Below are 57,671 nucleotides of genomic sequence, written 5' to 3' on the forward strand. Positions count from 1 at the left end.
CCGGACGAAGCGTTCTTTCTCCTGCTGCCTGACTCTTTCAGTCTCAGTCCAGTCCGGCAACTCCGGCACTGAACATTCTCCTTGCAGGTACAAAAAAGCCCCGTCCCTTGTTTCCCAAAAGGACGAGGCATACGCTCGTGTTACCACCTGATGTTCCCGAAACGCTCACACGCTCCGGCTCATGGAGTCCTCATCATAAAAGACCCCGGCATTTCTAACGGGTACCAGTTCCGTCACAGCCTACTCACATTCTCCGGATATCTCCGTTCACGCTTTCGGTGTGCAGCTCCGGGATGTATTCAGAAAAAGAAGTCCGCGCGCCTCTCATCCACCGGCAGCTTTCTGTGCGGAGCAGGTCATTTTCCTACTTGTTCCCTTCATCGCTTTTCCATTATATACCGCATGCTTTAACGCGGCTATATGGGTCATTATATGGAGATTCCAAAGCTTTGTCAAGAGCGGAAGCCCAGAAATTCGTTAACTTCATATCCTTTCCTGCAATTTCCCCCTGATTTTTTCTGGACAAATAACAGGAATGTGATAGAATAGAAAAAATGCCTGAAACCGGGAACGTCCGGCGCAGGCGCAAGTACTAAAAAACCAATTATTCTCAAGGAGGTCCCGTATGGAAAGCCATAAGATCATTCAGGTGGACGAAAAGGTTCCCTTTAACCTTCTGATCCCCCTGAGCATCCAGCACATGTTCGCCATGTTCGGCGCATCCGTTCTCGTTCCGTTCTTATTCGGAATCAATCCCGCGATCGTTCTTTTCATGAACGGTGTCGGAACTCTCATGTTTATCTTTATCACAAAGGGAAAAGCTCCCGCCTATCTCGGTTCCAGTTTCGCATTTCTCGCCCCGGCCGGCATCGTGATCGCAAAATTCGGTTATGAATATGCCCTCGGCGGATTCGTTGCCGTCGGTTTCGTCGGATGTATCCTCGCATTCATCATTTATAAGATCGGATATAAATGGATCGACGTCGTTCTCCCGCCTGCTGCCATGGGGCCGGTCGTAGCCCTGATCGGATTGGAGCTCTCTTCCAGCGCGGCAAGCAATGCGGGACTCTTGGACGAGACCATTGATCCGAAGAATCTGATCGTGTTCCTCGTAACACTTGGCTTTGCCGTTTTCGGTTCTGTCCTGTTCCGGGGATTTTTATCTGTTATCCCGATCCTGATCGCCGTGATTGCCGGATATGTCGCTGCCGTTGCATGTGGGAGCGTTGATTTCTCTGCGGTTGCCGCTGCCCCGATCTTTGCGATCCCGAACTTCACCGCTCCAAAATTTAATATGGAAGCGATCATGATCATCATGCCGGTCATCCTGGTCATCACCTCCGAGCATATCGGTCATCAAGTTGTAACAAGTAAGATCGTCGGCCGCGACCTCTTAAAGGATCCGGGACTTCACCGCAGCATCTTCGGTGACAACTTCTCCACCATGGTCTCCGGACTCATCGGTTCCGTACCGACGACCACCTACGGTGAGAACATCGGCGTTATGGCTGTCACAAAGGTTTACAGTGTTCAGGTCATCGCCGGAGCAGCCGTGATCTCCATCATCTGCTCCTTTATCGGGAAATTATCGACCCTGATCCAGACGATCCCGGGACCGGTCATCGGCGGAATCTCCTTCCTGCTCTACGGTATGATCGGAACCTCCGGTCTCCGTATTCTGGTCGACTCCAAGGTCGACTACGGCAAAAACAGAAACCAGGCCCTGACTGCCGTGATCTTTGTAACCGGCCTCTCCGGGATCAAGGTGAATTTCGGCAATGTGCAGCTCACAGGTATGGTCCTTGCATGTGTTGTCGGCATGATCTTAAGCCTGATTTTCTATATTTTTGATAAGATGAAGTTTACAAATGATCAGTAAGTTTTTTTGAAAACAAATCCTTTTTGTAATGTAAAAACGCCCTGGGCTTCAAAATGAAAGCTCAGAGCGTTTTTTGATATGGTCGAAATGACTTTAATATTTACACGGGGTTTCCTGTTCAATATGGATATGATGTCCGCTATAATTTCCAGGAATATGATCCACCTGATATTTCGCCGCTGCCAGTATCCTTGAGAAATTGACACCGGTCTCATATCCCATCTCGTTTAACATCCAGATCATATCCTCTGTAGACAGATTTCCGGATGCACCCGGAGCGAACGGACAGCCGCCTAAGCCGCCAAGTGCAGACTGAACATTTGTGATCCCGCACTCGATCGCTGCCATGGTATTGACCATTCCAAGTCCGCGGGTATCGTGGAAATGTACCTGTATATTTAAGGTCGGATATGCAGCCTTTAAAGCATTGATCACAGCCTTGACCTGTGCAGGATCTGCGATTCCGATCGTATCACACAGGCAGCAGGTCGTCATGCCGGCATCTTCGTAATCCTTCAGGAATTTTACAACTGCCTCCGGATCATCATATTTTCCTTCGAACGGGCAGCCAAATGTTGTTGCAAGATCCACTACAACATCCAGATCCGGGTAAGCGGTACGGATCTCTTTATAAGCCTCTAATGACTGCTCATGGGTACGGTTGATGTTCGCTTTGTTATGGCTCTTGCTCAGGGATACGACATAGCAGACCTTTCTTAACCCAAGCTCATAAGCATTCTGTGCACCGCGCAGATTCGGTACAAGGGCAAGCAGATCCAAATCCGGATATTTTTTCAGCACAGCCTCTGTAACTGTCTTTGCATCTGCAAGCTGCGGGATCGCCTTTGGGCTTACAAACGATGTATATTCTATATGTTTAACACCGGCAGCCACCATTTTATCAATGACTTCCAGTTTTAATTCTGTGGCAATCGGCGGTGCGCATTTCACACTTTGAAATCCATCGCGCGGACCAACTTCGATCACTTCAATTTTGCTCATAGTTCAAATCCTCTCTTTCTGTAATCTCTCACGCTGCCTTTAGATCGTGCCATTTGCCTTCAGCTCATTCAGCTTCGCAGCATCAAGTCCAAGGAATTCGCCGTAGATCTTCTCATTGTCCTCTCCAAGCAGCGGCGCAGCCTTACGCGGATATGCCTTTGTTCTTGTCAGATGCTGAGGAACTGCAGTGATCTGTAATTTGCCGATTCCTGGCTGGTCGATCTCCGGGAACATCTCTCGTGCTCCGGCAATCTGAGGATCCTTTACCAGACGGTCAATGGTGTTGACCGGGCATGCCGGGCAGCCCGCATCATTCAGTAATCGATCGATCTCATCAATGGTATAATTCTTTGTCCATGCACAGATGATCTCACGCATCGCTGCATGGTTCTGAACACGGTCCTTGATCTCGGTAAAACGCGGATCTGTCTTAAGCTCCGGCTGCTTCATGACATCGCAGAGCAGTCCGTACAGCTTATTATTTCCTGCCGCAATTACGACATCTCCATCCTTTGCCGGGAATACATCGTACGGATAGGTGGATTCATAACGGTTACCGATTCTCTGCGGAATGCGGCCTGTAGCCTGATAGATCATGGTGATATTTTCCATTGCCGATGCAACAGAATCGACCAGTGCCACATCAACCTTCTCTCCAAGTCCTGTCTTCTGCTTATTGACCAATGCCGCTAAAATACCGATCGTCATATTTAATCCGCCAAGCACATCACCCATCGGAGTTCCGACACGGGTCGCCGGACCATCCGGCCATCCGGTCGTGCTCATCAGACCGCCCATTGCCTGACCTACGATATCATAGCCTGCACGCTTGCTGTAAGGGCCTGTATGACCGAATCCGGAAACGGCTCCGTAAATGATGCCCGGATTTATTTCTTTCAGGACATCATATCCAAGACCCAGCTTCTCCATCGTACCCGGACGATAGTTTTCAATTACAATATCAGCCTTCTTTACTAATTCCTTGAAAATTTCTTTTCCTTCCGGATCCTTGAGGTTCAGGGTGCAGCCCAGCTTGCTGCGGTTGAAGTTTGCATAGTAAACACTGTTATTATTAATGAACGGCCCCATTTTACGGGTATCATCGCCGCCCTTTGGATTTTCCAGCTTAATCACAGTTGCTCCCATGTCTGCCAGCATCATGCCACTGTAAGGACCGGCTAAAACACGGGTCAGGTCAAGAACAATTACGCCATCTAAAAGATCTTTACTCATAAAGTACACCTCGTCCTTCTGTAGATTCTCTCTATTGTCATATATTTACGGGTTCAAATTTTTTCTGCTGCCTTATAAAATGTTATATACTCCAAGCAGTCCGGCAAGAACGGTCAGAAACAGAAGTAATCCGGATAAACCAAACATCTGAATGAAAAGCTTATTCTCTTTTTCTTTTGTGAAATCCGGATCGGTTGCGTTCGCTGCCATGATCAGGCTTCCTCCGGTAGATGCTGGGCTGAAACCTGCAAACGAAGCAGTCAGGCACATAATTGTAATAAGTCCATCCGGTTTGACACCAACCTGTGCTGCGATCGATCCAACGGTCGGCACCATGGTCGGCCACACAACACCAATAGCTGAACTAAACCAGGAAAGGATTCCTGCTGACAATCCCTGGATCGCTACTGCTGTCTTCGGTGTCATGATCGATGCCAGACCGTTGGACATCAGATCAACACCGCCAACATCGGAAACAATGTTCATCAGCATTCCGATACCGGTAACCATCAATAATGTGGACCACGGAACTCCTTTTATTACAACCTTTTCATCCGCCACATTCGCAAGCAACAGGACAACTGCCACTGCAAATGAGATCAGACCGACATTCCGTTTGAAAAATGCACTGGCAACAATCATAGCTACAAAACCGGCTAATGTGAGGATCTGTTTCTGAGTAAAACCAGAGAGGATCTCTTTTTCCTTGCTCTGCGGTTCTTTGATCTGAAAGCCTTTAAAAACCAGGAAAATAATGACGGATAAAATGATCGTGGTTACTGTGGCGTAAATCAATGTGTGCTCCTGATATCCTGTAATTCCCTGTTCGCTGGCAAGATTATAGATCAGAACGCTTTCCGGCGTGATCGGTGAAAATCGTCCTGCCATAGATCCGATCTGACCGATCGCTGCCAGCATCACCGAATTGTAACCGGTGCTTTTTCCGAGCGGCAGGCTCAATGCCGCTGCAATTCCAAGTGCCGGAACACAGCCAGGACCGATCGCTGCGACGATATATCCGATCAGGTACATAATGATTGGAGCAAAGAGTACGTGACCACCGGTCAGGCGCAGGAATTTTTTTGCTGCCAGCTCCAACGTACCGTTATTGGTCGCGATGGTACAGAGTAAAGAAACTCCCAGCAGCATGATAAAGGTACTGGAACTGAATCCCTTGATGATCGCAGAATCAGAATAACCGGCAACTGAACCAAAGATAGCTGCTGCAAGAATCGCAATCAATCCTACGTTTTTCTTTAATACGAAACCAATTGCGATACACGCGATCAAAATGATCAGCGATATGAGTGCAATACTATTACTCATTTTTTATTTCCTCCTATTTCTGTTCTGTTTTACATGGCCTTATAAAACAGGAACTTTTAAATTCTTGCTACGATCGTTCGCTTCTGCCTTACTATACAGCAATCTCCGTGCCAATTTTTACTTATGCAGTCAGAAAATAATTTGCATTCGTCATTTTGCCAAGTAAGGCCTGAATAAAATTATGCAAAACACACAAAAAACCTCTGCAAATTTGCAGAGGTCCTTCTATACGCAACGCTTCTTTTTTCATTTTTTCTTTTCTGGCATTACAGATTTCTGTCGCAGCTTTTTGATACAGTGTGTCTTATTTAAAACACATTGATACACTTTGAGACACTTTTGTGACATTCCATCGATTATTTCAACCGGCGATACAGGGTACTGCGGCTGATTCCAAGCTCTTTTGCGGTACGGGAAGCATTTCCGCCGTTCCTCCGCAATGCGGTCAGCACAGCTTCCCGATCAATGATCGCCCCAGCTGTCTCAACCTGCTTCTCTTCAGGTAATAGGATTTCTTCTTTCTGCCATTCATTGTAAAACGCTTGAAATACCTCCTTTTCCGGAACTCCCTGATGTAGTAATAATGACACGCGTTCTACCAGATTATTCAACTCCCGGACATTTCCCGGCCATGGATAATCCTGACATCTCCTTAAAATATTGAAAAATGCCTGCTCCTCCTCTTTCGAACGCTCCGGCATCAATCGATCGTAAATACGACCGGCAATCTCCTGATAATCTTCCTCCCGATTCCGAAGCGGAGGAACGACAACGCTCAGAACATTCAACCGGTAATACAGATCCATTCGGAATTTTCCTGCTTCCACCAGCTGGAGCAAATTGCGGTTGGTGGCTGCAACAACACGGATATCCACAGGGATTACCGTATCGTCCCCGACACGCCGTACTTCCTTTTCCTGTAAAACACGAAGTAGCGGTGCCTGAAACTCCAATGGCAATTCTCCAATCTCATCCAGAAAGATCGTCCCGCCATGAGCCGTCTCAAACAGTCCCGCTTTTCCTCCTTTCCGTGCGCCGGTAAAGGAGCTGTCTGCATAGCCAAACAGTTCTGATTCTAACAAATTCCGGTTCAGTGCCGTACAGTTGATCGCAACAAAAGGTCCTTTACGCCTTGGACTTGCATTATGGATGCTCTGCGCAAACATCTCTTTTCCGGTTCCTGTCTCTCCGTAAAGCATGACCGTCAGGTTCGAATCCGCATACTTTTCCGATAGACGTTTTGCTTCCACAATCGCAGGGGAATGTCCCAAAATATCCGAAAAACAATATTTGGCTATCAACCCTTTTTCATGCAGCTTAATACGGATATTCCGCTCAGCTTTCTGAAGTGTTTTGATATCCTGAAACGTCGCCACAACGCCTTTGATCTTTCCTCCCACCCGGATGGGAACTCGATTCGTAGAAACGAGCGTCCCATGAATGTTCATCATTTGTCCAATCTCTGCTTCTCCGCTTTTCAGAACACTTGTTAACTGTGTATTTGCCAGTACGTCCTCGATCAATCGACCTGCAAACGGAGGGCGGGCCGGCCGGAGCATCTGTTCTGCGATCTGATTTGTCACACTGATCCGTCCGGTTTCATCCACTGCAATGATTGCATCATGAGTATAGTCCAGAATATTCTGGTAACGTTCCAATTGGATCTGGAGCTGCTCCTGCTGTCTGGCATTCTCCTGCTGCGCGGTATAAAGCTGCATCGCGGTCTCCAACGCATGTAAAATAGATGCGTCTGAGCTTTCCACACGGATGTAAGGCAATCCATACATTTTTGCAAAACGCTCCGATACAACGCCTCCTAACCCCCAGACAGCTCCATCAGCTATCGCCCGCTGAACTGCACTTTGGCAGCTCAGACTGTCTGAAAAGCAGTAATGTCTCATTCTGAGATTCAATAAATAGCAGATGGTACGCAGTTCATTGCTGATCTCTTCTTCAAATGAAAAGAATGCAATGAGACCCTGTTCATTTCGCAGCTGCTGGATCGCCGGAATATAGTCCGATGCTTCACTTGGAATGTTCACAACGTGGATATTCAGACTTTTACACAGGAGATCTCTCGTCCCACGTCGGCTGATAAACAGATAATCATCCTGTTCCGACAACCTCTTTGCCAGCGAAACGGCTGACTCCAGATCTGCAACCTCTACTCTGATGTTCATTCCCTGACGCGTGATCAGGGCTCTGGCACGCTTTGCCAAATTTTCAGTCGGCGATATCAGGCATATTTTTGTTTTTCTTTCTGTCATTGTTTTCCTTTCTTAAAACTTACAATTACACGATATTATACAATATTGATCCAATGTATTTCTTTAAATAGTCATAAAGTTCAAACTAATCAAAAAACAGTGTTTTTATCATGTATTTGTTTGTTCAAAATAATCTGCGGCAATATTATACATCATCCAAATCGTATTTACAAATTAAATTTTTTGCGCTATGATATGCCATATCAAACAGAAGAAAGGATGGTTCCCACATGAAAGAAGCGATTCAGACACTTATAACGTCCGACAAGATGGCTCACGCCTTCGAATACCTGAAACAGGATGAAGAGCACACCATCGACCAGCAGATCGAGCTTGTTCAGATCTCCTCCTTCAGCCCATTTGAGGAGAAGCGCGCGATCCGTTTTAAAGAGCTTCTGACCGAGGCAGGTCTCGATCCGGTGATGGACGAGGTCCACAACGTGTACGCCCATATCCATGGAACCGGTAATGGTCCGACTCTCTATGTCTCCGCTCATCTGGACACTGTATTCCCGCCGGAAACTCCGCTCCCGGTGAAACGCGAAGGAACAAAGATCTACGCACCCGGAATCGGCGATGATACCCGCGGACTGGCTGAGATCCTTACGCTGGCAAGAGCCATCAAAGAATCCGGCTTAAAACCAGTTGGAGATATCATTATCGGCGGCAACGTCGGCGAGGAAGGTCTCGGAGACCTCCGCGGCATGCGCCACTTCTTCTCGAAAAACGCCGACAAGGTTGACGGTTTTATCTCCGTTGACGGTGCAGGCTGCCTGATCTGCCACGGCGGCACCGGAAGCCACCGCTACGAGGTAACTTTCCGCGGACCGGGGGGACATTCCTTCGGCGCCTTCGGTCTTGTAAACCCAATCTTTGCCATGGGGCGCGCCATCTCCTATATCTCTGAGCTCCGCACCCCGAGAGAACCGAAGACTACCTTCTCCGTCGGTGTCGTAAACGGCGGAACCTCCATCAATGCCATCGCGTATGAGTGCTCCATGCTTGTCGATATCCGTTCCAACGGCTTAAAGGAGCTTGAAGAGCTTGATGCAAAGCTTCAGGAGTGCATCAAACGTGCAGTTGAGGATGAAAATAACCGTTGGGAAACCGAGCGTTCCTACGAAGAATCTAAGGACAGCTTCGATCACAACGGACGTATCACTGTGGAAGTAAAACAGATCGGAAACCGTCCGGCAGGAAGCCAGCCGAAGGACTGTGAGATCGTGAACGCCACAGCCTCTGCGTTCCAGGCATGCGGCGAAGATGTAGAATTCGAAAGCGCAGGAAGTACCGATGCAAATATCCCGATCAGCCTCGGGATTCCTGCGATCTGCGTCGGCGGAGGCGGAAAAGGCGGTGCCTGCCATTCCGTCGACGAGTGGTATGACAGCAAAGACGCCTATAAGGGATCTCAGAGAGTCCTCGCGGCGATCTTCGCGCTTGTGGGACTCGATGGAGTAAGTGAGCCGCTGCTTTCCAGACGGAAAAAATAAGCTCCGCGCCAAAATACCTTTGTCTCCAACATCATAAAATAAAACAGCATGCCGGAAAGTCTCCTGTAAGTCCTGCTTACAAGCGTTCTTCCCGCCATGCTGTTTTATTTTCCACTGCGTTTCACAGTTCTATCTTTAGTTTCCATCCACCAGCGACAGTCTCACCAGAGCCCGCTTCAAAGCGGCTTCAGCGCGGTCAATATCGGTCTGTGGATTCTTTTCCGCCAGACGTCTCTCTGCGCGGATCCTGGCTTCATTGGCTCTCTTGCCATCGATGTTTTCCGGCCACTCGCAGGATTCCGCGAGGATCGTTACCTTCTCCGGCAGGATCTGTAAAAATCCGGAAAGCAGCGCCGCTTTTTTCACGCCGTCTGCCCCGTGGATCTTAAGAACGCCCGGTGCAACCGCGACGACCATCGGGATATGCTTCGGATAGATTCCGGCTTCCCCGTCTGCCGTGTTGAGCTCCACCATCGAAACCTCTCCGTCGAAAAACGCCTCATCCGGCGTAACGATCTGAAGTCTCATCATTTCCGCCATGTCCACACCCCCTATTTCACGCGGGCGAGAACATCATCAATATTTCCTGCGTTGAGGAACAGATTCTCCGGAATATCGTCATGTTTGCCTTCGAGGATCTCCTTGAAGCCCTGGATCGTCTCGGAAAGCGGAACATAGCGGCCTTCCAGACCGGTAAACTGTCCGGCTACGAAGAACGGCTGGGATAAGAATCTCTGAATCTTTCTCGCACGGGATACGGTAAGCTTATCTTCCTCGGAAAGCTCATCCATACCGAGCATTGCGATAATATCCTGAAGCTCCTTATATCTCTGCAGCACTTCCTGTACGCCGCGGGCAACCTTATAATGCTCCTCACCAACAATACGCGGATCAAGGATACGGGACGTAGACTCAAGCGGATCTACAGCCGGGTAAATACCAAGCTCTACGATGGAACGGCTGAGTACGGTCGTCGCGTCCAGATGGGTAAAGGTATTTGCCGGAGCCGGGTCTGTTAAGTCATCGGCCGGAACGTAAACTGCCTGTACAGATGTGATGGAACCGTTCTTTGTGGAGGTGATCCGCTCCTGGAGAGCACCCATCTCTGTCTGTAAGGTCGGCTGGTAACCTACGGCTGACGGCATACGTCCGAGCAGCGCTGATACCTCGGAACCAGCCTGACTGAAACGGAAGATATTGTCGATGAATAACAGCACATCTTTTCCGCCTTCGTCACGGAAATACTCTGCCATGGTAAGACCGGTAAGGCCCACACGCATACGGGATCCCGGCGGTTCGTTCATCTGGCCGAACACCATGGTCGTCTTATTGATAACGCCCGAATCGGACATCTCATAGTAAAGGTCATTTCCCTCACGGGTACGCTCACCAACGCCTGTAAATACGGAATATCCGCCATGCTCTGTCGCAATATTTCGGATCAGCTCCTGAATCAGGACGGTCTTACCTACACCGGCACCGCCGAACAGACCGATCTTTCCACCTTTCTGGTACGGGCAGAGGAGGTCAACGACCTTGATACCTGTCTCAAGGATCTCTGTCTCTGTGGACTGTTCCTCAAAGCTCGGGGCTTTACGGTGGATCGGAAGCTTTTTCTCCGTTTTCGGAGCTTCTTTATTGTCGATCGGCTGTCCCAGAACATTGAAAATTCTTCCAAGTGTCTGCTCACCGACCGGCACCATGATCGGTCCGCCGGTCGCTACGGCATCCATGCCGCGGACAAGACCGTCGGTGGGACCGAGAGCGATGCATCTTACCGTATCATCACCGAGATGCTGGGCAACCTCAACCGTGAGGATCCCGCCATCCTTTGTGGTGATCTCAATGGCGTCATTGATCTCAGGCAGCCCGCCCTGGGGAAATTTGATATCCAGAACGGCACTGATGACCTGAGTAATTTTACCAATGTTTTTCTCTGCCATCTCACTTCTCCTTGTCTCTATCATAACTATTCAGCCACTCAGGCCAGCGGTAAAAATCTATCCCAGCACATCATGCCGACTGATTTCTGTCTCCTGTATGCTGTCTATTACCTCCAGCACCGCAAGTACGCAAGTCTGCCAAATAATTACTCATATTTCTTTTTAACCATCGATGGCATTCGCGCCCGCGATGATCTCTGTCAACTCCTGAGTGATGGATCCCTGACGCGCACGGTTGTACTGCAACGACAGTTTTCCGATCATCTCTTCCGCGTTGTTCGTCGCCGAATCCATTGCGGTCATTCGCGCACCGTTCTCACTGGCAACGGCCTCTAAGAATGCCCCGTAGATCAGGCTGCTCACATACTTCGGAATAATTGCGTCCAGAACTTCGTCCTCGTCCGGCTCATAGTTCATAATGAGAAGATCCGGCTTTTCTTCTTTTACTTCTCCCTTTGGCCCTGCTGCCGCAAGATCCACCGGCAGAAGCTTTAAGAACGTCGGGATCTGGCTTACGGTATTTTTGAACGCCGTGTACGCCAGATAAATCTCTCCGATCTCATTCTTCTCAAACATGGCTAAAAGCTCTTTTGAGATCTGCTGCGCGTCGGAGTAGAGCGGCTCGTCGATCACATCGGAGTAATCCGCTTTGATCTCATAGCCTTTCCTTGCGAGTCCGTCGCGTCCTTTCCGTCCGATCGCGAAGATGAGGGCGTCCTCTTTCGGGATCCCGCTCTCCGTCACGAGACGGATGATGTTGGAGTTATATCCGCCGGCAAGTCCGCGATTGGAAGAAACGACGACAACTGCCTTTTTCTTCGAATCCCCGCTCTTTAGATAGCGGTGCCGGATCCCGGTGGATTTCTTCAGCATCTCCTGGATCGTCTGGTACATCAGATTGAAGTACAATCTCGAATTTTCCGCCTTCGTTCTGGATTTCTGGAGTTTTACAGTGGCAACAAGTTTCATGGCTTTGGTAATCTGCTCGGTACTCTCAATACTGGATTTCCTTCGTTTAATATCTCTCATGGTTGCCATGATACATCACCTGCCTTATCTTGCTGCCTTGCACTCTTCAATAGCTTTTTTCAGCAATTCTTCAGTCTCCGGTGTCAGCTGCTTCGCCTCGCGGATGCTTGCCGGGATCTCCGGATACTTTGTATCGATAAACTTAAACAGTTCCTTCTCGAAATCAAGAACCTGATTTGTCGGAATATCGAGGAGATATTTCTTTGTCGCCGCATAGATAATGATGACCTGATACTCGACCGGCATCGGCTGATACTGCGGCTGCTTTAAAACTTCACGGATGCGTTCGCCCTGGGCTAGCTGTTCCTTCGTGCTGGCATCAAGTTCGGAACCGAACTGGGCGAAGGAAGCGAGCTCGCGGTACTGGGCAAGCTCCACACGGATCGGGGCAGCGATCTTCTTCATCGCCTTGATCTGTGCCGCGCCGCCAACTCGGGATACAGAAAGACCCGCATTGATCGCCGGGCGGAAACCGGAGTTGAACATCTCGGTCTCTAAGTAGATCTGTCCGTCTGTGATGGAGATGACGTTTGTCGGAATGTAGGCCGATACGTCACCCGCCTGCGTCTCGATGATCGGAAGTGCGGTAAGGGAACCGCCGCCAAGGTCATCGGAAAGTCTGGACGCACGCTCTAACAGTCTGGAATGCAGATAGAAAACATCGCCCGGATATGCCTCACGTCCCGGCGGTCTCTTAAGAAGCAGGGACAGGGTACGGTATGCCGCCGCATGCTTACTTAAGTCATCGTAAACGACAAGAACATCCTCGCCGTTCTCCATCCACTCTTCACCGATTGCGCAGCCGGAATACGGGGCAATATACTGTAACGGGGCAAGGTCGGAAGCTGTTGATACGACAAGCGTCGTGTAATCCATCGCACCGAACTCCTCAAGAGTTTTCACGATTGTCGCAACTGTTGATGCTTTCTGTCCAATTGCAACATAAATACAGTGAACTCCCTGTCCCTTCTGGTTAATAATCGTATCGATCGCGATCGCCGTCTTACCAGTCTGACGGTCGCCGATAATAAGCTCACGCTGTCCGCGTCCGATCGGAACCATGGCATCGATCGCCTTGATACCTGTCTGAAGCGGGGTATCTACGGATTTTCTCTCGATAACACCGTGGGCAACACGCTCGATCTTTCTGAATTTATCCGTAAGGATCGGACCTTTTCCATCGATAGGCTGTCCTAAGGCATTCACGACACGTCCTGTCAGGGCATCGCCCACAGGAACCTCAACGACACGTCCTGTCGTCTTTACGGTGTCTCCCTCACTGATGCTTGAGGAATCACCGAGCAGAACCGCTCCGACGTTGTCCTCCTCAAGGTTTAACACCATGCCGTAAACCTCTCCCGGAAATTCCAGAAGTTCTCCCTGCATGGCATTCTCAAGACCGTGGATTCGTGTAATGCCGTCCGCTACCTGGATGACAGTACCCACGTCAGAGACTTCCAGCTTCGTCGAATATCTTTCGATCTGCTCCTTGATGACCGAGCTGATCTCTTCTGGTTTTAAATTCATTTGAGGTCTGCACCTTCTTTCTTTTTCCATTTCATCACGTAACTGTTCAGTATTATTTCTGCTGCCGGACTGCTGTCTCCGGTCCCGGATCCGCCGGGATCACGCCAGCTGCAGCTTCATTAAGTCTCTCCGGATCTCCCCGAGTCTTGTCTTGATGCTGCTGTCCACCACGCGGTCACCGATCCTGATCACGAGTCCTCCGAGGATCGCAGGATCAACGCTATAGGTAACCTCCAGACTCACAAAAGCTGTTGTCTCCAAAAGCTTCGCCTCCGTATGGGCCTTCTGCTCCGCGGAGAGTTCCACCGCACTTGTGACAGTTACGATACCGATCTTTTTATATTCCTTTACACGATTCACAAAATAGTCGAGGATCTTCGGGAGCTCCTTCTGCCGTCCCTTTTCGATCACGGTCTCAAGAAATCCCATCAGGTCATCGGAAACTCTTCCTTTAAAGATATTTTCCACAACCTTTAACTTCTCTTCTTTTATGATCTGCGGATGGTTCAAAAATTGTACAAGGTCTGCATTCTCCATGAGGATCGTCTGCAGTGACTGTACTTCCTCATATACGGGCGACAGCATATCCCGCTCCATGGCAGCTTCAAACAGCGCGTCGCCGTAGACCTTTGACACTAACTTTGCCATGTGCTCTCACCCATTTCCTTTAAAGTCTCCTCGATCAGGGAATCCTGGATCTTTACATCCATGGAAGCGGCAACCGCCTTCTCTGCCATCAGGGACGCAATGGAAACGATCTCCGTCTTCATGTCCTCAAGCGCTTTCTTCTTCTCCAGCTCGATCTCCCGGTTTGCCCGGTCAACGATGCGGTTTGCTTCCTCTCTCGCTTCCGATAAGATATCAGCTTCCTGCTTTTTCGCTTTTTTTCTCGCTGCGTCGAGAATTTCCTGCGCCTCTTTGTCGATGGACTTTATTTTATCCTCATACTCTGCTTTCAGCGTGAGCGCGTCTTCGCGGCTCGTCTTTGCCGTTTCCAGATCGCCCGCGATCCGCTTTCTTCTTTTTTCCAGTACTTCACGCGCCGGATTAAAGAGGAAATACGACATTACAAAGAACAGGATAAAAATATTGATTCCCGTGATCACAATGTCGTTGATCCATTGAGGGTCAAAATTTATTAACCGTTCCAAGGTCTCATCTCGCCTCCTTTACAAACTTCCGCGCATACCCGGAAGTTTTTTTCTGTTCCCATATCCGGATCAACCGAACGGCTTAACGAACATAAGGATAATGGCAACAACAAGACCATAAAGACCGGTCGTCTCGGCAACGGCCTGTCCAAGAAGCATGGTCGATGTAATATCAGATTTCGCGCCCGGGTTGCGGCCGACTGCAGATGCGCCGAAACCAGCGGCGATACCCTGTCCGACACCAGGTCCGATACCGGCGATCATCGCGATACCGGCGCCGATTGCTGAGCAAGCATGGATCAAATCCTGTCCTGTAATATTCATAGATAAAACCTCCTGTAAAAAAAATTTTATAGCTGTCATTCACAGCTACAGGCAAAATCCTTTCCGATCGACTGCGTCGATGGGGTCCTGCCTTCCCTGTTCCGCCCTGCGTTCCTACAGTTTATCATTTACATAGACCATAGTCAGCATGCAGAATACGTATGTCTGGATGCACCCGGAAAACAGGTCGCAGTACACATGAAGTGCGGCCGGAATACCGATTTTTAATAAGACCGGCATCATTCCGTACCAGAGACCCATGATAATAACTCCGGACAGCATGTTCGCGAACAGACGAAGGGAGATCGAGATCGGATTCGCAAATTCACCGATCAGATTGATCGGGAACAGCACCGGGAGAGGTTGAAACAGTCCCGTAAAGTGTCCGACACCATGATTTTTGATTCCCTGATACTGTACGATCGCAAACGTGACCAGACCAAGAAGGAACGTAACACCAAAGTCGGCAGTAACCGTTCTCAGGCCGAACAGACCACTCAGGTTGCAGAACAAAATAAACAGAAAAATCGTTCCGATATAGTTCGCAAACCGGTTCGCTGAACTGCCAAGAATCCCCGTGGTCATATTTTCCAGCATTTCCATACCGAATTCGATGATATTCTGGAATGTTCCAGGTACATCCGTCGCATGTTTTAGAGCACGGTTCGCGGCTATCACCAGAATCAGCAGAACGATCGTAACGATCGTCATTCCAACCGTTGTTGTCGTCAGCCAGAGTTCATGACCGAAGAGATGGTATTTCACGATCCCGTGGATCATGAAATCAGCACCACTGCCACCACTCATTCTTTTTCCTCCTTTCCTTAAGACTCTTGAAAGACTGCTGTCTGTTCCAAAACAGCAGCGTATAAGGCTCTATCCGTCAGGCCTGAAGCTCAGGCCATACGGTCGGTTCGTTTCTGAAGTACCGGATACACATAAGCTCCGGTCTTCAAGCCCAGTGCGCCGAGAACGACTGCTAAAAGGTTGATCGTCGTAAATTTCCATAAAAGGCACACCAGTATTACCGCGCACAGGCTGCGGATCAGCGAATGGATCACCATCTTTTTGCTGCTGTACGCCCCATCAGCCGATTCCACACAGAGTTCCGTGGATCTCGCGATACTGATGAGCAGTACCTCCGCCGCCGCGGCTCCGATCAGCACTCCGGCGATCACCGGAACGGTTCGGAAAAAAATAAGGCAGATGAGAAGCAAGATCATATTATGGATCAGAATCCCGATGCTCATTCCCACTACCTGTCTCTTTGTCTTATCACTCACTGCTGCTTCACCCTTTCTGCTGTCATAGCTGTCCGCTTCGAGAGACAGCCACCTGCTGTCTCATGCTTCGCTTTCGTTCAGGGAATCCCGGCTTTCGGTCCGTCCAGCCCTTCATCGCCGCCGGGTCTTTGATCGATCCGGGCGTTCACCGCCATCTTCCCGGCTTATCGGTCCCGTCTCCGGTTCCGAAACGGCTCTCCCACTGCTTTACCTGCTCTTTCTTTTCCCTGTCTTCGTCTTCTTTCTCTCTGTCTATGATATGCTTCGCCATCTTATATGCACTCAGGCCACCCGAGAGAACACCCAGGATCAGGAAGATCAGAACGGTATGAAGTCCGGTCTTTTTATCGATCCAGCTTCCGAGAAGCACACAGATAAGGACCGGTGTCACAACATTGAGTCCGAGCTGGGTGATCAGCACCAGGTTTTCAAGTCCGTTTTTTTTCTGACGCATTTTCTCCCACCTCACTTACCGCGTAACGCATACCGCCATTATACTAAATATTTGCGGATTTGTCCATTTCTACGCATCGACTTTACAGATATTTCATGAATTCTTTTGTCAATAATTTGCTATATTTGGACACAGTTGGATGATTGTCCAAAAATCGCCGAATGATTTTCCGGGTAAATCCAGATCTGATTCATATTTCTTCTATATTTATATATAGAAAAAAGAGACACAGTCACTTCCATGTCCCTTCATTTTTTCTTCAGACTTTATTTTCTTATGTAGAGGATCCATCGGTCCGCCCATGATTTTCAGTAATTCATTCCTGTGATCGCAAGTTCTCCGTCCACGGTAATGCCGAGGATGATATTCGGAACACCGTCGCCCAGAACGATTCCTGCCATAACCGGTTCAAGGGTATCAACATCCACCTTTCCGATCGCTGCCTCCATCTCATCGGAAAAGATCTCCGCCGGGTCCAGTTTCATGAAATCTTCCTTTGTATCCACCATTCCGCCGTTTGTCTTCACACAGGAGATAAACACCGGAAAATCAATATGGTCCGCAAGGCCTTCCATATCCTTATTCTTCACGATCTCGACAAGCTCCTTTGCGTAAGACTTGTAATCCGTTTTTTCAAGCTTTGCAGCCACCTCACTCTGGAGCTTCGCCAGCTCCTCACCAGAGATCTCCTCCACCTGTACACCTTCAGAGCTCTCATCTGTCTCGAACGCTCCCGGACCTTCCGCCATCTTCGGATCCACATTGGAAAGATCCGGTTTTGTCGTGTCCGCCGCTTTCGTTTCCGCATCGGCAGCTTCTGTCGTTGTCTCTGCTGCGTTTTCCTGTGTCTGTGTATGTTTTGATCCGCATGCGGTCGCCATCACCGCTGTCATGCAGAGCGCCGCCGACAGTAAAACGTGTTTCTTCATGATTAAAAGTTCCTCCTCTGATCTTATATGTGCTCCCGGATTCTTCTTTTATATGTGCTCCAGGAATCATCTGCTTTTCCGGTATCTGCCCCGCAGACATCTCCCCGGGTACTCAGGGGATTTTCCGGCATACAGCCACCTGTTATACTGCATCAGAACTATACCACGGCTCCTTTTTCATGACAATAAACAAATTCTAAAGAAATGGTTATTTTTTCGTTAGAAAATCTCCACTTATTTTATTTTCCTTTTAGAGTTTCTCCATACTTCCGTCACATTCTTCCTGTATACTTTGTATCATAAAAGATACCAATCAGCAAAAACATCACGAAGCGTTTTATAAAAACGAAAGACGAGGCGTGTAGCGCCTGATCAGGTATATATAAAAATGGGGCCGGCAGGTAAATGAAATGCGCGCACATTTATGCCGGACTCGACTAAACATAATTCTCGGATCCACAAGGATCCGGAATTGACATATATTCGATACTCATACATCCCCCTTTTTTAGTATTTGTGTGAAAAAACTCCGGTATGCCAGAACCGGAGTTTTTTCATGTCTGAAAATCAATCGACGTGTCCTCTCACCCAGCACAGGTATTTGCTACAATCTGCATCTTCACGCGAATGCGCATCTTAGGGCACGTTAGTGCCTTTTTTATCTGGTCGTTCCATCGTAATCTCCTGTTAAACTAAAAAAGAATGTGCCTTGGCACATTCTCGCGCCTCGCGCGGTCGCTTGCGACAGTCTACATCTTCGCGCGAGTGCGCATCTTTGGCACGTCAGTGCCTTTTTATGTAACAGGAAATTCCTCGGAATTTCCTGTTACATAAAAAACAGAGCAGCCCTTTTATCGGCTGCCCTGTAATCTATTTGCCTTCTTTTTATATATTCCGCAAATCTTATTCTATTATTCATTAGTGTGTCATCAGATCCAGAACAAGCTCCGCGCACTTATTGAGGTTCTCGATCTTCAGCGTCTCGCCCGTAGTATGTACCTTCGTCATACCGGTAGAGAGAACGATCGGCTTGATTCCGTGAAGGGCCATTACGTTCGCGTCGCTTCCGCCGCCGCCCTTTGCAGTCATCGGTTCGCAGCCGATGCGCTTGCAGGACTCGAACACTCTCTGTACCATCGGATCGTCGTTCGCAACATTGAAGCTTACATAGTTTGTCTTTAACTCGATCTCAAGCTTTGCGCCCATCTCGTCACAGGCATCCTGTAAACATTTCTGCATATGGGCAGCCTGCGCGTTTAATTTATCGAGGTTGCGGCTTCTCACCTCTGCCACGAACTCAGCCTTTTCCGGAACGATATTGGTTGCGTACTCAGCCTTTAAGGTACCGATATTGCAGGTCGTCTCCTCATCAATGCGGAGCAGGTTCATCTTTGCGATTCCCTTTGCCGCTACCTGAATCGCACTGATTCCCTCTTCCGGAGCAAGTCCTGCATGGGAGGAACGTCCGATGATCGTCGCGAAGATCTTGATCTGGCCAGGTCCGCAGGTTAAGATCTTTCCAACATCACCGCTGGCATCGAATACCATTGCCTCTTTGCCTTTGATCATGGACAGATCCATATTTTTAACGCCGTTCATTCCGCCCTCTTCACCGATGGTGAATAAGATCTCTGTGTTGCGGCACGGAAGATTCTGCTCTTTGATCACCTTGACAGCCTCCATGATCGCCGCGATTCCGGACTTGTCATCACCGGAAAGGATCGTAGATCCGTCTGTATGGATAATTCCGTCATCGATCAACGGTTTGATCCCGTTACCCGGAGTCACGGTATCCATGTGCGCACACATAATAGTCGGCTCACCCGGAATCGTTCCCGGAAGATATGCGCATACGTTAAATCCGTTGGATCCGAACCCCTCTCCGGCCTTATCGGTCTTTACTTCCAGACCGAGTGCCTTCAGATCCTCAACTAACTTTTCCCCCATCGCTTTCTCATTCTTTGTCTCGCTGTCGATCATCGCGTAGCCAATGAATGTGTCGAGCAGTCTCTTTTCGTTAATCATCTGCTAACCCCTCCTGTTTTTCCTGCTGCAAAGACCTCTTTTCCGGGCCCTGCATCGCAAATCTTACTCAATCATCTTAACATGGATCTGCCATCTCCGCAAGAAAATACCTCAGCTTTATCCGGTTTCCTGACCGGATCTCTCTGGATCCATTTTGTTTTTGTCTGAATTTTCTAATTTATTTGAATTGTATTAATAATATGAGCTGTAAAAACATTTGACTAAATAAAAAAAGGTGTGGACAGTTATTTACAAAAGATATATAATCGTTTTATAAAAAGTTAATATTTTTCATTCTTAGCAAAGAATTAACTTTTTACTTCATCGGCGAAATTGCTGGAAATCTTCCTGTTTTTTCAGTTATTTCGTACTTTTACTATCACAGGAGGTTTCTGTATGAGCGAAAACACCAATACTGCAACAAAGCAGACCTGGCTCGACAAGGCATTGACCGTAGTCGAAAACGTATGTAACAAACTTCCCGATCCGGTAATCCTGTTCTGCTGGCTCTTCCTTTTCACAGCGATCATCGGTACGATCGCAACCGTAGCCGGTGTAAGCCTGATCAACCCGGCATCCGGAGAGGCCGTTGTTTCCCAGAACTTCTTCTCGGCAGACGGACTTGACTGGTTCCTTAATAATATGGTAAAGAACTTTACTGGTTTCGCACCGCTTGGTCTGGTAATCACCATGACACTCGGTATCGGTCTCTGTGAGGAGTCCGGACTGATAATGTCCCTCTTAAAGGGATGTCTGAGCGATGTTCCTCCGGCTCTTATTCCGTACCTCATCGCATTCGTCGGTACGATTGGAAATATTGCTTCCGATACCGCAAACATCATCGTTCCTCCGCTTGCTGCACTCCTCTATATCGGTGCAGGAAAACATCCGGTCGTTGGTATGATCTGTGGATACGCAGGCGCGAACGCCGGCTTTACCGCAAACTTGATGGTTGCCGGTACCGACTCCCTGCTTCAGGGGCTTACAAACGATGCAATCAAGGGCTTTTTACCGGATACAACTTTCCAGGTAGATGTTACCTGTAACTGGTTCTTCATGATTGCTTCTACATTCCTCTGCTCAATCGTGATCGGTTTTGTTTGTACAAAGGTTGTAGAGCCGCGTTTCGGAAAATACGAAGGCAATACTGATGAAAAGATTGAAAAGCTGACAAGCGAAGAAAGCAAAGGACTCCGTGCCGCTGCAATCACAGCCATCGTGTATATCATTCTCCTCGTAATCGGCTTCTTTACCGGTCCGTTAGCCGCTGAGAACGGTGCCTTCGTTGGATCTCCGCTCTTAAAGGGTCTGATCCCGATCCTGTTTGTATTCTTCTCCGTTTGTGCGATCGCATATGGCTTCGCTTCCGGTAAATTCAAAAAATCCGGCGACATCAGTAAAGCAATGAACAAGCAGATGGCAGCAATGGGCTCCTACGTTTCCTTCTGTTTCTTCTGCGGACAGTTCCAGGGCTTATTCAACTGGACAAAGCTTGGTACACTCCTTGCGATCGGCGGTGCTGATCTTATTCAGTCCGCAGGCTTTACCGGAATCCCATTATTTATCTGTTTTATCCTTGTTGTAACCTGTGTAAACATTTTCATGTCCTCCGGTTCCGCAAAATGGGCGATCTTCGCACCGATCTTCGTTCCGATGTTCATGCTCCTTGGCTACCATCCGGGCTTTACACAGTTACTTTACAGACTTGGCGATTCCCCGACAAACGCAGTTACTCCGATGTCTGCGTATATCTGGATGATTCTTGCAACCGCACAGACAAAGTACATGAAGGATATAAAGATCGGTACTCTTATTTCCAACCTTCTTCCGATCGCTGTTATCCTTGAAGTGATCTGGGTGATCTTCTTCATCATCTGGTATCTTATCGGTCTTCCGATCGGACCGGGTGTTGGTTCTGCTCTTCCGGTTGGTATCATTTAAAACTTTCGGCAGTACATAACAGATTTATCAAAAAACGGGCAGCTCCATTCCGGAACTGCCCGTTTTCTTCATCTTCCGTTTCCTTATTTTGCAAGTTCTTTTATAATAGAAGAAACCTTATCGTAATCGTACTGGACTTCTTTTACGCCCGACTGTTTTTTATACCAGTTCTTTAATTCCTGATACGTTGTGGAGAAAGAACCATATCCGAGATACAGCTCCGGAGTCTGGAAGTTGTCCGCAAATACGACCATCGGCATCACCTTCAGGTTCTGAACTCCGTTTTCTTCCATCACCTTTGTGATCTCCGCCGCGCCTTTTTTCAGCTCCAGAAGCGGATTTTCAAACTCCTCTTTTCTCTTTGCGTCTTCTCGCCGCCACATTGCTCCGTCCGGAGTTCCGTATATCTTAATTCCCCAGCCGTAAGTTCTTACAAGGTAAACGCCTCTCTTATCCATAAGGACCGCGTCAAACGTCATTTTTCCTTCCGGCAGATTTAAAGTCGCGTTCTTTAAAACCTCACCGGGCTTTCCGCAGATCTTTTTCAGCCGCGCGGAGACCTTTTCTACAGCCTTTTCGTGATTCCGCTGTTTGTTCATGTGTTTCGCGATCAGCCAAAACACCATCACACCGGCCAAAATGTAGGCAAAGAACATAAAATAGTCCTGCGCCGAATGAAGTTTCCATGTCTGAAAGTTTCCACCAAACATATTATATCCTCCCAGGTATTCAATTAACCGCACATTGGCACTTGCTGCCACTGACAGTCTTTTTTGAATCCGTCAGGCAGGATTCCTTTATTATCTGTCATCACGTTTCATGCACGATACTTTATCTTAACATGAAACCACTATAAACGCAATAATCTTCTCATAATCGCCATTTCCTGATTTGTGCATTTTTACCAAATATTTATCATTCCATTTGGCGAAATCTCCGGCTTTTTTTTCAGTTTTCTAATCTAAAAATAAAAATTATAAACACTTTATAAAAAACATATAGCTTTTTCGAACCATTTATAGTATAATATCCATGCAAGCGGGATCTCGGGGGTTTAGGTCCCGTAAATTAAGTTTACAGGAGGTTTTTCAAATGAGTGAAAACACTACCGCTAAGAAAACCGGCGTGGACAAACTGATTGATGGTATCGAAAAAGTTTGTAACAAATTGCCGCCGCCAGCGATTCTGTTCTGCTGGCTCTTCCTTATCACAGCCATCATCGGCTGCATCTTCAGTGTAATGGGCGTTGCCCTTACAAACCCGGCTTCCGGAGAGGTCGTAACATCTGCGAACCTGTTCTCCAAAGACGGCGTTGACTGGATCTTAGGCAACATGGTAAAGAACTTCACAGGCTTCGCTCCGTTAGGTCTGGTTATCACCATGACACTCGGTATTGGTCTCTGTGAGGAGTCCGGAATGCTGATCTCCATGCTGAACAGTTCCTTAAAGAACGTTCCTGCAGCTATGATCCCGTACGTAATCGCATTCGTTGGTACCGTTGGTAACATCGCTTCCGATACCGCTATGGTCGTTATCCCGCCGATGGCTGCCATCGTTTACATGGGCGTAGGCAAGCACCCGGTAGTTGGTATGATGGTTGGTTACGCAGGTGCTCAGGCCGGTTTCACAGCAAACCTGATGGTTGCCGGTACTGATACTCTGTTACAGGGGCTTACAAACGATGCGATCAAGGCATTCATCCCGGATACAACATTCCAGGTTGACCCGACCTGTAACTGGTTCTTCATGATCTTCTCCACCTTCCTCTGTGCAGCAGTTATCGGATTCTGTTCCGTACATATGATCGAGCCGCGTTTCGGAAAATACGAGGGTGCCGGAGAAGCAAAACTTGAAGAAGTTACTCCGCAGCAGAAGAAAGGTCTTAATGCTGCAGCTCTTACCGCGATTATCTACATCATCATCATTGCAATCGGATTCTTCACCGGTCTTCTTTCCGGCGAGAACGGTGCGTTTATCGGATCCCCGCTCTTAAAGGGCCTGATCCCGATCCTGTTCGTTCTGTTCTGCCTCTGCGGTCTTGCATACGGCTTCACTGCAGGCACATTCAAGAACGCTGTTGATGTCAACAAGGCAATGTCAAAGCAGATGGCCGGTATGGGTTCCTACGTTCTGTTCTGCTTCTTCTGTGGACAGTTCCAGGGCTTATTCAACTGGACAAAGCTTGGTACACTCCTTGCGATCGCAGGTGCTGACGGACTCGAGGCTGCTGGCTTCACAGGCATTCCGCTCTGTGTAGCTTTCATCCTTCTCTGCTCCTTCGTCAACATCTTCGTATCCTCCGGTTCCGCGAAGTGGGCTATTTTCGCTCCGATCTTCGTTCCGATGTTCATGCTCCTCGGTTATCATCCGGGCTTCACACAGTTACTTTACAGAATTGGTGACTCCCCGTTCAACTGCTGGACACCGATGTCCGCATATATCTGGATGATCTTAAGTGTTGCTCAGACAAAGTACGTTCCGGATCTCAAGATCGGTACTCTGATCTCCAATATGATCCCGATGTCCATCGTTCTTCAGATCGCATGGATCATCGTAGTTGTTATCTGGATGATGATCGGACTTCCGTTCGGACCGGGCGTAGGCGTTGCTCTTCCGGCTGGAATCCTCTAATTCAGAGTATAGCAGCTTACAAAGCTTATTGTGTAAAATATAACGGCAGAATGACCCGTCGCTTTTGCGGCGGGTCATTTTTTGTTGCCATAATGATACCTCAGAGATGAGTTCTTTTCTTCTCAAGATCGGAAATTCAATTCTATTTCTGTAGTTCTTCCAAGTGTCTCTCCAGAATATCCGCTGCACAGGCTGCAAGCTCTGCACATGGGCGCTTTTTATAGTAGCTCTCCGTTCTCGCCTCCGGAACCGGAGTTGTATCCGAATTGATCCCCGATAAAAGTTCCCTGCAGATATAGCTGCCGTTCTCGTCTTTAAACGTCGTTACAAGCTTCTGAATCCTTTTATAGTGATCCCGCTTCTCCGCCGCCGCTTTCGGGTCTGTATAGCCTTCCAGAGCCCCACAGACCAGTGCCATTCCGCTGACACAGCCACATACCTCCCGAAGTCTTCCGAGGCCGCCGCCAAACGAGGACGCCAGGCCTGCCGCCATCTCTCTGCTGATTCCGCGCGTCTCCAGTTCATCCGCAAACGCCAGTGTCACCGCCTGAGAGCAGTTGTAACCTTCCCGGAACAATTCTCTCGCCAGCTCACCTCTCGATTTTAAACAGACTGATCCGTTTTTTTCTGTGTTTTCCACAACCTTTGCTGTTTTTTCCTCTGTCATTGCTATATTCCTTTCCTGTCAAACCATAGTTACAGTTCTGCCATGCGCTTTCTCATCCAGATCAGCATATGGCAAACCAGATGGCAAGTTGCCAATCCTCTGCTTGTTTTTTTTTCAGTCTTATGATAGAATACTAATGTTATGGCAATGGGCCATCGCCAAGCGGTAAGGCACAGGACTTTGACTCCTGCACTCGAGGGTTCGAATCCCGCTGGCCCAGCGGAAAAAGGCTGAATTTCTATTATGGAAATTCAGCTTTCTTCATTTTCGTTGAGTTCATTTTCTATTTCCTGAATCATCTTCAGAATGCTTTCCCGACAATGTTCCACCGCATCCGCGCACACGTCCAGATCTTCCTTCAAATCTAACCTTTCATAAAATACAAAAAAGCCCCGGGAACTGCTTCCCAGGGAAATACAGGTGGATACAGGGATTCGAACCCTGGGCCTCCAGAGCCACAATCTGGCGCGCTAACCAGCTGCGCTATACCCACCATAATATAAAATTCGAAATCACACTTGATTTCAAATGAGCCTGAAGGGATTCGAACCCCCGACCCACGGCTTAGAAGGCCGTTGCTCTATCCAACTGAGCTACAGACTCATTATGCTTTTTCGCAAAAGCAAAGCGGGTGATGGGAATCGAACCCACGTATCCAGCTTGGAAGGCTGGTGTTCTACCATTGAACTACACCCGCAGGAAAATTTTTCTTTTTTTCGCTGACCAGTAGATTATATCTCATATCCACTCATTTGTCAACAAGTTTTTTATCTTTTTTTCGATAAAAATCGGGGTGACAGGATTCGAACCTGCGACTTCCTGGTCCCAAACCAGGCGCTCTAGCCAAGCTGAGCCACACCCCGGGGATTTCGCAAAGCATTTAAAAACAAAAGTTCACTAAATGCGTTTAAAATTATACCGTAGATAGGTTGGATTGTCAACCACTTTTTTTATTTATTCGAGGCTTTATTCGAGGCTGAATCCTCCACTATCTCTGTTCCGGCGGCATTTCTTCTACAATTGGCTGCATACGCACTTTCTGCGCAGGCAGCTATCTGATTTCATACAAAAAGCAGTTCCGAATTTATTCTTCGAAAACTGCTTTCTGATTTTATCTGTTTTGTGCCAATTATTTCCGGTCCCGCCTAGTAAAGTCCCGACGGAATATCCCTGTCCTGATCCACATAACAGACCGTATAATGTGCCTCACCGTTCCGATCAAGCTCCATCAGCATGTAGGACGGCTTTCTTCCGTCCTGTCTCGGATAGGAGAGACTTCCCGGGTTCAATACAACAAGCCCGTCCTCACAGTACTCCAGATGCGGCTTGTGGGTATGTCCGAACATGACGATATCGGCTTTTCTGGCTCTCGCCTCTTCCTTGATCGTCTCCAGCTCGAAAGATACGCCGTACATATGGCCATGGGTCAGAAATGCCCGGTATTTTCCGATCGAGATCTCCTTCTCCCTGTCTGTCTGGGAGAAGAAGTCATTATTTCCGCGCACCACGCGGATCACGCAGTTATCATTATTTACCCATTCCTTAAAATATGCCTCGCTGCCCTCGGTATCGCCCAGGTGGATCAGCATATCGAACGGGGACTGTTTCTCAATAATTTCCCTGAGATTTCCATCTCTTCTGTGGGTATCGCTCACGATCAGAATTTTCATACTTTATTCTCCGATCTCTTCTGCAAGACGTTTCTTCATCGCCCGAAGCGCTTTTCCGCGGTGACTGATGGCATTCTTCTCATCCATGGTGATCTCCGCCGATGTCTTTCCGTACTCCGGCAGCATCAGGATCGGGTCATAGCCGAATCCGCCTGCGCCAGCCGGTTCATGGGCGATCACACCCTCCATGGTTCCCTCCGCTGTCAGGGTTCTTCCATCCGGGAGAACTGCCGCGATCACGCAGACGAAACGCGCCGTGCGCTTTTTCTCCGGAACACCATCAAGGCGGTGGATCAGGTTCCAGTTTTTAATTTCATAGGAAGTCTTCTCTCCCATGTAGCGCGCGGAGTAAACGCCCGGCTCCCCGTTCAACGCATCGATCACAAGACCGGAGTCATCTGCCAGAACGATCCCGCCTGTCTTCTCCCACACGGCTTTTGCCTTAATTAACGCATTTGCCGCGAATGTATCTCCATCCTCAACAATATCAATATCCACACCGGCTTCCTTCATGGACAGGATCTCCGCCCCGAGGTCTTTTAAAATCTCGCGGATCTCCCGCATTTTTCCGGCATTTGATGTTGCAAAAACAATTTTATGTTCCATGTATCTCTCACTTTCCAATTTTCCGGCTGTAGGCCTTCAGGCACACGTTGCATCTCTTGGATGTCTCCGTCCGTTCCCACAAAGAGCCGTCGAAACTAATATACCCCTCGCCGTCGCCTATGTCAATATTTCCGGTCCGTCCGCCCCCAGCATACTCCACCGCCACCGGCTGCGTCGTCCCAGGCGTGCGGATCCTTACCGCCACAACGAACATTTCGCCTGCATCCAGTTCCTGGGACTTTGCCAGGTTCACTGTATAAAATCCCGTATCCGGCAGTGTCCCGGATGCCAGGACTTTTCCACTGTCCGTCTGGAATTTCACATTATTTTCCACATGTTCACGGAAGCTGTCCCCGTCAAACACATACACTTCATACTCCGTGTCCGGTGCCGTAGCGTAGAAGCCCACCGCCTCCAGCGTCTCGTCTGACTCCGCTGTATACGCGTTCGCCATCCAGGCCTCCGGCTCGCCGAATCCCATCTGCCCGGTCCAGCCGCAGAGGTCGCTCTGGTAATTCCTGTCGAAATTGTCCGCCGGTCCGATGCCGCAGTAGGAGATTCCGCTCTCCGCGATCCAGCTGTCCTCGTAGGACACATGGAAAAAGCCGCCGTCTCCGAAGTTCTCTCCCCAGCTGTTCACGCAGAGGAACGCTCCGTCCGATTCCGGGTTCGATGCAAATTTTTCTTTCGGATAGTTGTCATCCCATCCGATGATCACCGCGTCATGGTTCGGTTCTTCGCTGCCTTTGTAGCAGACATCCTCATCACTCACCCGGTTTTCTGACGGGAGGTAGAGGGACGTCTGGACACCGCCATATAAATACACCGCCCGTTTTACCGCGTCGTAATTCCGTTCCGGCAGGATCCGGATCTCCTGGACGTGGCAGACAGGTGCAAGGCCGTCCGGCGAAGTGCTGTCCCCATAGGGATCATCCTCCTCGGAGACAGGTCCCTGCCAGGCTAAAAGATACGCCATCGCCATACTGTAATCGCCGCCGGAATTCTGACTGATCCCAAAACTGTTGTGGATCGACATGTGGTCCGCCGAGAGCGGCACCGCCATGGACTCCGGCATAGAGGTCTCCACCGCCTTTAACGCCGCGAACGCCCAGCATGTGCCAAGATCTCCCTGGTCGGAGACGGAGACGGTCCGATGCTCACGGATGTCATAGGATGAGGGGAGTTCTATGGCTTCCGGATCCGAATTTCCGCTGCCGGAAGCCTCCGTTCCTGCATCTGTATTCTTCTGGTCAGGATCAGCTCCCGCTTCATCTGTTTCTGCCAGATCCACGCCGCCATCTGTCAGCGTTTCCTTACCCCCGTCCGTGCTTTCCACACGCTCCGCAATATCCTGGTCAGATTCTTTCTCTCCGCCTTCCTGTTTCGGATCCAGCACAAAGGCGATCTCTGTGGTTACCAGATCCAGGATCTCTGTCCTCGCTGTAAAGACAGCCCCGGCTGCCAGCACCGCGATCCCGCAGATCCACAGACCGTCTCTGTTTCTGCGCCCTTTTCTTCTTCGACTTCTCATATCCGCTTACCTGCGTTTCTGCCTGCAATCGGCTTTTTTGTCATCTCTATGTGTCTGCTGCCGGTCTGTTATCTCTCTTCTCTTCTGTCCTCACGCTTTCTCGGCGGTTTCGGTCCTAAGAACTGGTAGAAGTAGGTCTTCATCATACCATTGTAGATCTTCCGATTCTTATCCGCCTTGCGACCGAAATACCGCTCGGTGTCTTCGTAAGCCGTAATGATATAGGCAGACCAGGAATCCAGCGCCGCGAAGCGCTCGCCGATGGTCTTATATAACTCCGGCAGGTTCTTTTTATCTTCAATTCGCTCACCGTACGGCGGGTTCGTGATCAGGAAGCCGTACTTTTTCGGGTGGCTCAGGTCGCTGACGGATCTCTGCTGGAAATGGATCAGCTCATCCACTCCTGCTGCCTTCGCGTTCGCTCTCGCCGCACGGACGATATCACCGTCGATATCATATCCTTGAATATCCGTCTGGACGGAGAGGTCCACGAGATCGTTCGCCTCGTCCATGGCGTCATACCAGCATTTTCTGGGGATCAGGTGCTTCCAGTCCTCGGACAGGAACTCACGATTCATTCCCGGTGCCATATTTGCCGCGATCATCGCCGCCTCGATGGGGAAGGTGCCGCTTCCGCAGAACGGGTCCACGAGAATCCGGTCGCTCTTCCACGGGGTCAGCATGATGAGAGCCGCCGCCAGCGTCTCCGTGATCGGTGCTTTACTCGTCAGTGTGCGGTAGCCGCGCTTATGCAGGGACTCGCCGGTGGTGTCGAGAGCCACTGTCACCGTGTCCTTGTGAAGGAAAACGCGGAGCGGGAAGCTCGCGCCGTTTTCCGGGAACCACTCAATCCCGTACGCCTTTTTCATCCGCTCCACCATGGCTTTTTTCATGATGGACTGGATGTCAGACGGGCTGAAAAGCTTGCTCTTGATGGAGGACGCCTTTGCGACCCAGAATTTCGCGTCCTTCGGGAGATATTCCTCCCACGGGATCGCGCGGGTTCCCTGGAACAGGTCCTCGAAGGTCTCCGCGTGGAAGCTGCCGACTTTTAAGAGCACGCGCTCTGTCGTTCTGAGGAAAATATTGGCGCGGCAGATCGCCTCCGCATCGCCGATAAACGTCACACGGCCATCCTCCACCTGGCTGACCTCATATCCGAGATCCAGGATCTCCTTTTTCATGACTGCCTCCAGGCCGAAATGGCATGGGACGATTAATTCAAATGTATTCAATCTGATTTTCTCCGTTCTGATGTGTCATGTAACTGCCTGGTATCTTAGCAGTTACTGTATTTTCATAGTTTCACGCCATCCATGACTTACGCCAAATGGTCATATTCCATTTAATTTTAAGGGTTTGCAGCGTCCATGTCAATCCCTGCCGAACCTCAAAACAGACCTACATTCCGCATTTTTTCCGAACTGCTTATACAATAAGCCTGGCTCCCGGATGCAGCTTATCACTGATAACCGCGTTCGGTGCAAGAATGTGCTACTCTTTACACGTCACATAATATTTTCCTCTATAATAATAAAGGCCTCCAAGCACATTCACCGTGTCATACCCGCGCCCCGCAAGTTCTCTCGCTGCCAGAAGGCTCTGACCCCCGTAGGCGCAATAGATAACCACAGGGCGGTCTTTCGGAATCTCCGCCTCCACTTCATCCAGCCGCTCATAAGGCAGGTTCACAGCCCCCAGGAGATGTCCTGCCTCATATTCCCTCTGCTCCCGCACATCCAACAAGGTGAATGTCCGCTCCCCGTCCAGAAGATACTCCAACTGCTGCACCGAAATCGTCCGAAACATATACCTTCTCCTGAAACATATCCTTAATGTAAGGTATGCCGGGCGGTCCGGACAGGTTCTATGTACACTATTACACACAAAAAATGTGCCTTGGCACATTCTCGCACCTCGCGCGGTCGCTTGCGACAATCTGCATCCTCGCGCGAGTGCGCATCTTTGGCGTGTTAGTGCCTTTTTATGTAACAGGGATTTCCCAGGAATTCCCTGTTACATAAAAACAGCGGCAGGTTCTGCTCCTGCCGCCGCTTTCATCATATTCTGCGAATGTGTGCTGTCTTCACATCCACATCTTTTTATCTCTTGCAGTTTCTGCCATTATCCATAGAGTCCCTGGAACTGTTTCTTGTGCGATTCTGGCTGCTGTTTTCAGAACGGTTCTGGCTGTTTCTGCTCTGATTCTTTGTCTTATCGTAGGTCTCAGACTCGCTGCTCTTCATGTTGTCGTCCATATCATAGCTGTTTCTTGCCATTTTTTCGTACCTCCTAGAGTGGTTTTCAAGCCGCGGACATTTTCCGCCGCTGCATCCTCTAGTATGGTCCGTTCCCGAACGATTATGCAGCTTCCCCGAAAAGAACTTTTAATTTTTTCATACAGTGGAAGAACGCCGGGATCAGGAAAGCATCCGCGAAGATCCACGCTAACGGGCTTGCAAAGCATGCCGGAAGGAAGCCGAATACCGGAACGAGGCAGAAGCCCACGAGAGATCGCGCCGCCATCTCGCAGACACCCGCGAGGATCGCGAATGTGGAGAATCCCATTCCCTGGATCGTAAAACGCACCACATTCACAAAGGTAAGCGGTATGTAGAACATGCTGTTTCCGATAAGGAACATCGCCACGCGCCCGATGATCTCCGTCTGGTTCGCGTCCATGAAGAGCAGCGCGATATACTTTCCACCGAAGAACAGGATCACAAATGCGATCACGGAGTAAATGATTCCGATCAGACTCGCCGCCTTCAGTCCCTCTTTCACGCGGTCCAGCTTCTTCGCTCCCACGTTCTGTCCCGCGTAGGTCGCCATGGTTCCACCCAGAGCATCAAACGGACAGCAGAAGAACATGCTGACCTTGCTTCCCGTAGAAACGGCCGCAACCGCCATAGAACCCAGAGAATTTACCGCAGTCTGGAGCACAACGCTGCCGATGGCCGTGATGGAATACTGAAGTCCCATAGGAATCCCCATGCCGCAGAGTGTGCCGAGCATGCGTCCGTCCGGCTTCCACTCTCCGTCTTTCATATGAAGGATCGGATAGTGCCGGATCATGTAGATCAGACAGAGCACTGCCGAAATTCCCTGCGAGATTACCGTAGCCAGAGCCGGTCCGCCCACACCCATGCCAAGGACCAGGATCGTAAAAAAGTCGAGACCGATGTTCATGAGGGAGGACAGGAGCAGGAAGTAGACCGGTGTCTTGCTGTCTCCCAGACTTCGGATGATGCCCGCCAGCATATTATAGAGGTATGTGACCGGGATTCCAAGGAAGATCACAAAAATGTAATCATAGGCGCCCTGGATAATGTCCTCCGGCGTGTTCATCCACTGCAAAATGTTCATGCAGAGCAGTCCGACGATCGTCGTCATGACCACCGCAAACACCGCTGAGAGCCATCCGGCGTTCGCCACGAACTTCCTCATTCCCGTATAATCACCCGCGCCGAACTTCTGCGCCACCGGGATCGCAAATCCGCTGCAGGCACCGGTACAGAAACCGATGATCATAAAGTTGATGGAACCCGTCGAACCAACTGCCGCCAGGGACGATACCCCCAGGCATTTTCCGACAATGATCGTGTCTACCATGTTATAAAACTGCTGAAAAAGAAATCCCAGCAGCATCGGAACCGCAAAGCTTAAGATCAGCTTCATTGGCGATCCGACTGTCAGATCCTTTACCTCACTTTTCTGCATATGTAACTCTCCTGTGTCATTTTACTCGGTTTGTAACTATTCAGTACCTTCATAGTTACGCGCAAAAATCCATTCCAGATCAGCTGCGCTGATGGGATTTTTGCCTTCCAGCCTATGTTTTCTTACGGTCAGCGCAGCAAGTGCGCAGACCTACTGAACAGTTACCTCGGTTTTTATATTCTATAAATCATGGTTCCGGTTGAATCTTCCTGACTCTCTGCCATACGTTTCCCATGGTCTACATGTTTCAAACGAACTTGCTGTATTATAAATCAGTGTTTTCAAAAAGTATATATATCAAAATACCGAAATTACGGAAATTTTTTCCACATTCTTTCGTCAAAAAAGCATTTCGGCCGTATAGTTTCGTCCCGCCTGCGTTTTCCGGGTACATGTTCCGTCTGATTTTCGCCTTTCTTCCGTTTTTTCCTTATTTCACCCTTTACATTCCGCACCATTCATGATACTGTAATTGCATCAGAGGCGCTGACCGCCCTGAAAATCAAACAAACATGCAGAGTAGACGTGTGCGCGTCAAGTGCCCGCCAGACAGGGAGTTGCTGGCAGGACGAAGGGAATTTCCCGCGGTGCACATATCGCATCCCGCTGCATCAGAAGATAGCTCCGTATATTATCTCCTGTTGTGGTCCGAGAATCTGCAAAGGAGGTATTTTTTTATGCAAAAAAGCTCGAACGACCTCTTTTCCAGGATCTTTGAATCATCCCGTGAATTCAAGAAGGTCACCACTATCACTACCTGCGCCATGTTCGGCGCGCTGTCCGTTGTACTTGGATACTACTCCTTTAAAATCACACCAAACTTAAAGATCGGCTTCGGTTCCATCCCAAATATGCTGGTGGATTATCTGTTCGGCCCGGTCGTCGGCGGATTATTCGGCGGCGCTATGGATGTGATCAAGTTTATGTTAAAGCCGGACGGCGGATTTATGCCGGGCTTTACGTTCAACGCGATGCTTGCGGCGTTTATCTACGGCCTGTTCTTCTATAAAAAGAACCTTTCCCTGCCGCGGATCCTCACGGCAAAGCTCGTGGTGATCGTTCTCTGCAACATCGTCCTCGGCACTTACTGGTTGACGCTCTTAAACGGAAAGGGATTTTTAGCAATTCTGCCAGCCCGCGCCATCAAGAACCTGATCCAGTGGCCGGTGGACTCCCTGATCTTCTTCCTCGTGGCGAAAACCTTGGAACAGGCAGGAGTGTTTAAGCTTATTCTTCATGCTGGGAACCGTCAGAGAAGATAGTATAAATCTGCTGCTGACGACCTCTTTCGAATGTATCGCAGTAAAAAAATGCTCTCTGCAGCAATCCTAACGATCTGCTGTAAAGAGCACTTTTTTAATCCCTTTTATCCTTTATCCAATTTTCAGGTTAATCGCCAAGTACATTTACGATTCTCACCGGTGTGCGGTAGTTCCATCTGGAAACCTTGATTCCGGTTCTCTCTGTGGAGGCATGTACGATCTGTCCGTTTCCGATGTAGAGAGCAACATGGTTGATCCTCTTTCCGGATCCGTAGCAGATAATATCGCCCGGGCGCATCTCGGAGCTGCTTACCTGGCGGCCCATACGAGACTGTCCGCCGGAAGAATGCGGAAGTTCCACTTCTGCTGCGTGACGCATTACATAGGAGGTAAATCCAGAACAGTCAACACCAGTATTCGGGTTTGTTCCGCCGTATTTGTAGCGGTTTCCTACGAACTGGAGCGCATATGTAACAATTTCGGAACGGAGATCATTCTCAACTTCGATAGCTGCCTCAAGTTCTGCCTCGTCGGCTTCTGACTCAGCCGCTTCCTCCTCATCGGAGTCTGCCTCATCAGCATTTGCTTCTTCTTTATCTGTCGTCTCTTCAGAACTCTCTGTTTCTTCTGTCGCTGTCTGCTTGTCCTCTTCCAACGGGTTTCCGTTTTCATCGAAGTGGATGATTCTTACGACCATCTTGTCCTCTTTTACAGATGCCGTTGTCTCGTCCGCGAAGGAAACGATCGGAAGGGCTGCTGTTAAGGCCATACATAAGCAGGTGATTTTTAAAGTTCTGAAAAGTTTATTTGTCATTGAAATCCTCTTATTATTAAACTTTAATGGTTTGTAATGTTTGTTACAAATATATTACGTTTTGTTACAAACAAATTATATTTCCTAAGGCTCCTTTTGTCAATAAAAACAAAGGAATTCATAAACTCTTAATAATTTAGGCAAAAACCGCCAACAATGTGGCAAAAATGCGGCGTTCCATACTGAGAGCGCCGCACATGTTTACATAACTTATTTCAATTGTAACATCCTGTAATCTGTTGATTTTTTCAGTAAAATCAGGGTTTTTCGGACATTTTCGTCTTTAAATCCATGAACTGATCCGCCATTTTCTGTGTCCGTATCTGCAGCTCACATTCACGGTCGCCTGTTCATTTCTTCCTATTAACATCTGTTTTATTACCTGCCCCGGAAGTTCTTAACAAGCCAATAAATAATAAGGCACATTAAGATAGGTCCGGAGAACCGGATCAGCAGGTAAAACACGCTGCCCATAATGCTGAACACAACAGAGATCACAAGGAACAAGAGCACAACAAGGGCTAATTTCCAGTACCACTTATTCAGATCGAAATAATGGATATTCGGCGTGGAGCCGTTCTGATAACTTTCCTGGCTGTAAGTGCTTCTTCTGTCATCGCCCCGCGGGGACGCGTCCTCAAAACTTCCATAACCGTCTCCAGTCTCTCCCGCCGCCTCAGCGGAATCGATGATCGTTCGGGCCACGATATTCGGCTCGCCGATCTCCTCAATAATTTCATCCATGGTACGGCCTTTTCCCAACTCCTGGGAAAGATAATCCGCGTAATAATTCAGGTTGTCGCGGATGACCGACGCCGGGACCTCACCCGAGAGTGCTTCCTCCAGGCGTCTTAAAAATTCGTCCTTGTTCATGTAATTTTACTCCAGTTTTTCTTTAATGATGCCGCCGCGGTACACTGCCACGAGCTCCTTGAGGTCCGCGATCTTCGCCGCAAGCTCTTTTCCTGTATCCGTATCCGCAACCATCACACGCTTTTTCATCTTCTCTACGATCATGACTTTCGGCGTGTTTTCATGGTTCCGGTCAAAAGGCTTGTGCTCCGCCAGGGCAAGGTGGTGGGAATTGAAGATCAGGGTGTAGCCCGCGATTCCCGTCTTCGGCTGGTAAGACTTGGAAAGACCGCCGTCAATAACGAAGAGCTTTCCATTTCCCTTGATCGGACTCTCGCCGTCCTTTAATTTAACCGGGACATGGCCGTTGATGATGTGGGAGCCTTCGATCGGAAGTCCGAATTCCTTGAGGATTTTATTACAGAATTCCTCTTTTTCGCACAGTTTATAATACGGGTTCATGTTTTCCTTCGCGGCTGCCTTGTCAGCGACAAAGTAATTCTCGAAGGTCGCCATATTGTCCTTTCCGTATACCGGGGACTTCGGTCCGCACCATAAATACCACATAAAATCGCGGTACCAGTCCTTCGTCGGATCGTCATCCGGCAGGAAGTATGCCATCTTCACCACGTCCTCGAGATAGTCAAGCAGACGTTTTCCGGAGTAGATGATCCCCTTGAGCTTCAGTTCCTCGAAGGTTCCATCCTCTTTCATCGGGATGCAGCCGTGATATAAAAGGTTCGAGTTGCACCGCTTGTACATCGCGCCGTGGGAATACACAAAGCGGATATGGCGGTGAAGCGTCTCGCTGTGGCGGAAGGAAAGTGCCAGGCTGTTGATCAGCTCCTGCTCTTCCTTCGTGAGCTTTAACGGGTCCTTCGGGTCGATCGTCGGGAAGTTCATATCCAGCATCTTGTAGTCTTTTCCGTGGATATTTACGGTTCCCTTCTCAAAATTGATATGTTCCAGATGGATCCGGTCATTGATCTGGTAATCCGGGTGGCGCTTCGTGATCTGGCCTTCCACCTTGAACTGGATCACTGTGATCGCCTTGTGCATCTTCGCCGCAAGTCCCGGGTCTACCGCATCATAGATATTTTCATCCAGAATCTTCGGAAGGAACCGCTCACACGGGTCATCCCGGTAGACCTTCGCCGCAAACATGGACAGCGGGCGGAGATTGATTCCGTAACCGTCCTCAAGAACGTCGAATCCGTTGTAGCGGATCGCGATCCGGAGCACATTGCAGATGCAGGCCAGATTGCCTGTGGCTGCGCCCATCCAGGAGATATCGTGGTTGCCCCACTGGATATCTACATCGTGGAAGTGCATGAGCTCGTCCATGATAATGTCCGCACGCGGTCCGCGGTCGAAGATATCACCGATGATATGCAGGCTGTCCACGGTCAGGTTCTGGATCAGATTGCAGAGTGCCATGATGAACTGGTCACCCATCTCGATGTCGATGATGGAGTGGATGATTTCATCATAATAAACTTTCTTGTTGTCATCGTTGTAGTCCACATGAAGGAGCTCGTCGATGATATATGCGAATGCCGGGGGCATTTTTTTTCGCACTTTCGATCTTGTAAATTTTGAGGATACTTCCTTACAGATGCGTACCAGGCGGTAGATCGTAATTCTCTGCCAGTCTTCTGTAAATTTCCCCTCTTTCTGGATCCGGCGGATGTTCCGTTCCGGATAGTAGATCAGATTCGCTAAAGCGATCTCCTCCTCGTCTGAGATCACGTAGCCGAAGGTCTCCGATATTTTTTCACGGATGATACCGGATGCGCTGCGGAGCAGATGAATGAACGCTTCATATTCGCCGTGCAGATCGCTGAAGAAATACTCGGTTCCCTTCGGAAGTCCGCGGATCGCCATCAGGTTGATGATCTCACTGGATGCCGCTTTCACTGTCGGATACTCTTTTGCAAGCAGCTTCAGGTAGTCCAAATCTCTCATTGTCTCTGTTTTCCTCCCTGCGTTTTTCCGGGCGCGTAAATTTTCTCCTGCCGTTCCTGGTCCCGTTTTCCCCACATTTTTGCTGAGTTTTTCGCGGGATCTTTCCGCTTTGCCGGTTAAAAATTTAACCGCCTGGGAATTGCTTTTCCATTTATTTTATAGTAACATATTCATATTCAAAACTCAACAAAAGAATGGATGACACCGGGGACCGGACCTTCACTTTGGTTACTGTTCACGCTTTGCGCAAACAGTAACTGATTTTGCCGATGCTTCGCATTCCGAATCGGCAAAATCCACTACCACCACTGTATTGTACGGAATTTTCAGTTCAGAAAATTCCTACCCGTGTACAGTAACCCACTTTGGATTGCCCAGGAAGCAGATTCTGCGCAGTCAATGTACTCTTCAGAAGGGAGATTTTTCTTATGAACAGCGAACTTCTCTACGTTTTTGGGACCGGAAACGCGACGGTCACAAATCTTTACAATACATGCTTCGCCCTCAGAGACGGGGATGAATATTTCATGGTGGACGCCGGCGGCGGAAACGGGATCTTAAAGATCCTGGACAACATGCAGGTTCCGTTAGAGCACATCCACCACATTTTTGTGACCCACGCCCACACGGACCATGTTTTAGGCATCGTCTGGATGGTCCGCATGATCGCCACAAAGATGAAAAAGGACCAGTATGTCGGAGATGCCTATATCTACTGCCATTCAGAACTTATCGAGACGATCAGGACGCTCTGCCGCCTGACGATCCAGGATAAATTTTACAACATGATCGGCAACCGGATCCATTTAGAGGAAGTGAAGGACGGCGAGACCCGCCATATTTTAAGCTACGACGTGACATTCTTCGATATCCACTCCACGAAGTTAAAACAGTTCGGATTCACGCTGACATTAAATAATGGAAGAAAGCTCACCTGCGCCGGGGATGAACCGTACAATCCGGTCTGTGAGAAGTATGTCCGCGGCAGCGACTGGCTACTCCACGAGGCATTCTGCCTCTATGCGGAGCGGGATATCTGGAAGCCGTACGAGAAGCACCACAGCACCGTGAAGGATGCCTGTGAACTGGCGGAGTCCCTGGGGATCCCGAACCTCGTGCTCTGGCACACGGAGGACAGCAATGTTGCCGGTCGGGAACGGCTTTATAAGAGTGAGGGAAAACGCTATTACAGCGGAAATATTTATGTGCCGGATGATGAGAGTTTAATCGCTTTATAGTGAGACTGATCGCAGTATGGCACTCTGTTCTCCATCATCTTTTGTCTGCCTGGGCATTTTGCCGGTTCGGCAATTCGTTAAATTGGTCTGTCCTCTTGCGCAGGCTGGATTTTAGGTTATATTTGTCCTGATTTAGGAGGAAAAGGTTATGTCTATTAAACCGTGGATCTGCAACGGATCCAGGACGATCGTAAAGGACCGCTGGATCGATCTCCACGCCGATGACTGCGCACTGCCGGATGGCACGAAGATCTCTCCGTTTTATGTAAATGATGTTCCGGATTTTGTTGTCGTGGTCGCCGTCACCGTTGACGGGGACTTCGTTTTCGTGCGCCAGTACCGCCATGGAACGAGACAGATCCTTTTAGAACTTCCGGCGGGCTGCATGGAGCCGACAGATTCCGATCCGGGTGCCGGGGCCGCGAGAGAGCTTTTCGAGGAGACCGGGTACGCCGGAAGCGAGCCCGTATTTCTCTGTAAGGTCGCGCCGAATGCGGCCTGTATCAGCAACTTCGCCCACTGTTACCTGATCAGGGACTGCAAAAAAGTCAGCAGCCAGCATCTGGACGCCACCGAGGACCTGGAGATCGTTGTGATGTCTGCCGAGGAGACGAAAAAGCTTATGGCGGAAGGCGGACTCGTGCAGGCGGTGCATGTGGCGGCGATGTATTATGCGGAGAAGATATTAAATAAGTAGATATCTCCACAGCTACATATTTTTGTCGGCTGCCTGTTATTCTCCTGTACGCGGCACAGTAGCAACGCAGCACTGTCAATCAAGCTCTATCGATCATTAATGATTTTGTTACAGTTCAGCCATTACATCTTCTTGTTTTCATATTCATGAAAACAAGAAGCTTGGTGGTTCCACCATATGCTGATTTGGATGAAAAAGTGCTTATGCAAGCAAGCTTGCAACACACTTTCTCATTCAAACCAGCGCATGGCTGAACTGTAACATGATTTTCTATCCAGCCATACTTTCATTTTCTATTGCTTTTACAGTTAAACGGATGATACTTTATGGCTGGTATTTGTTTGAAAAGGATACGCATTATGAATAAACGTGAAATTTCAGAAATTAAGAAACAGTTTAAGAAGGACAACAACGCCATCACCCGCATCTGCGGATGTTATGTCGATGCGGAAAAGCAGATCAAGACGACCCTGAAGGAGGCGTTCTTTGCCCTGTCCGAGGAGGAGATCTTCAAATATTATGAGATCTTCAAGAAATCCCTGTCCGGCGGAATCGGAAAGAATCTCCACAACCTGGAGTACTCGATCCACGAAGAAGGTCCGGACAGCGCCCACGAGCTTCTCATGAAACTCCGCGATGAGAAGCTCGCCGACGATGAGACCGTGGATACCTTTTATAATAAGGTAATCGAAAATTACGAGTACGGCGAAAACTACTATATTATCTTGATCCACAGCGCCTACGATGTGCCGGGAAAAGCGTCCGACAATGAGGAAATGTTCGACGCATCCGAGGAAGTCTACAACCACATCCTCTGCTGCATCTGCCCGGTAAAGCTCTCCGAGCCGGGTCTCTCCTACAATGAGGCGACCAACGCCATCGAGGAGCGCCCCCGGGACTGGTGGGTACAGACTCCGATGACTGGATTCCTGTTCCCGGCCTTCAACGACCGCAGCAGCGATATCCACGGTGTCCTGTATTTCTCCAGAAATCCGGAGGAGCTTCACTCCGAGTTCATTGACGCCTGCCTCGGCGCGCCGACACCGATCTCCTTCAAGTCCCAGAAAGAAGCGTTCCAGGAGATCCTGACGGATACTCTCGGCGAAGAGTGCGACTATGAGATTGTCCGCCAGATCCATGAGAATCTCACGGAGCTTGCGGAGGAACATAAAGAGGATGAGATTCCGTTAACGCTCACAAAGCCGGAAGTCAAAGATCTTTTGGAAAAGAGCGGCGTGGAGCCGGAGCGCCTGGAGCACTTCGATAAAGTCTACGAGGAAGCCGCCGGGGAGAACACCGCGATCCTCGTTCCGGCGATCACCGGAACCGGAAAATTTGCCGTGAAGACACCGGATGTGGATATTAAGGTCAACCCGGACCGTCTCGATCTCGTAGAAACCAAGTTCATCGGTGGACGCCGCTGCCTTGTAATTGCCGTTGAGGACAACGTGGAAGTCAACGGCATGCCGGTGAAGATGTGGGAGGAGCAGAAGGAGGTGCAGTAACATGGCACCATCCGCCCGTTTTACTGAAGATTTCGCATACGAGGTCCTGTCCGTAGTCGGGGAGATTCCCGAGGGAACCGTCGCCACCTACGGCCAGATCGCCCGCCTCATCGGCAGGAACAAAAACTCCCGCCTCGTGGCCCGGGTCCTCTCCCACGCCTCAGACTACGGAGAGTTCCCCTGCCACCGCGTCGTAAATCACGCCGGCCGCCTCGTCCCCGGCTGGCCGGAACAGGCTTTTCTGCTGCAGCAGGAAGGCGTGGAGCTGAAAGACGCGATGCATGTGGACCTCAGGAAATATCAATGGGAATGCTGATTTGACAAATTTCTCCATTTTTGCTATAATTTCTTCGTAACAATTTTGTAATATTCGAAACAATTCCCGCAATATAACCGGGACATTCAACTGATATGAGGAAATTTTGCATGATAACATTACAGAATCTGATTCCTGACTTTTCAAAGAAGCTTCTTTTAAAAGCGGCTGCCGCCGCATCTGTCCTGTTCCTTTCCGTTACACTCTCGGCTATTCCGTCTTTCGCTGCATCCGCCTATGACAATCTCGCCGTGGCAAATGTGACAAGTGAACCGTTAAATATGCGGACGAAGCCATCTACCGCGGGTGAGATCGTCGGAAAGTGCTACCGTGGAGCGGGCGGAACCGTATTAGAGAAGAAAGATGGCTGGACGAAGGTCCGTTCCGGAAAAATTGAGGGATGGATGAGTGACAAATATCTGCTCTTTGGGACAGATATCGAGCCATTGGCGAAGGAACTCGGTCTTCTATCCGCGAAGATTACCGCAACGACCTTGAACGTCCGCGAGACTCCGTCCACAGATTCCGCAATCTTAAAACAGGCAGCCGAAGGGGATTCCTTCCCTGTCTTAAGTGAATCCGACGGCTGGACAAAGGTCCAGCTCTCCGCCGACACAAACGGCTATATTTCCAGTCAATATGCCTCCATCGGCCCGGTTCCTGCTGCCGCTGTCGACGCAAAGGAAGAGTCCGCGGCGCTGAGCGCATCCGGAAACGAAACCTCTGCGGCACCGTCCTATGTAATCTCCGCCACCGAAGATGAGATCTACCTGATGGCAGCCTGCGTGGCCATGGAGGCCGGTGACGATTCCTATGAAGATAAGCTCGCTGTAGCAAGCTGTATTGTAAACCGTGTAAAATCCGGAAAATGGGGCAAAACGATCTCCGACGTGATCTACGCCGATGGCCAGTTCCCCGGCGCGTCCTCTGGCCTTCTGGACAAATACCTTGCAAAAGGTCCGTCCAAGTCCTGCATAAAGGCCACCAAAGATGCACTGGCCGGTTCCAACAATATCGGCGACTACCTCTTCTTCAAAGCCGCCAAACGCGCCTCAACCGGCAGTTATTCTTCCTATAAAATTGTTGGCGGAAATTGTTTCTACAAAAAATAATATTTGATCTGCGAAGCCTGCCGCCGGTCGTTTCTTCCAGATGTATAACCGAAAAAAAACAGGGAAAGCCTACCTTCTCCGAAGGTGCTTTCCCTGTTTCCGTACACAGACCCTTTGTTTCCCTAAGAGCATTTTAAGTAAAAATGCCTTTCTCAAAAAGTATCATCCACTCTTTTATCCTTCTGTTACAAACCACTTCTTAACCTTGTCTGTACTGAATCCAACGATTTCAGCAATCTCTTCAACCGAATTTCCCTTTTCGCTCATTCGAACCGCCGTGTCCTTAGCCTGGCTTTCACGCCCTTCTTCACGTCCTTCCGCATAGCTCTCATTTCTCAGGTCTTCCATCGCCTTACACATTTCTCTCACTCCTCAATCTCCCTGCATCTCACCGCCGCCCGCGCTTTCCCCTTATTCGTGCAGGTAAACAGTGTCAGATCCCAGTCCCCGGCTTCCATCTTTTCGATGTCATAGCCGCCAACCGTCTCGATCTCCGCCACTTCATAGGAAAATACATTTCCGTCCGCATCTGTGAATACTACGGAATCACCTGGATTCAGGCGCTTGATGCCGGAAAAGTGGGTGCGGTAATTGTGTCCGGCGATGATCATATTCTTTAAGTACGCAGAACCACTGTAGCGGCACGGTGCTTTCTTGAGCTTCGCGTCGCTCCACTCGCTGATGACCGGAAGCTTGAGCCCCAGCGCCGGAATCTCGATCATCCCCACACATTCCTGTCCGTTTACCTCCACAGTCGGCATTTCCATTTCCGGATTCTTCACATATTCCGGCACAAGTTCCTTTTTCTCCGTCTCCAGCCGCTCCGGCAGATCGGCTGTCAGAGACTCCATCCGGACCACCATCTCCTCTGATTCTGATCCGGCCCGGTCTGATTCTCTTATATTATAAACAGTAAGAAGAAGAGCCGCCGCGATCAGCAGCAGACCCACGCCTGTTAAAATCTTCCCCTTCATAGCCTTACCATCCTGTCTTCCATATTGCACATACTGCCTGTGTTCTTTGTCACACATTCCCATTATATCATCGGCCATTGCGTGGCACAACCGCCGTCATTGTTATTTTCTTAACGATTTTTCACTTTTTTCCCTATATTCATTGTCTAATTTGCACAACTTTGGTATAGTATACCCATGAAAAAAATCAAATCTGTTCTCCGGAGGTCATATTCTCCGGAGGACAAGCCGAAAAACAGGAGGAAACCATGAAAAAGACCATGAAAGCTACCGCATTATTCTTAGCAGCCGGACTGCTGCTCACTGCGTGCGGAGGAAAAACTGATACTGCTGCTACAAGCGCTGCCGCTGAAAGCGCAAAAGCTGGTGCTGAGACATCTGCTGCTGAGACAGACACAAAGAAGCCGTCCTTTGTATTCGTATGTACAGGACAGTTAGGTGATAAATCCTTCAACGATTCTGCAAACGCAGGTATGGAAAAGATCGCTTCCGATCTTGGCTGCGAGATAAAGGTTATCGAGATCGGCCGTGACCAGACAAAGTGGGAGCCGACATTCCAGGATCTCGCTGAGGAAGGAAAATACGATGTTATCATTTCCAACGGATCTTCCTCCGCTGAGGTCATCGAGCAGGTTGCGGAAGAATTCCCGGATCAGAAATTCGTTATGTTCGACTCTGATATGGAAGAGGGCAAGTGGCCGAACCTTTACGCCATCAGCTACAAACAGAACGAGGGCAGCTACCTTGCCGGCGTTCTCGCAGCACTTGTAACAGAATCCAAAGACATGCCAAATGCAAATGAAGACAAGAAGATCGGTTTCGTCGGCGGTTCCGAGCACCCGATCATCACTGACTTCCTTGTTGGATACATCGCAGGCGCAAAATCTGTTGACCCGGATATCAAGGTATACGTTTCCTACATCGGTTCCTGGGATGATACCGCAAAGGGTAAAGAGACAGCTATCGCCCAGTACAATCAGGGCGTTGATATTATCTTCCCGGCTGCTGAGCAGGCCGGACTTGGCTGCGTAGAGGCTGCTGCTGAGATGGGCAAATACATCATCGGCGTTGACTCTGACCAGGCAATGCTGTTCTCCGGTTCCGATGAGGCAAAGGCAAACGTGATCCTTTCTTCCGTATTAAAGAACGTCGGCGATTCCCTCGTGAGAATGGCTGAGATGGAAGAAGAGGGAACGGTTCCTTACGGCAAATGTGAATTCCTTGGTTTAAAGGAAAACGGTGCAGGTCTTGCTGACAACGAGTACTTCCAGAAGAACGTTCCGGACGAGATCAAAAAAACGATCGAGGAGAAGAAACAGGAAGTTCTCGACGGAAAGATCGAGATCCCGACTGCTCTCGGCGATGCTGACCAGAACGAAGTTCAGGCTCTTATTGATTCTGTAGCTCCGTAACTTTATCCGGCAGATCCACTCAAAACCTGCTGCGATATTTTATGTAAACCATCTGGGGAATCTTTCCAAGGCCATTGATTTTCCCAGAATATCGAGTACATCAGGGGACTTGTCAACAAGTCCCCTTGGCTTTTATAAGAAAGGAGGATCCGTATGGGCAAAGAGATCCTGAAAATGGAACATATCACAAAGATCTACCCCAACGGTGTCATGGCCAACAGGGACGTCAGCTTTTCTGTCCGGGAAGGCGAGATCCATGCCCTGATGGGTGAGAACGGTGCCGGAAAAAGTACCCTGATGAAGATCCTGTTCGGTGACGAGGACGCCACTGAGGGCGATATCATCTTCGAGGGAAACAAGATCCAGCCAAAAAGTGCCGCTGACACGATCCGTCTCGGAATCGGAATGGTGCATCAGCACTTCATGCTCGTGGATTCCCTGCGGGTATATGAGAACGTGATCCTCGGCATGGAACCGAAAAACGGGATCATGATCGACAAGGAAAAAGCGATCCGGGCGGTGGAGGAAACCGCCAAAAAGTACAATTTAAAGATCGATCCGATGGCTGTCGTTGGAGAACTCTCCGTCAGCCAGAAACAGAAGGTCGAGATCTTAAAAGTCCTGCTCCGCGGGGCGAAGCTCCTGATCTTAGATGAGCCGACCGCAGTTTTGACGCCACAGGAGACAGACGAACTCTTTGAACAGCTTCTTTTACTAAAGAAAAATGATCACACGATCATCTTCATCTCCCACAAGATCCGCGAAGTCATGCAGATCTGCGACAATATCACAGTCCTCCGTGCCGGACGGACAGTGGGATCGATCCCGGTCGCCAACGCGACAGAAGAAGATATCTCCCGCTTCATGGTGGGCCGCGATGTCATCCTGAAAATGAATAAAAAGCCGGCAGAATTCGGTGACACGCTCTTAAAAGTCACTGATCTGACCTATGAAAATAAAGAAGGACGAAAGCTCCTGGACCATGTCTCCTTTTCACTGAAAAAGGGCCAGATCTTAGGTATCGCGGGAGTTGAGGGAAACGGACAGAATGAACTCGCCGAGGCGATCTTCGGTTTCTACTCCGGTGTCAAAGGCAGTATCCTCTTTGACGGGAAAGAAATCCTTGGAAAATCCATCCGCGCGATCCGCGATGACGGAATTTCCTATATCCCCGAGGACCGTATCAAAACCGGAGCGGCCGGAAACATCAGCCTCTGGGGCAACATGATCGCAGACATCATCGACAGCCCGCTGTTAAAAAAACACGGACTTCTCAATTATAAAAATATCCATGAACGGGCAGATAAACTTATCAGCGACTTCGGCGTCCTCTGCCAGAATGACGATCAGCCGATCGGTATGCTGTCCGGCGGAAATATGCAGAAGGTCGTAGTCGCAAGGGAATTTTCCTCTGACCCGAAGCTTCTGATCGCCAACCAGCCGACCCGGGGCATCGATGTGGGTGCCAACGAGTTTATCTGGAAAAAGATCATTGAACAGCGCGATGCCGGAAAGGGCGTTATCCTGATCTCCGCGGACTTAAACGAGATCATGGAGCTCTCCGACAGCATTCTCGTCATGTGCGGCGGACAGGCTGCCGCCTACTTCGAGGACGCGAAAAAAGTAGATGAGTTCGAGCTCGGAAACTACATGCTCGGGCTGAAACATCAGGAGGTATCGGAATCATGAAACAGAAAAAACCTCTATCATCTTATGTAGAAATGCTGCGGACCATGATTGCCATCCTGATCTCCCTGATCATCGTCTTCGCGATCATTCTCCTGATCAGCAGCCAGCCCCTCTCCGCTCTCGGAGACTTTATTTTCGGACCGCTGACCTCCGTCCGCCGTTTCGGAAACGTCATCGAAGGTATGACACCGTTAATGTTTACAGGACTTGCGGTCATCATCCTCTTCAAACCGGGGCTTTTCAATCTGTCCATGGAAGGCGCGTTCTTTATCGGCGCCGTTGCTGCCTGTGCGGCTTCCCTGGGACTTGGACTTTCCGGAAAAACGGCACTGATCGTGGCCATGGCGGCTGCGGCGGTCGCAGGCGGATTTATCTGCTTTATCCCGGGCATCATGAAAGTAAAGACCGGATCCAATGAGCTTGTAACTTCCCTGATGCTCAATTACACCTGCCTGTACGTCGGGCTCTGGATCATCACCACCTTCTTCTATGATCCGACCCAGAACTCCAACTATTCCTACAAATTTCCGGAAAGATGCGCTTTAAGCAAGATCATCACCGGCACGCGTATCAACTCCGGTACGATCATCGCCCTTGTGACTGTCCTTGTGATCTGGGTCATCGTAAACCGGACACCCTTCGGCTTTAAGGCAAACCTTGTGGGCGAAAACTTCAATATGGCAAACTACGCGGGCATCAACTCCGGCCTCATGATCATCCTGACCCAGATTCTGGGTGGTATGCTGGCGGGACTCGGCGGCGCTGCGGAGCTTTTCGGCATGTACCAGCGCTTCCAGTATTCCGCACTTCCGGGCTATGGCTGGGACGGTGTTCTGATCGCCATCGTCGCCAGACGGAAGGTACAGTATGTCCCGTTTGCAGCGCTGTTTTTATCTTACCTGCGGATCGGCGCGGATATCATGTCCAGAAATTCCGATATCCCGTTTGAGATCGTAAACATCATTCAGGCAGTTATGGTCCTTCTGATCTCCGCCACCGCGATCCTCAGCGGATATAAGAAGAAACTCATCATCAAAGAGACAAAAGAATTCGAAGCTGCAGCGAAAAAGGAGGTACAGGCATGAATATCTGGAGTGTGATTCTTTCCCCTGACTTCCTCTTTACCTCGATCCGTGTGATGACTCCGATCCTGTTCGCGGCCATGGCCTGCATGGTCTTCGTGAAAGGCGGCATCGATCCCATCGGAACTGAGGGAATCATGTTAAGCTGTGCCCTTGCGGGACCTGTCGGCGGTTACTTTACCCACAGTGCTCTGGGCGGCGTGATATTCGCAATGGCAGTCGGCGTGGTGCTGGCTTTCGTGTTTGGATACTTTACGCTGATCCTGAATACAAACCCGGTGCTCGCCGGAATTGCGTTAAATACTTTGTCCGGCGGTCTCACAGTCTTTACGACCTATTATCTGACCGGAAATAAAGGTTCCACCCAGAGTTTAAAGAGTCCGGTGATGCCGGAGATCAAGATTCCGCTTATCAAAGATATCCCGGTTCTCGGTGCCATTATCTCCGGACATAATGTTCTGACTTATCTCGGGCTGATCCTGGTGATCGTCCTCACGGTCTTTTTCTGGAAGACTACCGTCGGGCTGCGGATCCGCGCTGTCGGTGAGAATGAGAATGCCGCAAAATCCGTAGGCTTAAACGTCATGAAATATAAGTACATCGCCCTTCTCGTCGCCGGCTGTCTCGCCGGGATCGGCGGAGCATACATGTCCATGGGTTATGTTTCCTTCTTCTCAAGAGACATGATCGCCGGACGCGGATGGATCGGAATGGCGGCGGAATCTATGGGTCTCGGTATTCCATGGAAGATCGCCTGCTCGGTACTGATCTTCGGTATGGCAGATTCACTGGCCGTACGGCTTCAGATGTTAAATCTGCCATCCCAGCTTATTCAGACGATTCCTTACGTGGTTACGATGATCGCGATCGGAATTTATTCGAAGAGAAGTATGTCGGGAAAGAAGAAGAATTGATGGAATTATTTCGAAATTCCGAGCTGTTATAAATATAGGCAAAGCTTCTGTATGATCCATTTTGACAATGTGTTTTCTTCCGATCTCTGCCCTGTTTCTTATCCTGAGCAGAGACAGGAAGTGGTATTTACAGCTGAAATGAAGGAGATTCTTTATGAAAGCATGGGAATTTGAACATAAGCTGACGGCGGACGCGGTTCCGCCGGAGCTTCACGACGACAATGAGGCGGACTGGATGGCCTACACGGAAGCCGGCCGCGCCTCCGACAAACAGCTTTTCCACGACTGGGACAATAAGGTTCCGGGATCCAAAGCGCCCTGCGACGTGGTGATCGCCGCGGTGCAGAGCATGCACAACCGGGGATATGATGTGACGGAAGCTGAGAAATTCATGGAGGAAGGCCTGAAGGCGTCCGAGGAAAAGGACGGAGCCGCGATTCAGGTGGCTACCGCGAAGATCTTCCACGCACTGAATGAAGCGCCGAAGGATCCCGCCTCCCCTTACTGGAGCTACAACACCTACCGCACCTTCGCGGATGTAGAAAAAGAGGCTGATTTCGGCCCTGCAGCGCCCTATGACGTCTTTTCCGATGACTTTGCAAAGAAAGTCACCGCAGGATGGATGGGACAGCTCATCGGCGGCTGCCTTGGAACCCAGATCGAAGGTTATACGACAGAACAGATCCGTAAACGCTTCGGCGAGGTCTACGGATATCTCCGCCGCCCGGAGACATACAACGATGATATCACCTACGAGATCGCCTATCTCGACGGATTCATCGAAAAAGGCTATGACATCACGCCTGCCGACGTTGCCTACAAATGGCTGGAGCTGATCTCCGACGGATATTCCGCCGAGAAGACGGCCATCGAAAATCTCCGCCGCGGGCTTCTTCCGCCGGAGAGCGGCACAACAAACAACTACTTTTACGACTGGATCGGAGCGCAGATGCGCACCCCGCTTCACGGAATGTTAGCACCCGGAAACCCGAAACTCGCCGCGAGACTCGCCGCGGACGATTCGATCGTCTCCCACTCCAACAATGGCATGCTGGGCGGGATCTTCAACGCCCTGCTCACCTCCCTCGCTTTCACGGAGGACCATATCCGGACCGTTGTTGAAAAAGCGGTGGACATGATCCCGCATAAGAGCGAATACTACGCAGTCGTAAAGCATGCGCTGGATCTCTGCAAGGAAAATTCTTCTTGGGAGCCGGTATGGACAGCCTGCGAGGAGCGCTACAAAGAGTACAACTGGATTCACGCCTATCCGAACGCAGCCGCCGAAGTTATTGCCCTCTGGTTCGGAAATATGGACTTTAAGGAGACCTGCCACATCATCGCCATGGAAGGTCAGGATGCGGACTGTACCGCAGCCCCGGTGCTCAACACACTGGCAATCATGATCGGTCTGGATGTCATTGACGACAGCTATATCAAGCCCATCGGGGACAGGATCCTCACGACTATGAGACGGTATCAGGATTTCAAGATCGCTGAGCTTTGTCAGTGGACAACGGATGCGGTGAGGAATGCGGTGAAGAAACAGAAGTAATACGGTTGAGTTTTTGAAACATCTTCTGTAGCTCGGATATTGGTAAGTCAAGCGGATATTCGCAATCCGCTTCGCTACTTGCTCATAACCGAATAACTGCTCCGCAGTTTATCAGAAGGAGCTTGCACTCCTCCTGATACAAGCAAGTCCCCACCCACTGCTTATTGCTTTTCGCAATTGAAGCAGGGGACTTACTTGATTCGGTTAAAAAACAGGCTCATTTGATTTCTGGATTTGTATCAAATGGGTCTGTTTTTTTAATTATTTCTTCAATTTTTCTCAGTCCTTAAATATCTCCTTCAGTCTCTTCAGCAGCCCTTCCTCATCATTCTTCCCGATCACCATCGGTGCCCGTCTCCGCACATTCTCCGGCGCATTTCCCATTGCCGCGCCAAATCCTGCCGCATGCATCATGGAAAGATCGCTCTCGCCGTCACCGAAGGCCGCTGCCTCTTCCGGTGAAATTCCGAGTTTTCCACAGAGCGTCTTCAAACCTTCCGACTTTTCCACGCCCGCTGCCGTGATCTCCAGATATTCCGGGTTGGATGCCGCGGACTGAAGATCAGAGAAATCTCTTGCCAGAACCGCCGCCAGCTTTGTCATCACGTCCGGATCTCCCATGAGGAGAAATTTATGAATTCCGCCTTCTGTTTCAAATGTATCTTTAATAGATCCAATTTCAGCCGGAAATCCCACGATTTTCTCTTCCCGCTGCTCTCTCCAATCGTCCCGGTCATCCACGATCCACTTCTCGCCGCCGAAGGTATTGCAGGCAACAGCCGGAAAATCCTTATCCAGCATCGCCTTCAGTTCCAGTGCCCGTTTTAACGGAATCATCTTACTATAGATCTCATGTCCGTCGTTGTCGAGGATCAGTCCACCGCAGAACGCAATGATCGGCGCGTGGTTCCCCAGCATTCTCTTAATGACCCGCACGCCTTCCGGTGACCGCGCGGAAGTCAGGATAAACGGGATCCCCTTATTCTCAAGATTCAGGATCATCTCCTTCGTCCCCTCCGTGATCTGTCCGTCCGACGTCAGCAGCGTGCCGTCGATGTCACTGAATACGATTTTGCAAGTTTTTTCTTTTTCCATCTTTATCTCCATATTTTTGATGTTTATCCGTTGTATTTCCACACCAATACGACCGCCTGACGCAGTCCGCAGCTTCTCGCGAATGCGCCTTCTCCTATCCCCGCTGCAAAATACTCCTCTCGTTCTCCCGCACTTTCCGTGCCAGCAGCGTATACTGTCTGATCTCTTCCTCTGTAAAATTTCCAAACTTCGCCTGATAGTAATCGTTCTCCGCCGCCTCAAGATCCGGGATCACAACTTCTGATGCCGGAAGAAGTTCCAGTCGGATCTTTCGTTCTGTTCCCCGCCTTCTCGGAAGCTCCGTTATCTCCACCATCTTTTTCGCGGACAGCCGCTGGACCGCCACCGCAAGGTCTCCGCGGCTAAGATCCATAAGATCCGCAAGATTCTTTCTGCTCAGCTCATGGCTTGCATCCTTCAGATATAAAAGCAGAGAAAGTTCCTCCATTGTCATATCATGCTTCAATGCCGCCGACTCCAGATATCTCTCCAGAAGTTTCCGGTCCCGGTATTTATCCACAATGATCCCATCATCGGAGATCACCTCCTGCAGCGCACTGCTCCGCTCCTCTCCGAGCTTCCGGTTTCCGGGGATCGATGCCGGGAAAACAAAGCCGTCCTTCGCTGCATCCACCAGAAAATGGTACACCTGAAGCCGGTTTTTCTCATAATCCTCTTCGTCCAACACATGCTTATAAAAGTTGTTGTAGTACTCAAACATCATAAGCTTCATCTTCACAGTCTTCGTGATGCTGATCTTCTGGTTCACCAGCGAACCTTTTGTCTTTACATAATAGTACACCGGTGTCCGCAGCGCATAGAATGTCTCTGCATAGCGGACATACTCCAGATTGAACATGAAATCCTCACACCAGCTGATCTCCGCATCCATCCGGATCCCGAAGCGGTTTACGAGATCGCGCCGGTACAGCTTATTCCACAGCACTCCATAGTAATAATCCGCCGGATTCTCCATCATAAACGACGCGAATTCCTCCCGGTCGATCACGCAGTCTGACTCGATGTCCCCTTTTCTGGATACCATATCCCCAACGACGCGGTAAAAATCGGAGATCACCATATCACAGCCATGTTCCTCTGCCGCCCGGACCATAAGCTTTGTCGCATCCGGCGTCAGCCAGTCATCACTGTCCACAAACTGGAGATATGTTCCCTTTGCCCTTTCAATTCCCTGATTTCTCGTATCTGAAACCCCGGAATTTTCTTTGTGGATCACCACCACACGCTCATCCGTCTTCGCATACGCATCACAGATCGAGCCTGACATATCTCTGCTCCCATCATCTACGAGGATCAGTTCAAAATCTCTATATTCCTGTCCGAGAATACTGTCCACACAGCGGTTCAGAAATTTTTCCGCATTGTAGACAGGAACAATTATACTGACGGTCGGTTTCATTCTCCTCCTCCATTCTCTATAATAACCTGTTGGAATATCTCCTATGAAATAAATTTACTATACGATCTATCATATCATATTTTTCTCACAATACGCGATTTATTTTTTTAAATTCTCTTGACTTTTGAAAATCTGTGACTATAATAAAGGGCAGTTTTAAATATTCCTTGCGATGATGGGAACGCTCTTAACGAAGGTCTTTCAGAGAGCAGCTGGCTGGTGAAAAGCTGCAGACACCGCGTTACAGACAATCCTCCCGGAGCTAACCACTGAAAGTGTTCCAAGTAGGCTGGTTCGGTTTACACCCGTTAACGTGTTGCCTGTTAATTTTTCATATTTGAAAAACGACGGGATCGAGAGGCTGTTTTTTGACAGCAATAAGAGTGGTACCGCAGAAGTTTCGCTTCTGTCTCTTAAAAATAAGAGACAGGAGTTTTTTTTTGCCCCGAAAGTGTTGTCAGGCGGACAGACAGACCGCGTGCTTGCACGCAGAGCTGTCTGTACATCTGACAACCAAGCCAGCATGAGTAAGCAGGGCGAAAGCCCGGATTACGAATGCCGGCTGAGATTGCGGGAGCACGCAGTGCGGAGCAATCTCCTTTCGCACACCGTGCGGAGCAATCTCCTTTCGCACACTTTGCCAACACCACCATCAATTCCTTAGTTTCTTATCTGCGAGGGGCAGTTAAGATATATACTTATCATCAATCTATTCTTAAAAGACTTCAGGAGGTCATTATGAAAAAAAGTGCAAAATTGTTATCCGCCGTTATGGCAGGCGCTATGGTTCTTTCCATGGCAGGCTGTGGCTCTTCCAGCAATTCCACAGAGACAACTGCTGCTTCCGCTGAGACAACAGCCGCTGCCGCTGATTCTTCCGCTGCTGAGAGCAAGGAAGCGACTTCAAACACAGACGCAACCGTAATAAAGCTTGGTACGACCGTAAACGAGCAGGACAGTTTCCAGGTATGTGCTGAGAAATTCGCTGAGCTCGTAAAAGAGCGCACAAACGGCGCCTACGAGATCGAGATCCATCCGAACGGAGCTCTCGGCGACGAGCGCACCATGCTTGAGAGCATGCAGATGGGTACTCTTGATATGGGTATCATCACAAGCGGTCCGTTCGTAAACTTCTCCAGCGCTATGGGTGTTCTCGATATGCCGTTCCTGTTCGCAAACAACGAGGAAGCTTACAAAGTCCTCGACGGTGAGATCGGTAAAGAGCTCCTTGGAACACTTGAGGATGCTGACTTAAAGGGTCTCGCATACGCAGAGCGTGGTTTCCGTAACATCACAAACAGCAAGAAGCCGATCACAAACGCGGCTGACGTTGCAGGCTTAAAGCTCCGTGTCATGGAGAACGACGTTTACACAGCTACCTTCAAGGCTCTTGATGTAAACGCGGTTCCGATGGCATGGTCCGACGCTTTAACAGCTCTTCAGCAGGGCACCATCGATGGCGAGGAGAACCCGATCAACGTTATCTACTCCTACAAGCTCTGGGAGTCCCAGAAGTATGTAACCCTTGACCGTCATTCCTACTCCACAGCGATCATCACAATGAGCAACGACCTCTTCAAGTCCTTACCGGAAGATGTTCAGAGGATCTTCGAGGAATCCGCACAGGAAGCTGCTGAGTACGAGCGCCAGTGGGTTGCAGATCAGGAAGCTGACCAGCTCCAGGAGATCAAGGATCATGGTATGGAAGTCGTCGAGAACCCGGATGTAGACAGCTTCCGTGCAGCTGTTCAGAGCGTATATGACGCTTACCCGGATTACGCTGATTACATCAAAAGAATCCAGGACGCATTAAAGTAATTTCGCAGCTGTTTGATTTTAAAGTTCGGTGCTAAAATCCGTTAACATTGCCCCGGCAATGGGATTTTTAAAGCAGGTTCTTCGGCTGCCCAGGGAAACCCGGGCAGCCGGAACTGTTACCACTGATGTATTGTATGGAATTTTCAGTTCAGAAAATTCCTACTCGCGTACTGTAAATCAGAACCGCTTTAGCACTTTCCATGTAATTGTTTCGGTTTTCAAAGGAGGAAACACCGTTGGCTTTCGTTAAGGGATTTCACAAACTCAGCGATATTCTGGACACCATCTGTTCCTACATCATCGTTGTCATGCTCGGCGCCATGGTCGTTATCACCGGCGCACAGATCGTCTGCCGTATGGCATTCACCGCACTCTCCTGGAGTGAGGAAGCGACCCGTTACCTTTTAGTCTGGTCCTCATTTTTAGGCGCAAGCTGTGTATACAAGCACAGCGGCCATATCTCCATCACATTCGTTCAGGATATGGTTCCGGCCGCATTAAGCAAAGTCTTAAAACTTCTCGTCCATGTGGTCTGCACAGTTCTTTTTGTTGTCGTGATCATCTATGGTATGAAATACTTCGGAAAACAGGGAAACCAGCTGTCTGCAGCGATGCGTCTTCCCATGAAATATATTTACCTCTGCATTCCGGTAGGATGCGGATTCATGCTCGTACACGCGGTTGACGCGGTTCTTGGACTTTTATTTGGAAAGGAGGAGGCATAACATGGCAGCATTATTATTCATTTCCTTTATCGTTCTGCTTCTGATCGGCGTTCCGGTCGCATTCGCGATCGCGGCGGCAGCTCTCCTCGTCCTCTTAAAAGGCGATGTAAAGCTCCTGATCCTCGTGCAGCGTATGTTCGCCAGCACCGACTCTTTCTCCCTGATCGCAGTCCCCTTCTTTATCTTTGCCGGCGACCTTCTCGCAAAGGGAAAAGTTTCCAAGGTGCTCGTTGAGTTCGCCGAGTCCTTACTTGGTATGTTAAAGGGTGGTCTTTCCATCGTATCCGTCCTCGCAGGCATGTTCTTCGCGGCGATCTCTGGTTCCGGTGCCGCCACAACAGCCGCTGTCGGTGCAACACTGATCCCGGAGTTAAAGAAACGTGGATACCGTGAAGATTCCGCCGCTGCCCTGATCGCAGCTGCCGGAACCATCGGTGTCGTTATCCCGCCGTCCGTTCCGATGGTATTATACGCCGTTATCTCTGAGGACAGCGTAAACACACTTTTCAAAAACGGATTTATCCCGGGAATTTTAATGGGCGTGATCCTCGTTGCGATCTCCCTCTATCAGGCGCGCAAGTTCAACTACCCGAAGGGAAAAGCGTTCTCTGTCGGAAACGTGCTCCACACCTTCAAGGAAGCGATCTGGGGAATCTTAATGCCGCTGATCATCCTCGGCGGAATCTTCTCCGGTTACTTCACACCGTCTGAGGCGGCTGCCGTAGCGGTTATCTACGCGATCTTCGTCTCCTTCTTTATCTACCGCGACCTTGATTTCAAGGGTCTCGTTGAGATCATGAAGGGAAGTGCAAAGACATCCGCTGTTATCATGATCATCATCGCATGCAGCGGTCCGTTTGGCTGGGTTCTCGCAAACTACAAGATCCCGGAAGCCATCGCAAGCGGAGTATTGGGAATCTCCACAAACAAGTATGTGATCATGTTCCTGATTTCCCTGATCATCCTGCTCGCAGGAGTCTTCATGGAGACCTCCTCCGCGATCATCATTCTTTCCCCGGTGTTCCTGCCGCTTGTCAAGGCCATGGGCATCAGCACCGTACATTTTGGAATCCTCTTCGTAGTTGGTATCGCCATCGGTATGATCACACCGCCGGTTGCCATCAACCTGTTCGTTGCTTCCGGTATCACGGGACTTCCGATCGAGCGGATCTCCAAATCTGTTATCCCGTACCTGATCGGACTGATCATCGTATTCTTTATGATCGTATATGTTCCGCTTCTGATCCCGGGACTTATGTAATCGTATAAGAAATCATAAAAATCTACGACCTCCAGTTCCGGAATCATACCGGTTTCTGGAGGTCTTTTTTATCATTCTGCTCAACTCAAATGCAGCGCGACACCGGTTCCTGCATACACTTCGTCGATTCTAATTCGCAAAAAAGTCCGCCAAACCTTTCGATTCGGCGGACTTTCTATTTCCCCATTCACAAGCCGCTCTCTGCGGCTATATTTTTTTGCAGGACCTGCGTCAGGAAATCACTCCGGACAAGTTTCCCGGAGAACTAAACTGCCTGCGCTTCCTCCAGTGTGGTTGTCTCGTACTTGTCGAGGATCACTCTCTGGATCATGTCCCGTGTTCCGGAATTGATCGGATGGGCGATATCGCGGTATTCGCCGTCAGCAGCTTTTCTGCTCGGCATCGCGATAAACAGGCCTTTCTCCCCTTCAATGACCTTGATATCGTGGATCACAAACTCGTTGTCCAGTGTGATGGACACGATCGCCTTCATCTTTCCCTCTTTCTCAATTCTTCTCACACGTACATCTGTTACCTGCATAATAACCTCCCCCATCTGCGCTCCCCGCAGATTTTATGTAATCACTGGCCAGTCAATATTTGAATGCCTGTCTTTCTGCCTTTGCCGCACCGTCCGGAATATCCCGTCTCCGAACTGCGGCACCCTTTTTACAGGGTATATCTCTCGTTCTTCTCAATCACGATCTTCACATCGTCCGGCTTTCCGATATACGTCGTATTCGCGCGGATCGTATCACGGCTCTCAACGATGCAGTTCTCAATAACGGTATTATCCCCAATATACACGTCATTTAAGATGATCGAATTCTTGATGATACAATTGTTTCCGATATAGACCTTCTTAAACAGAACTGAATTCTCTACCGTTCCGTTTAAGATACAGCCGCTGGATACCAGGCTGTTCTTCACAACTGCGCCCGGATTGTATTTTGCAGGCGGAAGATCATCCACCTTGGAGTAGATATCCGGATACTCTTTGAAGAAGTAATTGCGGACTTCCGGTTTTAAGAAGTCCATATTTGTCTGGTAGTAAGCATCGACAGAAGCGATGTTGCTCCAGTATGTATTTAACTTGTACGCATAGATCCGCTTGATACCTTTGTAGCGCACCAGGATGTCCTGTACGAAGTCATACCTGTCCTCGTTCGCGCAGCGCTCGATAAGTTCGATGAGCTGACGGCGGCGGACAACATAGATACCACAGGAGATCGTATGGGAATCAGCCACCATTGGCTTCTCCTCAAACTCAACGATCCGTCCGTCCGCGTTCGTCTTCACCATACCGAAGCGGGTCACATCCACATCGCCCGGCA

Annotated in this window: 53 protein-coding genes, 5 tRNA genes, 1 riboswitch and 2 other annotated features (2 of these 61 only partly in view); of the genes, 19 read left to right on the forward strand and 39 right to left on the reverse strand. The window is 49.5% G+C overall.

From position 1 onward, the window contains the following. A protein-coding gene (locus DW826_RS18150) for a hypothetical protein (protein ID WP_181967952.1) crosses the window boundary here: on the reverse strand, positions 1-69 show its start. It extends 75 nt beyond the left edge of the window; only the first 69 of its 144 coding nucleotides appear in the window; it begins with the start codon at positions 67-69; its stop codon lies off the left edge, out of view. Positions 70-115: 46 nt separating this feature from the next. Beyond that, positions 116-390: a binding site (T-box leader), on the reverse strand. 235 nt (positions 391-625) lie between these two features. On the opposite strand from DW826_RS18150, the gene uraA reads away from it, so the two are divergent. After that, entirely contained in the window at positions 626-1,879 is a 1,254-nt protein-coding gene (gene uraA, locus DW826_RS01575) for a uracil permease (protein WP_117551821.1), read from the forward strand. Positions 1,880-1,972: 93 nt separating this feature from the next. Here the strand turns inward: uraA and DW826_RS01580 are convergent, their stop codons facing one another. The 4 genes from DW826_RS01580 to DW826_RS01595 all read right to left on the reverse strand — a co-directional run bounded on the left by DW826_RS01580 (position 1,973) and on the right by DW826_RS01595 (position 7,707). Next, positions 1,973-2,881: a hydroxymethylglutaryl-CoA lyase gene (locus DW826_RS01580; protein ID WP_117551822.1), complete on the reverse strand. Its 909-nt coding sequence runs from the start codon at positions 2,879-2,881 to the stop codon at positions 1,973-1,975. Between the two features lie 39 nt (positions 2,882-2,920). Further along, complete coding sequence (locus tag DW826_RS01585; RefSeq protein WP_117551823.1) at positions 2,921-4,114, reverse strand: CoA transferase; 1,194 nt, start codon at positions 4,112-4,114, stop codon at positions 2,921-2,923. Positions 4,115-4,186: 72 nt separating this feature from the next. Beyond that, on the reverse strand, positions 4,187-5,440 hold the full coding sequence (locus DW826_RS01590; RefSeq protein WP_117483485.1) for an SLC13 family permease: 1,254 nt from the start codon (positions 5,438-5,440) through the stop codon (positions 4,187-4,189). A 356-nt stretch (positions 5,441-5,796) separates the two neighbouring features. Further along, the gene (locus DW826_RS01595) at positions 5,797-7,707 is read right to left on the reverse strand and encodes a sigma-54-dependent Fis family transcriptional regulator (RefSeq protein WP_117483486.1); all 1,911 of its coding nucleotides are present in this window, start codon (positions 7,705-7,707) and stop codon (positions 5,797-5,799) included. A gap of 230 nt (positions 7,708-7,937) precedes the next feature. Here DW826_RS01595 and DW826_RS01600 point away from each other — a divergent pair, with 230 nt between their 5' ends. Then, positions 7,938-9,200: a M20/M25/M40 family metallo-hydrolase gene (locus tag DW826_RS01600; RefSeq protein ID WP_117551824.1), complete on the forward strand. Its 1,263-nt coding sequence runs from the start codon at positions 7,938-7,940 to the stop codon at positions 9,198-9,200. A gap of 135 nt (positions 9,201-9,335) precedes the next feature. Here the strand turns inward: DW826_RS01600 and atpC are convergent, their stop codons facing one another. From atpC to DW826_RS01660, 12 genes are all read right to left on the reverse strand, one after another. After that, complete coding sequence (atpC, locus tag DW826_RS01605) at positions 9,336-9,740, reverse strand: ATP synthase F1 subunit epsilon (protein ID WP_117513781.1); 405 nt, start codon at positions 9,738-9,740, stop codon at positions 9,336-9,338. Between the two features lie 11 nt (positions 9,741-9,751). Beyond that, positions 9,752-11,143 carry a F0F1 ATP synthase subunit beta gene (gene atpD / locus DW826_RS01610; RefSeq protein WP_117469054.1) on the reverse strand — a complete coding sequence of 464 codons (1,392 nt, stop codon included), beginning with the start codon at positions 11,141-11,143 and terminating at the stop codon, positions 9,752-9,754. A 162-nt stretch (positions 11,144-11,305) separates the two neighbouring features. Then, complete coding sequence (gene atpG, locus DW826_RS01615) at positions 11,306-12,181, reverse strand: ATP synthase F1 subunit gamma (RefSeq protein WP_117551825.1); 876 nt, start codon at positions 12,179-12,181, stop codon at positions 11,306-11,308. A gap of 15 nt (positions 12,182-12,196) precedes the next feature. Next, the gene (gene atpA / locus DW826_RS01620; RefSeq protein WP_015553056.1) at positions 12,197-13,699 is read right to left on the reverse strand and encodes a F0F1 ATP synthase subunit alpha; all 1,503 of its coding nucleotides are present in this window, start codon (positions 13,697-13,699) and stop codon (positions 12,197-12,199) included. A 99-nt stretch (positions 13,700-13,798) separates the two neighbouring features. Further along, positions 13,799-14,347, reverse strand: a complete 549-nt coding sequence (atpH, locus tag DW826_RS01625) for an ATP synthase F1 subunit delta (RefSeq protein WP_117483490.1) — start codon at positions 14,345-14,347, stop codon at positions 13,799-13,801. After that, entirely contained in the window at positions 14,335-14,850 is a 516-nt protein-coding gene (gene atpF / locus DW826_RS01630) for a F0F1 ATP synthase subunit B (protein WP_117551826.1), read from the reverse strand. Before atpF ends, atpH begins: the two co-directional genes overlap by 13 nt. A 69-nt stretch (positions 14,851-14,919) precedes the next feature. Further along, entirely contained in the window at positions 14,920-15,174 is a 255-nt protein-coding gene (gene atpE, locus DW826_RS01635) for an ATP synthase F0 subunit C (RefSeq protein WP_015553054.1), read from the reverse strand. Between the two features lie 114 nt (positions 15,175-15,288). Beyond that, on the reverse strand, positions 15,289-15,981 hold the full coding sequence (gene atpB, locus DW826_RS01640) for a F0F1 ATP synthase subunit A (RefSeq protein ID WP_015553053.1): 693 nt from the start codon (positions 15,979-15,981) through the stop codon (positions 15,289-15,291). Positions 15,982-16,070: 89 nt separating this feature from the next. Further along, positions 16,071-16,457 (reverse strand): hypothetical protein, encoded by a 387-nt coding sequence (locus DW826_RS01645; protein WP_021904589.1) that lies wholly within the window; start codon positions 16,455-16,457, stop codon positions 16,071-16,073. A gap of 145 nt (positions 16,458-16,602) precedes the next feature. Next, positions 16,603-16,911, reverse strand: coding sequence for an AtpZ/AtpI family protein (locus DW826_RS01650; protein WP_117551827.1), 309 nt, complete (start codon positions 16,909-16,911; stop codon positions 16,603-16,605). A 308-nt stretch (positions 16,912-17,219) separates the two neighbouring features. Continuing rightward, a complete protein-coding gene (locus DW826_RS01655) occupies positions 17,220-17,840 on the reverse strand; it encodes a hypothetical protein (protein WP_117551828.1) in 621 nt (206 codons plus the stop codon). A 918-nt stretch (positions 17,841-18,758) separates the two neighbouring features. Then, entirely contained in the window at positions 18,759-19,865 is a 1,107-nt protein-coding gene (locus tag DW826_RS01660) for a M20/M25/M40 family metallo-hydrolase (RefSeq protein WP_021904586.1), read from the reverse strand. Between the two features lie 396 nt (positions 19,866-20,261). Here DW826_RS01660 and DW826_RS01665 point away from each other — a divergent pair, with 396 nt between their 5' ends. After that, positions 20,262-21,806 carry an AbgT family transporter gene (locus tag DW826_RS01665; RefSeq protein WP_117483495.1) on the forward strand — a complete coding sequence of 515 codons (1,545 nt, stop codon included), beginning with the start codon at positions 20,262-20,264 and terminating at the stop codon, positions 21,804-21,806. A gap of 83 nt (positions 21,807-21,889) precedes the next feature. Here the strand turns inward: DW826_RS01665 and DW826_RS01670 are convergent, their stop codons facing one another. Next, positions 21,890-22,516, reverse strand: coding sequence for a nuclease-related domain-containing protein (locus DW826_RS01670; protein WP_117551829.1), 627 nt, complete (start codon positions 22,514-22,516; stop codon positions 21,890-21,892). Positions 22,517-22,898: 382 nt separating this feature from the next. Between DW826_RS01670 and DW826_RS01675 the strand changes: the two genes are divergently transcribed. Continuing rightward, a complete protein-coding gene (locus DW826_RS01675; protein WP_015553046.1) occupies positions 22,899-24,437 on the forward strand; it encodes an AbgT family transporter in 1,539 nt (512 codons plus the stop codon). 142 nt (positions 24,438-24,579) lie between these two features. Here DW826_RS01675 and DW826_RS01680 read toward each other — a convergent pair whose 3' ends face one another. Next, entirely contained in the window at positions 24,580-25,104 is a 525-nt protein-coding gene (locus DW826_RS01680) for a C-GCAxxG-C-C family protein (protein WP_117551830.1), read from the reverse strand. 148 nt (positions 25,105-25,252) lie between these two features. Between DW826_RS01680 and DW826_RS01685 the strand changes: the two genes are divergently transcribed. Then, a tRNA-Gln gene (locus tag DW826_RS01685) sits at positions 25,253-25,324 on the forward strand. Between the two features lie 199 nt (positions 25,325-25,523). Here DW826_RS01685 and DW826_RS01690 read toward each other — a convergent pair. The 11 genes from DW826_RS01690 to DW826_RS01735 form a co-directional block, all read right to left on the reverse strand. Next, positions 25,524-25,597: transfer RNA gene (locus DW826_RS01690), tRNA-His, on the reverse strand. A 36-nt stretch (positions 25,598-25,633) separates the two neighbouring features. Then, positions 25,634-25,707, reverse strand: a tRNA-Arg gene (locus tag DW826_RS01695). A gap of 23 nt (positions 25,708-25,730) precedes the next feature. Continuing rightward, positions 25,731-25,801, reverse strand: a tRNA-Gly gene (locus tag DW826_RS01700). 91 nt (positions 25,802-25,892) lie between these two features. Further along, positions 25,893-25,967: transfer RNA gene (locus DW826_RS01705), tRNA-Pro, on the reverse strand. A 282-nt stretch (positions 25,968-26,249) separates the two neighbouring features. Next, positions 26,250-26,774 carry a metallophosphoesterase gene (locus DW826_RS01710; RefSeq protein WP_015553044.1) on the reverse strand — a complete coding sequence of 175 codons (525 nt, stop codon included), beginning with the start codon at positions 26,772-26,774 and terminating at the stop codon, positions 26,250-26,252. A 3-nt stretch (positions 26,775-26,777) separates the two neighbouring features. Next, positions 26,778-27,380 carry an XTP/dITP diphosphatase gene (locus DW826_RS01715; RefSeq protein ID WP_015553043.1) on the reverse strand — a complete coding sequence of 201 codons (603 nt, stop codon included), beginning with the start codon at positions 27,378-27,380 and terminating at the stop codon, positions 26,778-26,780. A gap of 7 nt (positions 27,381-27,387) precedes the next feature. Further along, positions 27,388-28,911, reverse strand: coding sequence for a lectin like domain-containing protein (locus DW826_RS01720; protein ID WP_117551831.1), 1,524 nt, complete (start codon positions 28,909-28,911; stop codon positions 27,388-27,390). Between the two features lie 68 nt (positions 28,912-28,979). Then, positions 28,980-30,146, reverse strand: a complete 1,167-nt coding sequence (locus DW826_RS01725; RefSeq protein ID WP_117551832.1) for a class I SAM-dependent RNA methyltransferase — start codon at positions 30,144-30,146, stop codon at positions 28,980-28,982. Between the two features lie 259 nt (positions 30,147-30,405). Then, a complete protein-coding gene (locus tag DW826_RS01730) occupies positions 30,406-30,720 on the reverse strand; it encodes a rhodanese-like domain-containing protein (RefSeq protein WP_117551833.1) in 315 nt (104 codons plus the stop codon). A gap of 293 nt (positions 30,721-31,013) precedes the next feature. Beyond that, positions 31,014-31,190 carry a hypothetical protein gene (locus DW826_RS18155; protein WP_015553040.1) on the reverse strand — a complete coding sequence of 59 codons (177 nt, stop codon included), beginning with the start codon at positions 31,188-31,190 and terminating at the stop codon, positions 31,014-31,016. A gap of 82 nt (positions 31,191-31,272) precedes the next feature. After that, positions 31,273-32,631 (reverse strand): MATE family efflux transporter, encoded by a 1,359-nt coding sequence (locus DW826_RS01735; RefSeq protein WP_117551834.1) that lies wholly within the window; start codon positions 32,629-32,631, stop codon positions 31,273-31,275. Positions 32,632-33,144: 513 nt separating this feature from the next. Then, a riboswitch (THF riboswitch) is annotated at positions 33,145-33,242 on the forward strand. A gap of 66 nt (positions 33,243-33,308) precedes the next feature. On the opposite strand from DW826_RS01735, the gene DW826_RS01740 reads away from it, so the two are divergent. Continuing rightward, a complete protein-coding gene (locus tag DW826_RS01740) occupies positions 33,309-33,893 on the forward strand; it encodes a folate family ECF transporter S component (protein ID WP_117483501.1) in 585 nt (194 codons plus the stop codon). Positions 33,894-34,020: 127 nt separating this feature from the next. On the opposite strand, the gene DW826_RS01745 is transcribed toward DW826_RS01740, so the two are convergent. The 3 genes from DW826_RS01745 to DW826_RS01755 form a co-directional block, all read right to left on the reverse strand. Continuing rightward, positions 34,021-34,707: a C40 family peptidase gene (locus DW826_RS01745; protein WP_117551835.1), complete on the reverse strand. Its 687-nt coding sequence runs from the start codon at positions 34,705-34,707 to the stop codon at positions 34,021-34,023. Positions 34,708-35,085: 378 nt separating this feature from the next. Further along, positions 35,086-35,580 carry a DUF1700 domain-containing protein gene (locus DW826_RS01750; RefSeq protein ID WP_117551836.1) on the reverse strand — a complete coding sequence of 165 codons (495 nt, stop codon included), beginning with the start codon at positions 35,578-35,580 and terminating at the stop codon, positions 35,086-35,088. A 6-nt stretch (positions 35,581-35,586) separates the two neighbouring features. After that, positions 35,587-37,524: a fructose-bisphosphatase class III gene (locus tag DW826_RS01755; RefSeq protein ID WP_015553035.1), complete on the reverse strand. Its 1,938-nt coding sequence runs from the start codon at positions 37,522-37,524 to the stop codon at positions 35,587-35,589. 428 nt (positions 37,525-37,952) lie between these two features. Here DW826_RS01755 and DW826_RS01760 point away from each other — a divergent pair, with 428 nt between their 5' ends. From DW826_RS01760 to DW826_RS01780, 5 genes are all read left to right on the forward strand, one after another. Continuing rightward, positions 37,953-38,762, forward strand: a complete 810-nt coding sequence (locus DW826_RS01760) for an MBL fold metallo-hydrolase (RefSeq protein WP_117551837.1) — start codon at positions 37,953-37,955, stop codon at positions 38,760-38,762. Positions 38,763-38,910: 148 nt separating this feature from the next. Next, positions 38,911-39,459, forward strand: coding sequence for an NUDIX hydrolase (locus DW826_RS01765; RefSeq protein ID WP_117551838.1), 549 nt, complete (start codon positions 38,911-38,913; stop codon positions 39,457-39,459). Positions 39,460-39,818: 359 nt separating this feature from the next. Next, positions 39,819-40,964 (forward strand): DUF4317 domain-containing protein, encoded by a 1,146-nt coding sequence (locus tag DW826_RS01770; RefSeq protein WP_117551839.1) that lies wholly within the window; start codon positions 39,819-39,821, stop codon positions 40,962-40,964. Position 40,965: 1 nt separating this feature from the next. Beyond that, positions 40,966-41,280 (forward strand): MGMT family protein, encoded by a 315-nt coding sequence (locus tag DW826_RS01775; protein ID WP_117551840.1) that lies wholly within the window; start codon positions 40,966-40,968, stop codon positions 41,278-41,280. Between the two features lie 110 nt (positions 41,281-41,390). Continuing rightward, entirely contained in the window at positions 41,391-42,392 is a 1,002-nt protein-coding gene (locus tag DW826_RS01780) for an SH3 domain-containing protein (protein WP_117551841.1), read from the forward strand. 174 nt (positions 42,393-42,566) lie between these two features. Here the strand turns inward: DW826_RS01780 and DW826_RS01785 are convergent, their stop codons facing one another. Both DW826_RS01785 and DW826_RS01790 read right to left on the reverse strand, forming a co-directional pair. Beyond that, positions 42,567-42,752 (reverse strand): helix-turn-helix domain-containing protein, encoded by a 186-nt coding sequence (locus DW826_RS01785; RefSeq protein WP_015553029.1) that lies wholly within the window; start codon positions 42,750-42,752, stop codon positions 42,567-42,569. A 5-nt stretch (positions 42,753-42,757) separates the two neighbouring features. Then, positions 42,758-43,366 (reverse strand): sortase, encoded by a 609-nt coding sequence (locus DW826_RS01790; RefSeq protein ID WP_181967953.1) that lies wholly within the window; start codon positions 43,364-43,366, stop codon positions 42,758-42,760. A 248-nt stretch (positions 43,367-43,614) separates the two neighbouring features. Here DW826_RS01790 and DW826_RS01795 point away from each other — a divergent pair, with 248 nt between their 5' ends. The 5 genes from DW826_RS01795 to DW826_RS01815 all read left to right on the forward strand — a co-directional run bounded on the left by DW826_RS01795 (position 43,615) and on the right by DW826_RS01815 (position 50,018). Then, positions 43,615-44,778, forward strand: a complete 1,164-nt coding sequence (locus DW826_RS01795; protein ID WP_021904564.1) for a BMP family ABC transporter substrate-binding protein — start codon at positions 43,615-43,617, stop codon at positions 44,776-44,778. A 153-nt stretch (positions 44,779-44,931) separates the two neighbouring features. Further along, entirely contained in the window at positions 44,932-46,467 is a 1,536-nt protein-coding gene (locus DW826_RS01800) for an ABC transporter ATP-binding protein (RefSeq protein ID WP_117551843.1), read from the forward strand. Further along, on the forward strand, positions 46,464-47,552 hold the full coding sequence (locus DW826_RS01805) for an ABC transporter permease (protein ID WP_117551844.1): 1,089 nt from the start codon (positions 46,464-46,466) through the stop codon (positions 47,550-47,552). The genes DW826_RS01800 and DW826_RS01805 overlap by 4 nt, the downstream gene beginning before the upstream one ends. Continuing rightward, entirely contained in the window at positions 47,549-48,463 is a 915-nt protein-coding gene (locus tag DW826_RS01810; RefSeq protein ID WP_181967954.1) for an ABC transporter permease, read from the forward strand. The genes DW826_RS01805 and DW826_RS01810 overlap by 4 nt, the downstream gene beginning before the upstream one ends. A gap of 154 nt (positions 48,464-48,617) precedes the next feature. After that, a complete protein-coding gene (locus DW826_RS01815) occupies positions 48,618-50,018 on the forward strand; it encodes an ADP-ribosylglycohydrolase family protein (RefSeq protein WP_117551845.1) in 1,401 nt (466 codons plus the stop codon). 279 nt (positions 50,019-50,297) lie between these two features. On the opposite strand, the gene DW826_RS01820 is transcribed toward DW826_RS01815, so the two are convergent. Further along, positions 50,298-51,113, reverse strand: a complete 816-nt coding sequence (locus DW826_RS01820) for a Cof-type HAD-IIB family hydrolase (protein WP_242994024.1) — start codon at positions 51,111-51,113, stop codon at positions 50,298-50,300. 94 nt (positions 51,114-51,207) lie between these two features. Continuing rightward, the gene (locus DW826_RS01825; RefSeq protein WP_117551847.1) at positions 51,208-52,533 is read right to left on the reverse strand and encodes a glycosyltransferase; all 1,326 of its coding nucleotides are present in this window, start codon (positions 52,531-52,533) and stop codon (positions 51,208-51,210) included. A 163-nt stretch (positions 52,534-52,696) separates the two neighbouring features. Continuing rightward, positions 52,697-52,950, forward strand: a binding site (T-box leader). Between the two features lie 321 nt (positions 52,951-53,271). Between DW826_RS01825 and DW826_RS01830 the strand changes: the two genes are divergently transcribed. The 3 genes from DW826_RS01830 (at position 53,272) to DW826_RS01840 (ending at position 56,337) form a co-directional block, all read left to right on the forward strand. Beyond that, positions 53,272-54,351 (forward strand): TRAP transporter substrate-binding protein, encoded by a 1,080-nt coding sequence (locus tag DW826_RS01830; RefSeq protein ID WP_117551848.1) that lies wholly within the window; start codon positions 53,272-53,274, stop codon positions 54,349-54,351. Between the two features lie 236 nt (positions 54,352-54,587). Then, complete coding sequence (locus tag DW826_RS01835; protein WP_117513746.1) at positions 54,588-55,076, forward strand: TRAP transporter small permease; 489 nt, start codon at positions 54,588-54,590, stop codon at positions 55,074-55,076. Between the two features lies 1 nt (position 55,077). After that, positions 55,078-56,337 carry a TRAP transporter large permease gene (locus DW826_RS01840; protein ID WP_117469025.1) on the forward strand — a complete coding sequence of 420 codons (1,260 nt, stop codon included), beginning with the start codon at positions 55,078-55,080 and terminating at the stop codon, positions 56,335-56,337. A gap of 265 nt (positions 56,338-56,602) precedes the next feature. Here DW826_RS01840 and spoVG read toward each other — a convergent pair whose 3' ends face one another. After that, on the reverse strand, positions 56,603-56,878 hold the full coding sequence (gene spoVG / locus DW826_RS01845; protein WP_015553023.1) for a septation regulator SpoVG: 276 nt from the start codon (positions 56,876-56,878) through the stop codon (positions 56,603-56,605). A gap of 128 nt (positions 56,879-57,006) precedes the next feature. Then, positions 57,007-57,671: the 3' portion of a glucose-1-phosphate adenylyltransferase subunit GlgD gene (glgD, locus tag DW826_RS01850; protein ID WP_117551849.1), read on the reverse strand. 457 nt of this gene lie beyond the right edge of the window; the window shows 665 of its 1,122 coding nt (coding positions 458-1,122); its start codon lies off the right edge, out of view — the gene reads right to left on this strand; the stop codon is at positions 57,007-57,009.

This window comes from Clostridium sp. AM34-11AC (assembly GCF_003435375.1).
GTDB classification, from domain to species: Bacteria; Bacillota; Clostridia; order Lachnospirales; family Lachnospiraceae; genus Pilosibacter; species Pilosibacter fragilis.

Bases quoted from the DNA above. Each gene is read 5' to 3' on its own strand.
- uraA (WP_117551821.1), top strand. From the start codon at position 626: ATGGAAAGCCATAAGATCATTCAGGTGGACGAAAAGGTTCCCTTTAAC.
- DW826_RS01580 (WP_117551822.1), bottom strand. From the start codon at position 2,881: ATGAGCAAAATTGAAGTGATCGAAGTTGGTCCGCGCGATGGATTTCAA.
- DW826_RS01585 (WP_117551823.1), bottom strand. From the start codon at position 4,114: ATGAGTAAAGATCTTTTAGATGGCGTAATTGTTCTTGACCTGACCCGT.
- DW826_RS01590 (WP_117483485.1), bottom strand. From the start codon at position 5,440: ATGAGTAATAGTATTGCACTCATATCGCTGATCATTTTGATCGCGTGT.
- DW826_RS01595 (WP_117483486.1), bottom strand. From the start codon at position 7,707: ATGACAGAAAGAAAAACAAAAATATGCCTGATATCGCCGACTGAAAAT.
- DW826_RS01600 (WP_117551824.1), top strand. From the start codon at position 7,938: ATGAAAGAAGCGATTCAGACACTTATAACGTCCGACAAGATGGCTCAC.
- atpC (WP_117513781.1), bottom strand. From the start codon at position 9,740: ATGGCGGAAATGATGAGACTTCAGATCGTTACGCCGGATGAGGCGTTT.
- atpD (WP_117469054.1), bottom strand. From the start codon at position 11,143: ATGGCAGAGAAAAACATTGGTAAAATTACTCAGGTCATCAGTGCCGTT.
- atpG (WP_117551825.1), bottom strand. From the start codon at position 12,181: ATGGCAACCATGAGAGATATTAAACGAAGGAAATCCAGTATTGAGAGT.
- atpA (WP_015553056.1), bottom strand. From the start codon at position 13,699: ATGAATTTAAAACCAGAAGAGATCAGCTCGGTCATCAAGGAGCAGATC.
- atpH (WP_117483490.1), bottom strand. From the start codon at position 14,347: ATGGCAAAGTTAGTGTCAAAGGTCTACGGCGACGCGCTGTTTGAAGCT.
- atpE (WP_015553054.1), bottom strand. From the start codon at position 15,174: ATGAATATTACAGGACAGGATTTGATCCATGCTTGCTCAGCAATCGGC.
- atpB (WP_015553053.1), bottom strand. From the start codon at position 15,981: ATGAGTGGTGGCAGTGGTGCTGATTTCATGATCCACGGGATCGTGAAA.
- DW826_RS01650 (WP_117551827.1), bottom strand. From the start codon at position 16,911: ATGCGTCAGAAAAAAAACGGACTTGAAAACCTGGTGCTGATCACCCAG.
- DW826_RS01655 (WP_117551828.1), bottom strand. From the start codon at position 17,840: ATGAAGAAACACGTTTTACTGTCGGCGGCGCTCTGCATGACAGCGGTG.
- DW826_RS01660 (WP_021904586.1), bottom strand. From the start codon at position 19,865: ATGATTAACGAAAAGAGACTGCTCGACACATTCATTGGCTACGCGATG.
- DW826_RS01665 (WP_117483495.1), top strand. From the start codon at position 20,262: ATGAGCGAAAACACCAATACTGCAACAAAGCAGACCTGGCTCGACAAG.
- DW826_RS01670 (WP_117551829.1), bottom strand. From the start codon at position 22,516: ATGTTTGGTGGAAACTTTCAGACATGGAAACTTCATTCGGCGCAGGAC.
- DW826_RS01675 (WP_015553046.1), top strand. From the start codon at position 22,899: ATGAGTGAAAACACTACCGCTAAGAAAACCGGCGTGGACAAACTGATT.
- DW826_RS01680 (WP_117551830.1), bottom strand. From the start codon at position 25,104: ATGACAGAGGAAAAAACAGCAAAGGTTGTGGAAAACACAGAAAAAAAC.
- DW826_RS01710 (WP_015553044.1), bottom strand. From the start codon at position 26,774: ATGAAAATTCTGATCGTGAGCGATACCCACAGAAGAGATGGAAATCTC.
- DW826_RS01715 (WP_015553043.1), bottom strand. From the start codon at position 27,380: ATGGAACATAAAATTGTTTTTGCAACATCAAATGCCGGAAAAATGCGG.
- DW826_RS01720 (WP_117551831.1), bottom strand. From the start codon at position 28,911: ATGAGAAGTCGAAGAAGAAAAGGGCGCAGAAACAGAGACGGTCTGTGG.
- DW826_RS01730 (WP_117551833.1), bottom strand. From the start codon at position 30,720: ATGTTTCGGACGATTTCGGTGCAGCAGTTGGAGTATCTTCTGGACGGG.
- DW826_RS18155 (WP_015553040.1), bottom strand. From the start codon at position 31,190: ATGGCAAGAAACAGCTATGATATGGACGACAACATGAAGAGCAGCGAG.
- DW826_RS01735 (WP_117551834.1), bottom strand. From the start codon at position 32,631: ATGCAGAAAAGTGAGGTAAAGGATCTGACAGTCGGATCGCCAATGAAG.
- DW826_RS01740 (WP_117483501.1), top strand. From the start codon at position 33,309: ATGCAAAAAAGCTCGAACGACCTCTTTTCCAGGATCTTTGAATCATCC.
- DW826_RS01745 (WP_117551835.1), bottom strand. From the start codon at position 34,707: ATGACAAATAAACTTTTCAGAACTTTAAAAATCACCTGCTTATGTATG.
- DW826_RS01750 (WP_117551836.1), bottom strand. From the start codon at position 35,580: ATGAACAAGGACGAATTTTTAAGACGCCTGGAGGAAGCACTCTCGGGT.
- DW826_RS01755 (WP_015553035.1), bottom strand. From the start codon at position 37,524: ATGAGAGATTTGGACTACCTGAAGCTGCTTGCAAAAGAGTATCCGACA.
- DW826_RS01760 (WP_117551837.1), top strand. From the start codon at position 37,953: ATGAACAGCGAACTTCTCTACGTTTTTGGGACCGGAAACGCGACGGTC.
- DW826_RS01765 (WP_117551838.1), top strand. From the start codon at position 38,911: ATGTCTATTAAACCGTGGATCTGCAACGGATCCAGGACGATCGTAAAG.
- DW826_RS01770 (WP_117551839.1), top strand. From the start codon at position 39,819: ATGAATAAACGTGAAATTTCAGAAATTAAGAAACAGTTTAAGAAGGAC.
- DW826_RS01775 (WP_117551840.1), top strand. From the start codon at position 40,966: ATGGCACCATCCGCCCGTTTTACTGAAGATTTCGCATACGAGGTCCTG.
- DW826_RS01780 (WP_117551841.1), top strand. From the start codon at position 41,391: ATGATAACATTACAGAATCTGATTCCTGACTTTTCAAAGAAGCTTCTT.
- DW826_RS01785 (WP_015553029.1), bottom strand. From the start codon at position 42,752: ATGTGTAAGGCGATGGAAGACCTGAGAAATGAGAGCTATGCGGAAGGA.
- DW826_RS01790 (WP_181967953.1), bottom strand. From the start codon at position 43,366: ATGAAGGGGAAGATTTTAACAGGCGTGGGTCTGCTGCTGATCGCGGCG.
- DW826_RS01795 (WP_021904564.1), top strand. From the start codon at position 43,615: ATGAAAAAGACCATGAAAGCTACCGCATTATTCTTAGCAGCCGGACTG.
- DW826_RS01800 (WP_117551843.1), top strand. From the start codon at position 44,932: ATGGGCAAAGAGATCCTGAAAATGGAACATATCACAAAGATCTACCCC.
- DW826_RS01805 (WP_117551844.1), top strand. From the start codon at position 46,464: ATGAAACAGAAAAAACCTCTATCATCTTATGTAGAAATGCTGCGGACC.
- DW826_RS01810 (WP_181967954.1), top strand. From the start codon at position 47,549: ATGAATATCTGGAGTGTGATTCTTTCCCCTGACTTCCTCTTTACCTCG.
- DW826_RS01815 (WP_117551845.1), top strand. From the start codon at position 48,618: ATGAAAGCATGGGAATTTGAACATAAGCTGACGGCGGACGCGGTTCCG.
- DW826_RS01820 (WP_242994024.1), bottom strand. From the start codon at position 51,113: ATGGAAAAAGAAAAAACTTGCAAAATCGTATTCAGTGACATCGACGGC.
- DW826_RS01825 (WP_117551847.1), bottom strand. From the start codon at position 52,533: ATGAAACCGACCGTCAGTATAATTGTTCCTGTCTACAATGCGGAAAAA.
- DW826_RS01830 (WP_117551848.1), top strand. From the start codon at position 53,272: ATGAAAAAAAGTGCAAAATTGTTATCCGCCGTTATGGCAGGCGCTATG.
- DW826_RS01840 (WP_117469025.1), top strand. From the start codon at position 55,078: ATGGCAGCATTATTATTCATTTCCTTTATCGTTCTGCTTCTGATCGGC.
- spoVG (WP_015553023.1), bottom strand. From the start codon at position 56,878: ATGCAGGTAACAGATGTACGTGTGAGAAGAATTGAGAAAGAGGGAAAG.